General features: G+C 48.8%; 49 protein-coding genes and 16 tRNA genes (1 of these 65 running past the window's edge). 20 read left to right on the top strand and 45 right to left on the bottom strand.

Going from position 1 to position 57,671, the window contains the following annotated elements; translation table 11 throughout:
• Window positions 1–1,019: the 5' portion of an alkene reductase gene (locus BMW94_RS26690; RefSeq protein ID WP_254790383.1), read on the bottom strand. The gene continues 25 nt to the left of window position 1, outside the view; only the first 1,019 of its 1,044 coding nucleotides appear in the window; the start codon lies at window positions 1,017–1,019; the stop codon falls past the left edge of the window.
• Window positions 1,020–1,202: 183 nt separating this feature from the next.
• Between BMW94_RS26690 and BMW94_RS26685 the strand changes: the two genes are divergently transcribed.
• Both BMW94_RS26685 and BMW94_RS26680 read left to right on the top strand, forming a co-directional pair.
• A complete protein-coding gene (locus BMW94_RS26685) occupies window positions 1,203–2,066 on the top strand; it encodes a LysR family transcriptional regulator (RefSeq protein ID WP_064642768.1) in 864 nt (287 codons plus the stop codon).
• A gap of 227 nt (window positions 2,067–2,293) precedes the next feature.
• Window positions 2,294–2,905, top strand: coding sequence for an esterase/lipase family protein (locus BMW94_RS26680; RefSeq protein WP_091001760.1), 612 nt, complete (start codon window positions 2,294–2,296; stop codon window positions 2,903–2,905).
• 507 nt (window positions 2,906–3,412) lie between these two features.
• Here the strand turns inward: BMW94_RS26680 and BMW94_RS26675 are convergent.
• The 3 genes from BMW94_RS26675 to BMW94_RS26665 form a co-directional block, all read right to left on the bottom strand.
• A complete protein-coding gene (locus BMW94_RS26675; protein ID WP_091001759.1) occupies window positions 3,413–4,519 on the bottom strand; it encodes a Leu/Phe/Val dehydrogenase in 1,107 nt (368 codons plus the stop codon).
• 198 nt (window positions 4,520–4,717) lie between these two features.
• Window positions 4,718–5,347 carry a sporulation-specific diadenylate cyclase CdaS gene (gene cdaS / locus BMW94_RS26670; RefSeq protein ID WP_091001758.1) on the bottom strand — a complete coding sequence of 210 codons (630 nt, stop codon included), beginning with the start codon at window positions 5,345–5,347 and terminating at the stop codon, window positions 4,718–4,720.
• Between the two features lie 145 nt (window positions 5,348–5,492).
• On the bottom strand, window positions 5,493–7,001 hold the full coding sequence (locus tag BMW94_RS26665; RefSeq protein WP_254790384.1) for a DUF6359 domain-containing protein: 1,509 nt from the start codon (window positions 6,999–7,001) through the stop codon (window positions 5,493–5,495).
• Window positions 7,002–7,219: 218 nt separating this feature from the next.
• On the opposite strand from BMW94_RS26665, the gene BMW94_RS26660 reads away from it, so the two are divergent.
• The 3 genes from BMW94_RS26660 (at window position 7,220) to BMW94_RS26655 (ending at window position 8,643) form a co-directional block, all read left to right on the top strand.
• A complete protein-coding gene (locus BMW94_RS26660; RefSeq protein ID WP_175480863.1) occupies window positions 7,220–7,513 on the top strand; it encodes a hypothetical protein in 294 nt (97 codons plus the stop codon).
• 153 nt (window positions 7,514–7,666) lie between these two features.
• A complete protein-coding gene (locus BMW94_RS30685; RefSeq protein ID WP_175480862.1) occupies window positions 7,667–7,822 on the top strand; it encodes a hypothetical protein in 156 nt (51 codons plus the stop codon).
• Window positions 7,823–8,100: 278 nt separating this feature from the next.
• Window positions 8,101–8,643 carry a GNAT family N-acetyltransferase gene (locus BMW94_RS26655; RefSeq protein ID WP_091001755.1) on the top strand — a complete coding sequence of 181 codons (543 nt, stop codon included), beginning with the start codon at window positions 8,101–8,103 and terminating at the stop codon, window positions 8,641–8,643.
• 132 nt (window positions 8,644–8,775) lie between these two features.
• On the opposite strand, the gene BMW94_RS26650 is transcribed toward BMW94_RS26655, so the two are convergent.
• Window positions 8,776–9,552 carry a Crp/Fnr family transcriptional regulator gene (locus tag BMW94_RS26650; protein WP_254790382.1) on the bottom strand — a complete coding sequence of 259 codons (777 nt, stop codon included), beginning with the start codon at window positions 9,550–9,552 and terminating at the stop codon, window positions 8,776–8,778.
• Between the two features lie 377 nt (window positions 9,553–9,929).
• Between BMW94_RS26650 and BMW94_RS26645 the strand changes: the two genes are divergently transcribed.
• From BMW94_RS26645 to BMW94_RS26620, 6 genes are all read left to right on the top strand, one after another.
• Window positions 9,930–10,361 (top strand): GAF domain-containing protein, encoded by a 432-nt coding sequence (locus BMW94_RS26645; protein ID WP_091001754.1) that lies wholly within the window; start codon window positions 9,930–9,932, stop codon window positions 10,359–10,361.
• A gap of 161 nt (window positions 10,362–10,522) precedes the next feature.
• On the top strand, window positions 10,523–11,173 hold the full coding sequence (locus tag BMW94_RS26640) for a response regulator (protein WP_053780067.1): 651 nt from the start codon (window positions 10,523–10,525) through the stop codon (window positions 11,171–11,173).
• A complete protein-coding gene (locus BMW94_RS26635; protein WP_091001753.1) occupies window positions 11,166–12,278 on the top strand; it encodes a PAS domain-containing sensor histidine kinase in 1,113 nt (370 codons plus the stop codon). Before BMW94_RS26640 ends, BMW94_RS26635 begins: the two co-directional genes overlap by 8 nt.
• A 282-nt stretch (window positions 12,279–12,560) precedes the next feature.
• Complete coding sequence (locus BMW94_RS26630) at window positions 12,561–13,055, top strand: chromate efflux transcriptional regulator ChrS (protein ID WP_091001752.1); 495 nt, start codon at window positions 12,561–12,563, stop codon at window positions 13,053–13,055.
• A gap of 12 nt (window positions 13,056–13,067) precedes the next feature.
• The gene (locus BMW94_RS26625; RefSeq protein WP_091001751.1) at window positions 13,068–13,655 is read left to right on the top strand and encodes a chromate efflux transporter ChrB; all 588 of its coding nucleotides are present in this window, start codon (window positions 13,068–13,070) and stop codon (window positions 13,653–13,655) included.
• Window positions 13,656–13,658: 3 nt separating this feature from the next.
• Window positions 13,659–14,204 carry a chromate efflux transporter ChrA gene (locus BMW94_RS26620; protein ID WP_053780063.1) on the top strand — a complete coding sequence of 182 codons (546 nt, stop codon included), beginning with the start codon at window positions 13,659–13,661 and terminating at the stop codon, window positions 14,202–14,204.
• 203 nt (window positions 14,205–14,407) lie between these two features.
• Here BMW94_RS26620 and BMW94_RS26615 read toward each other — a convergent pair whose 3' ends face one another.
• The gene (locus tag BMW94_RS26615) at window positions 14,408–16,783 is read right to left on the bottom strand and encodes an Ig-like domain-containing protein (RefSeq protein WP_254790381.1); all 2,376 of its coding nucleotides are present in this window, start codon (window positions 16,781–16,783) and stop codon (window positions 14,408–14,410) included.
• 207 nt (window positions 16,784–16,990) lie between these two features.
• On the opposite strand from BMW94_RS26615, the gene BMW94_RS26610 reads away from it, so the two are divergent.
• Window positions 16,991–17,611, top strand: coding sequence for a class I SAM-dependent methyltransferase (locus BMW94_RS26610; protein ID WP_091001749.1), 621 nt, complete (start codon window positions 16,991–16,993; stop codon window positions 17,609–17,611).
• 157 nt (window positions 17,612–17,768) lie between these two features.
• Here the strand turns inward: BMW94_RS26610 and BMW94_RS26605 are convergent, their stop codons facing one another.
• The 8 genes from BMW94_RS26605 to BMW94_RS26570 all read right to left on the bottom strand — a co-directional run bounded on the left by BMW94_RS26605 (window position 17,769) and on the right by BMW94_RS26570 (window position 28,626).
• A complete protein-coding gene (locus BMW94_RS26605) occupies window positions 17,769–18,905 on the bottom strand; it encodes a glycoside hydrolase family 88 protein (RefSeq protein WP_091001748.1) in 1,137 nt (378 codons plus the stop codon).
• Between the two features lie 19 nt (window positions 18,906–18,924).
• Window positions 18,925–20,868: a glycosyl hydrolase gene (locus tag BMW94_RS26600; protein ID WP_091001747.1), complete on the bottom strand. Its 1,944-nt coding sequence runs from the start codon at window positions 20,866–20,868 to the stop codon at window positions 18,925–18,927.
• A gap of 19 nt (window positions 20,869–20,887) precedes the next feature.
• Window positions 20,888–22,909, bottom strand: a complete 2,022-nt coding sequence (locus BMW94_RS26595) for a heparinase II/III domain-containing protein (protein WP_091001746.1) — start codon at window positions 22,907–22,909, stop codon at window positions 20,888–20,890.
• Window positions 22,910–23,120: 211 nt separating this feature from the next.
• Window positions 23,121–23,777 carry an SGNH/GDSL hydrolase family protein gene (locus BMW94_RS26590; RefSeq protein WP_091001780.1) on the bottom strand — a complete coding sequence of 219 codons (657 nt, stop codon included), beginning with the start codon at window positions 23,775–23,777 and terminating at the stop codon, window positions 23,121–23,123.
• A 142-nt stretch (window positions 23,778–23,919) separates the two neighbouring features.
• The gene (locus tag BMW94_RS26585; RefSeq protein ID WP_079695894.1) at window positions 23,920–24,252 is read right to left on the bottom strand and encodes an AzlD domain-containing protein; all 333 of its coding nucleotides are present in this window, start codon (window positions 24,250–24,252) and stop codon (window positions 23,920–23,922) included.
• On the bottom strand, window positions 24,243–24,917 hold the full coding sequence (locus tag BMW94_RS26580; RefSeq protein WP_091001779.1) for an AzlC family ABC transporter permease: 675 nt from the start codon (window positions 24,915–24,917) through the stop codon (window positions 24,243–24,245). The genes BMW94_RS26585 and BMW94_RS26580 overlap by 10 nt, the downstream gene beginning before the upstream one ends.
• Before the next feature lie 263 nt (window positions 24,918–25,180).
• Window positions 25,181–26,398, bottom strand: a complete 1,218-nt coding sequence (locus tag BMW94_RS26575; protein WP_091001745.1) for a DUF2087 domain-containing protein — start codon at window positions 26,396–26,398, stop codon at window positions 25,181–25,183.
• A gap of 251 nt (window positions 26,399–26,649) precedes the next feature.
• Window positions 26,650–28,626: a methyl-accepting chemotaxis protein gene (locus BMW94_RS26570; protein ID WP_091001744.1), complete on the bottom strand. Its 1,977-nt coding sequence runs from the start codon at window positions 28,624–28,626 to the stop codon at window positions 26,650–26,652.
• 308 nt (window positions 28,627–28,934) lie between these two features.
• Between BMW94_RS26570 and BMW94_RS26565 the strand changes: the two genes are divergently transcribed.
• Complete coding sequence (locus BMW94_RS26565; RefSeq protein WP_175480861.1) at window positions 28,935–30,290, top strand: serine hydrolase domain-containing protein; 1,356 nt, start codon at window positions 28,935–28,937, stop codon at window positions 30,288–30,290.
• A 119-nt stretch (window positions 30,291–30,409) separates the two neighbouring features.
• Here the strand turns inward: BMW94_RS26565 and nagZ are convergent, their stop codons facing one another.
• From nagZ to BMW94_RS26530, 7 genes are all read right to left on the bottom strand, one after another.
• Window positions 30,410–32,101: a beta-N-acetylhexosaminidase gene (gene nagZ / locus BMW94_RS26560; RefSeq protein WP_079695897.1), complete on the bottom strand. Its 1,692-nt coding sequence runs from the start codon at window positions 32,099–32,101 to the stop codon at window positions 30,410–30,412.
• Window positions 32,102–32,170: 69 nt separating this feature from the next.
• A complete protein-coding gene (locus BMW94_RS26555) occupies window positions 32,171–33,337 on the bottom strand; it encodes an exo-beta-N-acetylmuramidase NamZ family protein (RefSeq protein ID WP_091001742.1) in 1,167 nt (388 codons plus the stop codon).
• On the bottom strand, window positions 33,337–34,047 hold the full coding sequence (locus BMW94_RS26550) for a hypothetical protein (protein ID WP_091001741.1): 711 nt from the start codon (window positions 34,045–34,047) through the stop codon (window positions 33,337–33,339). Before BMW94_RS26550 ends, BMW94_RS26555 begins: the two co-directional genes overlap by 1 nt.
• Window positions 34,048–34,092: 45 nt before the next feature.
• Complete coding sequence (locus tag BMW94_RS26545) at window positions 34,093–35,202, bottom strand: ABC transporter ATP-binding protein (RefSeq protein ID WP_091001740.1); 1,110 nt, start codon at window positions 35,200–35,202, stop codon at window positions 34,093–34,095.
• 49 nt (window positions 35,203–35,251) lie between these two features.
• Complete coding sequence (locus BMW94_RS26540; protein ID WP_062322342.1) at window positions 35,252–36,085, bottom strand: carbohydrate ABC transporter permease; 834 nt, start codon at window positions 36,083–36,085, stop codon at window positions 35,252–35,254.
• Window positions 36,086–36,149: 64 nt separating this feature from the next.
• On the bottom strand, window positions 36,150–37,073 hold the full coding sequence (locus BMW94_RS26535; RefSeq protein ID WP_063568019.1) for a carbohydrate ABC transporter permease: 924 nt from the start codon (window positions 37,071–37,073) through the stop codon (window positions 36,150–36,152).
• Window positions 37,074–37,128: 55 nt separating this feature from the next.
• Complete coding sequence (locus tag BMW94_RS26530; protein ID WP_091001739.1) at window positions 37,129–38,481, bottom strand: ABC transporter substrate-binding protein; 1,353 nt, start codon at window positions 38,479–38,481, stop codon at window positions 37,129–37,131.
• A gap of 361 nt (window positions 38,482–38,842) precedes the next feature.
• On the opposite strand from BMW94_RS26530, the gene BMW94_RS26525 reads away from it, so the two are divergent.
• Together BMW94_RS26525 and murQ are read left to right on the top strand one after the other, a co-directional pair.
• A complete protein-coding gene (locus BMW94_RS26525) occupies window positions 38,843–39,805 on the top strand; it encodes an N-acetylglucosamine kinase (protein WP_091001738.1) in 963 nt (320 codons plus the stop codon).
• Between the two features lie 22 nt (window positions 39,806–39,827).
• Entirely contained in the window at window positions 39,828–40,733 is a 906-nt protein-coding gene (gene murQ / locus BMW94_RS26520) for an N-acetylmuramic acid 6-phosphate etherase (RefSeq protein ID WP_079695902.1), read from the top strand.
• A gap of 147 nt (window positions 40,734–40,880) precedes the next feature.
• On the opposite strand, the gene BMW94_RS26515 is transcribed toward murQ, so the two are convergent.
• Both BMW94_RS26515 and BMW94_RS26510 read right to left on the bottom strand, forming a co-directional pair.
• Window positions 40,881–41,720, bottom strand: coding sequence for a MurR/RpiR family transcriptional regulator (locus BMW94_RS26515; protein WP_091001778.1), 840 nt, complete (start codon window positions 41,718–41,720; stop codon window positions 40,881–40,883).
• A 123-nt stretch (window positions 41,721–41,843) separates the two neighbouring features.
• Entirely contained in the window at window positions 41,844–43,073 is a 1,230-nt protein-coding gene (locus BMW94_RS26510; protein WP_091001737.1) for an anhydro-N-acetylmuramic acid kinase, read from the bottom strand.
• A 487-nt stretch (window positions 43,074–43,560) separates the two neighbouring features.
• Between BMW94_RS26510 and BMW94_RS26505 the strand changes: the two genes are divergently transcribed.
• From BMW94_RS26505 to BMW94_RS26495, 3 genes are read left to right on the top strand one after another with little or no spacing between them, the layout of a single operon-like run.
• Window positions 43,561–44,385 carry a hypothetical protein gene (locus BMW94_RS26505; RefSeq protein WP_091001736.1) on the top strand — a complete coding sequence of 275 codons (825 nt, stop codon included), beginning with the start codon at window positions 43,561–43,563 and terminating at the stop codon, window positions 44,383–44,385.
• Between the two features lie 24 nt (window positions 44,386–44,409).
• Window positions 44,410–45,831 carry an N-acetylmuramoyl-L-alanine amidase family protein gene (locus BMW94_RS26500; RefSeq protein WP_091001735.1) on the top strand — a complete coding sequence of 474 codons (1,422 nt, stop codon included), beginning with the start codon at window positions 44,410–44,412 and terminating at the stop codon, window positions 45,829–45,831.
• Window positions 45,832–45,872: 41 nt separating this feature from the next.
• Entirely contained in the window at window positions 45,873–46,427 is a 555-nt protein-coding gene (locus BMW94_RS26495; protein ID WP_091001734.1) for a GerMN domain-containing protein, read from the top strand.
• Window positions 46,428–46,597: 170 nt separating this feature from the next.
• Here BMW94_RS26495 and BMW94_RS30785 read toward each other — a convergent pair whose 3' ends face one another.
• The 4 genes from BMW94_RS30785 to BMW94_RS26475 all read right to left on the bottom strand — a co-directional run bounded on the left by BMW94_RS30785 (window position 46,598) and on the right by BMW94_RS26475 (window position 52,109).
• On the bottom strand, window positions 46,598–48,166 hold the full coding sequence (locus tag BMW94_RS30785; protein WP_254790380.1) for an MBL fold metallo-hydrolase: 1,569 nt from the start codon (window positions 48,164–48,166) through the stop codon (window positions 46,598–46,600).
• Window positions 48,163–49,848, bottom strand: a complete 1,686-nt coding sequence (locus BMW94_RS26485; RefSeq protein WP_091001733.1) for an ABC transporter permease — start codon at window positions 49,846–49,848, stop codon at window positions 48,163–48,165. Before BMW94_RS26485 ends, BMW94_RS30785 begins: the two co-directional genes overlap by 4 nt.
• A gap of 90 nt (window positions 49,849–49,938) precedes the next feature.
• Window positions 49,939–51,015, bottom strand: coding sequence for an ABC transporter substrate-binding protein (locus tag BMW94_RS26480; RefSeq protein ID WP_091001732.1), 1,077 nt, complete (start codon window positions 51,013–51,015; stop codon window positions 49,939–49,941).
• Between the two features lie 77 nt (window positions 51,016–51,092).
• Window positions 51,093–52,109, bottom strand: coding sequence for an ABC transporter ATP-binding protein (locus tag BMW94_RS26475; RefSeq protein WP_091001776.1), 1,017 nt, complete (start codon window positions 52,107–52,109; stop codon window positions 51,093–51,095).
• 361 nt (window positions 52,110–52,470) lie between these two features.
• Here BMW94_RS26475 and BMW94_RS26465 point away from each other — a divergent pair, with 361 nt between their 5' ends.
• Both BMW94_RS26465 and BMW94_RS26460 read left to right on the top strand, forming a co-directional pair.
• Window positions 52,471–53,379, top strand: coding sequence for a LysR family transcriptional regulator (locus BMW94_RS26465; RefSeq protein WP_091001775.1), 909 nt, complete (start codon window positions 52,471–52,473; stop codon window positions 53,377–53,379).
• A gap of 144 nt (window positions 53,380–53,523) precedes the next feature.
• Complete coding sequence (locus BMW94_RS26460; protein WP_091001730.1) at window positions 53,524–54,384, top strand: CYTH domain-containing protein; 861 nt, start codon at window positions 53,524–53,526, stop codon at window positions 54,382–54,384.
• A gap of 255 nt (window positions 54,385–54,639) precedes the next feature.
• On the opposite strand, the gene BMW94_RS26455 is transcribed toward BMW94_RS26460, so the two are convergent.
• From BMW94_RS26455 to BMW94_RS26370, 18 genes are all read right to left on the bottom strand, one after another.
• The gene (locus BMW94_RS26455; RefSeq protein WP_091001729.1) at window positions 54,640–55,245 is read right to left on the bottom strand and encodes a short chain dehydrogenase; all 606 of its coding nucleotides are present in this window, start codon (window positions 55,243–55,245) and stop codon (window positions 54,640–54,642) included.
• Window positions 55,246–55,331: 86 nt separating this feature from the next.
• A complete protein-coding gene (locus BMW94_RS26450) occupies window positions 55,332–55,970 on the bottom strand; it encodes a pentapeptide repeat-containing protein (RefSeq protein ID WP_091001728.1) in 639 nt (212 codons plus the stop codon).
• Between the two features lie 87 nt (window positions 55,971–56,057).
• A tRNA-Gly gene (locus tag BMW94_RS26445) sits at window positions 56,058–56,128 on the bottom strand.
• A gap of 9 nt (window positions 56,129–56,137) precedes the next feature.
• Window positions 56,138–56,211 (bottom strand) — tRNA-Pro (locus BMW94_RS26440).
• Window positions 56,212–56,227: 16 nt separating this feature from the next.
• Window positions 56,228–56,304: transfer RNA gene (locus tag BMW94_RS26435), tRNA-Arg, on the bottom strand.
• A 6-nt stretch (window positions 56,305–56,310) separates the two neighbouring features.
• A tRNA-Gly gene (locus BMW94_RS26430) sits at window positions 56,311–56,385 on the bottom strand.
• A gap of 8 nt (window positions 56,386–56,393) precedes the next feature.
• Window positions 56,394–56,480 (bottom strand) — tRNA-Leu (locus tag BMW94_RS26425).
• Between the two features lie 9 nt (window positions 56,481–56,489).
• Window positions 56,490–56,565 (bottom strand) — tRNA-Lys (locus BMW94_RS26420).
• A 15-nt stretch (window positions 56,566–56,580) separates the two neighbouring features.
• Window positions 56,581–56,655, bottom strand: a tRNA-Gln gene (locus BMW94_RS26415).
• An 11-nt stretch (window positions 56,656–56,666) separates the two neighbouring features.
• Window positions 56,667–56,742: transfer RNA gene (locus BMW94_RS26410), tRNA-His, on the bottom strand.
• A gap of 97 nt (window positions 56,743–56,839) precedes the next feature.
• Window positions 56,840–56,915, bottom strand: a tRNA-Thr gene (locus tag BMW94_RS26405).
• A 28-nt stretch (window positions 56,916–56,943) separates the two neighbouring features.
• Window positions 56,944–57,021 (bottom strand) — tRNA-Asp (locus BMW94_RS26400).
• A gap of 27 nt (window positions 57,022–57,048) precedes the next feature.
• Window positions 57,049–57,122 (bottom strand) — tRNA-Met (locus BMW94_RS26395).
• Between the two features lie 20 nt (window positions 57,123–57,142).
• Window positions 57,143–57,218 (bottom strand) — tRNA-Val (locus tag BMW94_RS26390).
• 123 nt (window positions 57,219–57,341) lie between these two features.
• Window positions 57,342–57,413, bottom strand: a tRNA-Glu gene (locus tag BMW94_RS26385).
• Window positions 57,414–57,417: 4 nt separating this feature from the next.
• Window positions 57,418–57,493, bottom strand: a tRNA-Asn gene (locus BMW94_RS26380).
• 1 nt (window position 57,494) lies between these two features.
• Window positions 57,495–57,570, bottom strand: a tRNA-Ala gene (locus BMW94_RS26375).
• Between the two features lie 24 nt (window positions 57,571–57,594).
• Window positions 57,595–57,671, bottom strand: a tRNA-Ile gene (locus tag BMW94_RS26370).

Here is a 57,671-nt window from a genome sequence, read left to right as displayed (position 1 = left end):
TTGGCATCGTACTCGACCCACTGCTGCCCCGTACGCAATTTTTGCACCAGATCGGGATTGGCGATAAACGGTCTGCCGAACGCTGCCAAATCAATGCTCCGATTCTGCACAGCCTGCTCTGCTATTTTTGCCTCAAGGTCCCCTACGCCAATGATGATACCATCCCACTGCTGGCGAATCGCCTCATGGAAATTCTGTTTCCCAGTCCAGACTGTGGTGTATCGATCTGTTGAAGGGTGCAAGATAGTAATGCCTGTCTGGCGGAACAGATTCAGATAGGCGTTCAGCACTCCAGCCTTGTCTGCCCAGACATAGGAAGGGTCATCATCTTTTTTCTCGGAAAATCGTACCGATATGCGATCCACGCTGATTTCTTTTTGAACTGCAATAATGATCTCCTTCAGAAAACGCAATCGACCCTGGATATCGCCTCCGTATTCGTCTGTTCTGTGGTTCGTCTTCTCATTGATAAACTGGTCGATCAGATAACCATGTGCTGCATGCAGTTCAATTCCGTCGAATCCAGCCAGTACCGCATTGCGGGCAGCCGTTTGAAACTGTTGAATGCTATCCCGGATATCTTGCACACTCATAGCTTGAGGTATCTGATATGGCTTATGCAATTTATGGACTCTTCCTTGAGCCGGAATGCTTGAAGGTGCCAGTGGCGGGGTACCGATCAGATCGGAGTGAGACAGTCTGCCCACATGCCACAGCTGAGCGATGATGGTTCCTCCGTGTTTATGGACGGCATTTGTTACTTTCTTCCATGAGTCGGTCTGTTCAGCCGTATATAATCCGGGGATGCCATAGGTTCCTTTGCCTGCCAACGAAGGATTAATCCCCTCTGTAATGATCAACCCTACACCATCCTGGGCACGTCGCTCGTAATACGCCACCATCTCTTCCGTCGCAGTCCCATCCTGATCATTGGCAAACCCTCGGGTAAGAGGTGCCATCACTAATCTGTTTCTCAAATGCCATTCGTTGATCGTCACCGGGCTCAGTAATGTAGACATATTCTTCATCACAACTCCTTCTCCATTGTCGGCATCGGCATGATTCCATTGCTCTGTAAAAGCTGTTGATAACGATATTGTAAGCCGGCATATATATATCGTAAAATGATTGAAATATATAGATGTATCTCTTATAGAGATACCTAACACCTCGTTTCATTACCAAATCAGGAGGCCAGAGCTATGGAACTCTCGGATATCGATATTATTCTCGCGGTGGCACGGTCCGGCAAAATCTCACAGGCCGCCAAAGAATTGAATTACGCACAATCCAACGTCACCACACGCATCAAAAAGCTGGAGCAGGAATATCAGGTGCAGTTGTTCAACCGTTTCCCCAAAGGGGTAGTGCTGACTTCCAAAGGAGAACAGTTTGTCCAGTATGCAACACGCATCCGTGACCTGTTAAACGATCTGGAGCAGGACATGACTGATCCCGGTGAACCTTCAGGCACGTTAAAAATCGGGATTGTGGAGACGGCTGCATCCAGCCGATTTATGGAAATTCTCAATGAATACCAAGTGACCTATCCCGAGGTCTCCATCTCACTTGTGAATGCCACTTCACCCAAAGTGCTGCGCAAGAAAATACAGGAATATGAGATCGATGGTGCCTTTATTAGTGGTGCGTGTGTAAAAGAGGGTCTGAAGGTGGAATATGAAATGCAGGACACGGTGCATATCATCTCCAAACGGATGGACGTTCCACCCGAAAGCCTGTGTCAGGTTTCGTGGGTCGTTTTCCCAAAAGGCTGCCCATACCGTGAAATTACGGAGGAATATTTGCAGGAAGAAGGTTTGTCTGCTCGCAATATGATTGAAGTCAGCACGATGGACAACCTGCTTAGCTGTGTGGAGTCAGGAATTGCTTTTACCATTATGCCTTGCAGCGTAATTCACAAGAAACCGGATGAGTTCTCGGTATACGATCTGGCTGAACGATTCACACATACCACAACGACCTTTGTCCGTGGCGAAGATCGATACGTCAGCAGCGCGCTGGATCGATTTGTGAAGCTGCTGAATCAGAAGTGCATTACGTTTTGAAATAAAATTAAATTTCGCTTTCTCCTATATCTGCTCATCGCTTATCTAGGGCTAGAAAACACAAAAAGAGAGATTACAGCGATCACTCCAGCCAAAACAAGCATGCATTTATTCCCCTCAAAATTTATTTTAAATTTTATTACTACCACACTATTCCTTTTAATTACAAATAATGATAGATTAAGAGAGTAAAATATGGATATACATTCCAAAGGAGGGTATTAATAATGAGAAAATCTATTGTTCTACGTTGCGTCTTAACCTGTCTGTTCTTCCTTAGCTCGTTATCTTTGCTGTCCATGCCTGCCGGTGCGGAGCAATCAGCGGCTGCCAATGGGCGTAATCCGATTGTGCTTGTACACGGTATTGGAGGCGCAGGATTTAACTTTGCCAGTATCGAAAGAGCGTTAATAAGCGAAGGATATTCCCGAAGTGACCTGTACGCCATCGATTTCCTGGACAAGTCGGGAAACAATGTCACCAATTCACGTCAGTTATCCACCTATATTAATGATGTCCTGCGTAAGACCGGTGCGAGCCAGGTTGATATCATTGCCCATAGCATGGGAGGTGCCAACACCCTGTATTATATCAACAACCTCGGTGGTGGCAAAAATATAGGCAAAGTCATTACACTCGGATCTCCCAACCGGCTCGTGGCCCAATCGGCACCAAACGGCATTGCATATACTTCCATCTACAGTACGTCGGACTTTATTGTAAATAATACGTTATCCCCACTGAACGGGGCGAACAATATTCGCATTTTCGGGGTAACCCATATCGGCCTGTTGACTGATCGTGGTGTTCAAAGCCACATCATGAACGCCTTGAAGTAAAACAAATGATACAGAAGGCGGGCATCCATACGGACGCCCGCCTTTATTTTTATTTTTATTTTACCTGTACTTTTCTCGGAGCATTCGAGCAGAAGGGGTCAGGAGACTTAGAAAGGCTTCGCCTGTTCTTTTCAAGGAACCTAGAACGTCTTATTTGGCTCTCAAGCCCTCTTTTTCAATCGTAAGGAACACCAGACGCGTTATTGCTTCAAATCTCGCTAAAAAGACGCTAAAAACGGTCTCAAATTTCAATATAACGTGTCTCAGGTTTCTTATCCTTCAGCAGACGCTTCAATCCCCAGAATAACACGTCTCAGGTTCGTTGGCGCTCCGGCCATACTCCGTCGTAAGCGAAACGAAAGATACGACTCACGATAGCGTCTAAAAGGGGCATGTGGAGAAAACACGCGTTCTGGCGGGTTTTGGGCCGCGAACTCGACCCACTCTTCAGCTTTCAGACAGAGGTTTCATGACACACTCTAATACGTCCCAACTCATCCTCAAAATTTACCCGCGCAGTCTGCGGGAACTCAGCGCGTGATGACCATTTTGCAGGAACGTGCTGCGTGTATTCTTCATCAGTTCAATCCGGCGTTCAGCCAGACGATCCGCAGCAATATACGTTGCGATGCCTTCGGTACGCGACGTGTCGAAGATTTTCTCCAGATTATTGTAGATCTCCCCAACCTTGCTCCACGCACGATCTGCATTATAGCCGTTCAGCTCATCCGCAATATTAATTACGCCACCTGCATTGATCACGTAGTCTGGTGCATATACGATTCCCATCTCATGCAGCTTGTCACCATGACGCGGCTCCAGCAGCTGGTTGTTAGCACAACCTGCCACAACCTTGGCCTTGAGCTGTTTTAACGTATCGTCATTAATGGTACCGCCCAATGCACATGGAGCATAAATATCACAATCCACTCCAGTGATGTCGGCAGGGTCTACCGCCTTAGCACCGAATTGATCCACAGCCTGCTTTACGGAATCTTTATGGATATCGGTAACGATGAGATGCGCACCTTCTTCGTACAAATATTTGCACAGACGCATCGCCACGTTGCCCACACCCTGTACAGCCACGGTTTTGCCTTCCAGCAGATCCGTGCCGAATGCTTGCTTCGCCGCAGCCTTCATGCCCCGATATACACCCCAGGCTGTTGCAGGGGAAGGATTACCGGAGGAACCGTAGCTTGGCGATATACCTGTAACATAGTCGGTTTCCTGATAGATCAGATTCATATCTTCTTCTGTCGTTCCCACATCCTCTGCGGTGACATAACGTCCGTTCAGTCCCTGAATGTATCGGCCAAAGGCCCGGAACATCGCTTCATTTTTGTCACGGCGCGGATCTCCGATAATTACGGCTTTGCCTCCGCCCAGATTCAGTCCGGATACCGCATGTTTATATGTCATTCCCCGCGCAAGGCGCAAGGCATCTTCAACGGCCGCTTCCTCAGAAGCATAAGTCCACATCCGTGTGCCTCCCAGCGCAGGACCGAGTGTTGTATCGTGAATAGCAATAATTGCTTTTAAACCAGAGGCTCTATCCTGGCACAGCACCAGTTCCTCATAATCATGATGTTCCATTGCTTCAAACCAGCTCATGTGTAACCGTCTCCTCCAACCATTTTTGCGATCCAATCGCCTTCATCCGTTTCGTCTTCCACCCTCTATTGTACCCATGATGATCAAGTTTGTGCAAAACCAAATCACGATGTAACAAAAAGACCTTTCTCTCTTCACAGGGAAAAAGGTTCATTTACTCGAGCATGGAATCGGTAAAAAAAGTCTAGCGACGAGTGATCATGGCAAGGTTTCAACCACGTTGATGGGATGCAGATCCCCACCCACGGCGAATGAAGCTTGACCAGTCTCTTCCGAAACAACCAGCACAACCGCATCCGTCAGCTCACTCAATCCGAGAGCAGCCCTATGCCGTGTGCCAATTTTCCGTTCATGTGCAATGGCCTGTGACAAAGGTAATACATTGCCCGCGGATACAATCTGATTGCCCCGAATCAGTACAGCCCCATCATGGAGAGGTGCACCCGGTATAAACAGCGATTCCAGCAACGCATGAGTGACCCTGGCATCCACCGCAACCCCTGAGTGGATAATCGATTCTAGCGGTACTTCCCGTTCAATTACAATGAGCGCACCATATCTGCGATCCGACAAATGCTGTACACTGGCAGTCAGTTCGGCAAATTTCTCCGTGAAGGGAGACAGATAACAATCCAGATAAAAGGAAGACGCCAGCACCTCGATCTGCTTGATCTCGGCCCGAATCTCCGCAAATTGGCCCAGCAGGCATACACTGTCGTGGTCAAAGGTAGATAACGTCCGGTTCATTCGATCTGCCACACGATGAAGATCTCCTTTGAGTTTTTGTCTCATGGTCGAGCTATCGCAGTCTGCTTGCCGATTCATCATGGTCTTCCTCCTCACCTTGGCATCTCGCTCATCATTCACAATTATCCATACGTTTCCCTCTGCTCCGAGCATTTATACAAAATAAAGCCTATCCGCAATGATTGCGGACAGGCCGATTATTTGTATATCTACCTTCCTGCTTGTCTTACTGCGCTTTGCCGTACGAACCAGCTTTAAACGTTGTAGGATCATACCATTTATAGCCTGCAGCAGGTGTAGCCCATGGTTCGGTTTGCGGCTCAGTGGATGAAGCCGGCGCTTCAATCGCAAGCAGACTTGTCGGCGTATCCAATGTCAGTCCAGACACCTGAGACAGACTTGTGTAGCTTTCTTTTACTGCCAGCCATTTCACGGTATTCACAAGGAATACACCGTCATTCACTTCTTTGAAGCCATCATACGTTGTTTTGGCAGCGCCTGTTTCTTCACGAAGATATTTTGGAGTGGCATCCTCAACTGGTGAGGAGTCACCGATAAATGCTGCTTTACCTGCCCCGACCTTGGCGATCGCTGCATAGGCTCCTTCAGCTCGTCCGCCGCCATTGTATACGCCCTGATCTACCGCGTTGCCCCATTTGGATACACCGCTCGGAACATACACCAGACCTTTGGCTTTGTTCGGGTCAATAATGGCAAGTGTGGAGCCTGCATGCATGGCTACTGCGCTCACACCAGTTGTAATGCCGAACGACTGCGAAGGTGCGACAATATCTGTTGCATTAACATCTCCCAGTGCGTTGTAGCGGAAACGAATACCGAAGTTGGATGCCAACCAGTCGGAACTGGTCACACCTTGCATGGCTGGAGATTCGGCTTCTGCCGACGACATGCCTTTGGCTGGATTCAAGAATGCACCCCGGCGATAGCCGTTGAATACTTCGGAGGAATCCCAGCGGTTTTTGTTCCGATCTGCGTTATAGTGGTCGGCAATGAAGAAGACACTGCCACCATTCTGTACATATTGCAGCAGCGCAGCCTGCTCTGTCGCTTTGAAAGGCACGTTCGCTTCGCCGATAACGAAGACATCATAATCTTTCAATTTATTAAAGGTGATGGCTTGCTCACCGAAGGTATACGGGATGCTGCGATCCAGCTGATCCACGGTAAAGCCTGCGTTTCGCAAACCATTCGCAAAGTCCGAAAATGCCCCATCAATAACCCAGTCCGCAGCCCCGGCTGTCTGTGCATGCGAGTTGTCGAACATTACTTTCTTCCCTGTACCATCCGGCAGCGTTGTGCCTGGATCAGGATCAGGATTGGTTGTTCCAGAGGAGAGTGCGATGGAGGTAGGATTCTTCACCCCGGCATAACTGTTGTATGCACCAAGTGTTCCAGTTACGATCACCTTCTGGCCCACAAGATTCGGGTTGGTAGCCAATCCATATTGTGAGCGGTACGACGCTGGAATCTGCACATCCAGCAGTTTCGCGTTGGTCTTCTCTGTCGCTGAATCGGCAATCAGGAAGTTGAAATCATTGGCATAAGGAGATGTAAATTTGGCTGTAAGCGAGCCGGTGGCATGTCCAACAATATATCCTTCCACCGTTGCCGTGCCTCCACCACTCTGGGCGGCGATCGCCTGAGATACCGTAAGTGGCGCTGCAGCTTGTACCGGACTTTGCGAACCCGGCCCCAGCAATGCCGTTGCCATCATGATGAACACCAGGAATGCCCCGATCCAATGCTGCCATATCGCTTTCTTCATACTTGCCTTCTCCTCCTCGTAATTACCTGATAATGGGTTATCCACCTTTAATTTAATCGTTCATATGCTGAATTCCTCTTTGTTTTTGTAAAATGTTTGAAAAAACTTTTGGAAATGCCACCAATTGCCCATACTGGTTAACAAAAAGTATCCCAAAGGAGACCTGTATGATGAAGTTTCTATTTCTTCTGCTCCTGCTGATTGTTCCACTGATTATGGTTTTTGTTGCGCTCCGTTCCCGGATGGTGACCCGCATTTTCCATGTACTTGCCCTGCTCTGCTTCTATAGTGCGGCGACTGTCATTGCAGGCGATGTGTACGCTACGAATGCCCATATGACGACGTTCACCACCGAAATTCACCATTTTCTGTTGAATGGATGGTTTCTTTATCCGTCTGCATACCTGGGTGTGTACGTTCCCTATCTGCTGTGGTTGAGCCTATTATCGAAAAAAAGTTAAGTTTATTCGAGCCTTGGCATTGCATTTTGACATCGTTCATTGCATAATGAACATATAACTGTGATAATGATTATCATTCTTGAGCTTGTCTCAAGTCTTCTGCCTACTGTACATGACTTAACGATTTTATAGATAAAGGGGAACGAACATCGAATGAATACAACTCTGCAAAAGGCTGATCTGCAGCTTGACGATTATTTGGATATTCTGAACCTGGCAACCAACCTGGGTGACAACAAATGGCAAAAGGAAATTATCCGCAAGCTGGCTTATACTTATCCCGCAGTTGAATGTAAACAACCACAATAGAAAGCCTTATACCTACATAGCTCGTAACCCATTCTTTACACGAATCGGTTATTGGGCTATTTTTGTTTTACTATATAATTGAACTAAACATTTACACGAGAAACGGAGAGGACAGAAAAAACCTGAAGAAGCGGAGCGTTCGCCTTTATCCCCGGATTTTCTCCTTTGAAAAAGGGAATCAAAAAAATCTGGGGATAACAGCGATCGGAAGGTTGTTCTGTCATCGAAGTGGCAAGTGTAAATATTCTTTAGTTCACTTTATATAGGAGGGAATAGCGATGCAATTGGAGACCGAACGACTCATCATCCGGGATATTCTGGAGACAGACTGGGAAAGTATACATAACTACACATCCATGACAGAAGTTACTCAGCATACGGCATGGGGACCGAATACAGAAGAAGATACGCGAGCTTATGTGGAGTTTGTGCTGAATTTACAGCAAACACAACCACGAGAGGGCTTCGAACTGGCGATATGCTTGAAAAAGGAGGGCATTCTGATCGGCGGTGTTGGCCTTCACATCGAAAAGACGAACGCAGAAATCGGTTATGTGCTCAATCCCGTTTACCAGGGAAAAGGGTACGCTGCCGAAGCAGCCCGAGCGATGCTTGGCTTTGGCTTCAAGACACTTGGCGTACACCGGATTTATGCAAAATGCCGCCCGAACAACAAGGCTTCAGAGAAGGTTATGCAGAAGATTGGTATGCAGCGTGAAGGTTTGATGCGAGAGCATTGGTTTTACAAAGGGGAATATCATGATTCGCATCTATATTCGATTCTTTCAAAGGAATATATAGGTGCAAACGTTGGACGCTAATCGTGCCTACAACAAAAAAACATATCACTACACCAAAAAGCTGACCCCGAGTACATCGGACATCAGCTTTTTGATTTCTCCGTAACGACCCCAATCGCCATCGAAGGTACAACCCTATTCAACTTGCTTTCATTACAATCGGCACAGCTCTACCGGGCAGCTTGGAAATGTAGGACATCCGCACATGCAGCGTAAGGCCGCCAGATCACGAATCATCAGCTTTCCATCCATGGTGTCCAGCGTTCCCTGTTCTTTCCAGGCTCCCAACATACGCGTTACACTCTCCCGCGTGGCACCAATCATTTCCGACAACTCGGTATGATTCAGCTTCATGTCGAGCACGATGCCATCCGGCGTAATTTTTCCATACGAGTTGCTGGCACGAATCAGCGTCGATGCGAGCGCACCTGCCTTGCCATAGAGCAAGAGGTCACGGAAACGCGACTGGGTGATACGCTGGGCGAGCGCCATCCATTGCAGGAATTTCAAGGCAAGGTCACCGTGTTTGCTGAGCACACTTTCCAAGTCACTGAGCGAGATGATCCCCAGCTCCCCTTTGCCAGCCATCTCTGCACTGTAGCTATGAGTCAATCCGCCAATGCCGCCAAACTCTCCAATCAGATCCCCGGTTTGCTGAATCGATAAAATAATTTCTTTCCCATCCTCAGTCGACTTGGTCAGCTTCACTCTTCCCGAGCGAATGTAGTACAGGTATCCGGCTTCATCGCCTTCTAGAAAGAGACTGTACCCCGACTTTACCCGTTTAGGCTGCATCTTCGCCTCGATCAAGCCCCAATGATCAGCTGTCACGAACGAAAGGATTCCACCTGTCTCCCGTGTCATCTTGCTCGCCTCCGTCTGTTCTTGTTGTGTCGCCTGGGTTGTTCTTTCTTTAAATACCGTACTCATTACCATCGTCCCCCTCGGTGTTTCCTTATGTATCCATCATACCGCGAATATAGCGTGAGGGTTATCGGGGGATTACCTGAACCTCACGGGGAAACTCCCTGAATTTGCTGTGAGATAAATCACACTTATGAGGTACATTTACGACTTCGTAATCGAAAAAAGCCTTGCCATTCCTGGCCTGAATGCCTGTCCATACACAGGATCAGCAAATTGCAGAACGGAAATAGGGGTTTTCCCTGAATTACAATCCGAAAGAAAGGGGCTACAATAGAAACAGCAGCGAAATACCCTTATTTTAAGATTTCCCTGACCACAGGTTAACGATATTGATTACACCGTAACGTACGGTATGATTCCAAAAAAGGAAGTGTCCTCTCATGCATGATGAACTGCCATCTGGCATTCAGGAGATGATCGACGGCCTGCGCCTGAGTACCTCCAGCGATTTTTGCGGACTGGCCTGTCTGTCAGGCACGATGCTGCGCTGGAAGTATACATCCGGCGCCAGTAACGAACGTGTGAAACGCATGGAGATGCGTCCCGGACAAGATCTGGTTGGCACAGCGCTTCGAACTGGACGCACCGCTCTATCTGATGCACAATCCACCGGGGAGCATACACCCGGTCGTTGCCCGTTAATGCTTGCGGAGCGGTTGGTATGTGCCATAGCCGTGCCTGTGTTCCAGCAAGGAAGTGTTCCTGGCGCCGTCTTGCTACTTGGCAGCAGATTACCCTGCACGTTCTCACCGGAGATGGTCCGTCAGGCCGAACAGGTCGCTATACAGCTGCAGCCAAAAGTGTATGTATAAAAGACATCTGTCTGTAACACGCTAAGAAGTCTTGTTATTTCCTTATAGGAAGTAACACGGACTTACAGAGAATCGAAGCCATTCAGAGATTAACCTCTGAATGGCTTTCTTTTTTGGTATGATAAAGAAAGAACTGTGGAACCGGACAGGAGGAAAATGTTGTGATTCAATTATTAGTTGTCGACGATCATGTCGTTGTACGCTCCGGGCTGATCGCCCTGCTCGATGGAAAGAATGATATACATATTGTTGGAGACGCGGCCGATGGGGATGAAGCTATTGCCAAGGCACAAGAACTGAAGCCGGATGTGGTCTTAATGGATTTCAGCATGCCGCCAGGCAAAGACGGTCTGACCGCTACCGCTGAATTGAAGAAATTGATGCCGGATGTCTCCATATTGATCCTCACCATGCATGACGATGAAGAATATCTGTTCCGCGCCATCCACGCGGGAGCATCCGGTTATATTCTCAAAAGCGCGCCGCATGAAGAATTGCTTGCCGCTATTCGTTCCGTAGCAGAGGGTAGTGCCTACCTGTACCCAAGTGCGACCAAGCGGCTGATGAGTGAATACCTGGACAAAGCAAAGCAGGAGAACGCTGGACCATATGACACGTTATCCGAGCGGGAGAAAGAGATTTTGTCCTGGATTGCCAAGGGTTATGCCAACAAGGAAATCGCTGAACATCTGGTGATCAGTGTCAAAACGGTCGAATCCCACAAAAGCAATCTGATGGAGAAGCTCGGCCTTCGAACCAGACCGGAACTGGTGAAGTTTGCGATGAAAAAGGGGTTGCTGAACTTTGAGTAGCACACGCAAAAACAGACTTAGCGGATTTGCCGACCAACCTGTACGGCAGTTATTGGAGGACATCGACAGTCACATTACAGATACTGAATTCCGCAGCAGACTGAAAGGTTCTCTGCATCAGCTCAGTGATCTGAAGTTTGCCCTGGATGAGTCGTCCATTGTAGCCCTCACGGACCGCAAAGGAAAGATCCAGTATGTGAACGATAAGTTTTGCGAAATCTCACAATATAATCGGGAAGAATTGATCGGTCAAGATCATCGGATCATTAATTCCGGTTATCACGGCAAGAACTTTATGAATAACCTGTGGGATACCATCTCTTCCGGACGAGTGTGGAACGGAGAGATCCGTAACCGTGCCAGAGATGGCAGCCATTATTGGGTGAATACAACGATTGTGCCTTTTCTCGATAACGATGGTGAGCCCTATCAGTATTTGGCCGTTCGTAGTGAGGTAACGAAGCTGAAGCAGGTCGAAGCCGAGTTACAGACGATGATGACCCAGGTCATGAACATTCAGGAAGAGGAGCGGCGTCGCATCTCCCGCGAGCTGCATGACGGCATTGGACAGAGTCTCTTCTCCCTCGTCATTCAGATGGATCGTCTGCTGGCTGATCAGCCCCAATCCGGCGTAGAAGCACTGCGGAAACAAGTTACGGGCATTATGGAGGATGTACGCGGCATGGCATGGGAACTGAGACCCTCCGTGCTGGATGACCTTGGTGTTGTTCCGGCCATTCGCACGTATATCGAGAACTATACCCGGCACTACGGGATTGAAGTGGAACTGGAATGCAATCTGCGAAAACGACTGGAGATGAACCGGGAGATCGCCATGTACCGCATTATCCAGGAGGCATTAACCAATGTGGCCAAGTACGCCGATGTGTCAGAAGCACATGTGACGGTGGAAGATTCGGAAGAGGCAACCGTTGTGAGAATCGAGGACCAAGGCGCAGGATTCAACAGTACGACGGCTGGTAACGGCGTTGGTCTGTTCAGCATGGAGGAGCGAGCCCGTGGAGCCGGAGGTACACTCGTAGTATATTCGGAGCCTGGGGAAGGAACTGTCGTTACCCTTTGTCTGCCCAAAACTGTTCATTAAGTCGCTTCAATCTGTACTTTATATAGAAGACTGTTTACGGATGTGCTCTGTGACAGTCTCTTTTTCGATCCATGCTTGCCTCCTGCTCGTGCCCCCATTCATCATCTCGGATTGGTAAAAATGACAAAATGAAAGCTTTGAATCGGATAAATTCAACATTTACAATAAATATATTGACTCCAATTACGATTCGTCATTAAAATATGAATGCTACATACAAATTGTACGCAGATCCTATCATAATTCTTTATTCTATATAGTTAAAAAAAAGGATGGTCAATCATGTCAGAGAAACGCTCCTCCAAAAGGGGAGAAATCCCGCAAATGCACAATCTGGATGCAATCGATCGTAAAATCATTGCCGCCCTTCACCAAAATAGCCGGATATCCTACACCGATCTGGGTGCACAGATTGGTTTGTCCCGTGTGGCCGTTCAGGCCCGCATAAATGCTTTATCCGAAAAGGGAATCATCGAACGCTTCACGGTTGTCATCAATCCGGGCAAAGTTGGACTCCAGGTCTCTGCCTTTTTCAATGTCGATGTAGAACCGCTATTCCTGGATGAAGTGGCCGCGAAGCTGGACGAAGAACCCGCAGTGACCAGTCTCTATCATATGACAGGCCCGAGTACCCTGCACATGCATGGTATTTTTGCAGATATGGAAGAGATGGAGCAGTTCCTGCTGGAGAAGCTCTACAAGATGCCGGGCATCGTCAAGGTAGAATCACAGCTGTTGTTAAAACGATATAAAAGCCGAATGGGCATGAGACTCTAGGAGGAAATCAGCATGAGTTGGAAAGATTACAACGGTCTCGTCATTGGGATGGTACGAACCGGAATTTTGGGATATGGCGGCGGCCCTTCCGTTATTCCGTTGATCCGTTATGAAGCCGTTACCCGCTATAAGTGGGTCAGCGATGATGAGTTTGGCGAGATTTTGGCCATTGCCAACGCCCTGCCTGGTCCTATTGCCACCAAGATGGCCGCGTATCTGGGGTATAAAACCAAAGGCGTGCTGGGCTCTATTGTGTCCGTTCTGGCCCACATTTTGCCGACGAGCATCGCCATCATTGCGCTGCTTGGTTCCATGTACGCGCTGCGTGAATCGAAAATCGTAGCAGGCATGGTGGCCGCTGTTCGCCCGGTTATTTTTGTCATGCTCGGCATGATGGCATACGAATTCGCCAAGAAAGCGTGGAAGGGGCTCGGTACAACCTTTGCCGCCCTGTTCGGTGTCCTTGCATTTGTACTGCTGCAGCTGCTGGATATTCACCCCGGTATTGTGATTGCCGTCTTCCTCGGATATGGCGTCTTCCATATGGATGTGGTCCAGCGTTTCAAATCCAAACGCGATTCCGACAAGGGGGTATCCTAAGCGATGCTTCAGACATGGTGGGAATTGTTTTGGGGATTTTTTGTAGCCAATATCTTGGGATACGGGGGCGGCCCCGCCTCCATTCCGTTAATGCAGGAGGAAGTGGTCAACCACTACAAGTGGATGACCACCGAGCAATTCGGTGATGTACTCGCTATCGGCAATGCACTTCCCGGTCCAATCGCGACCAAAATTGCCGCATTTGTCGGTTATCAGGTAGCTGGCTGGTTTGGCGCATTCATCGCCAGTTTTGCCACCGTTGTACCTTCGGCGGTCGCGTTAATTCTGCTGCTTCGTTTACTGAACAAGCATCGTACTTCACCAAAGGTGAAAGGGATGACGTTGCTCGTACAACCGGTTATTGCTGTACTTATGATCTTACTTACATGGGAATTCGGTCAGGTATCCACCAATTCCATCGGCATTTGGCAGACACTGATCATTGCAGGGATCTCGCTTTGGGTCATGACCAAGACCAAGCTGCATCCAGCCATCCTCATCGTCATTGCTTTTGCATACGGTGCGCTGGTTCTGTCTCATACGATGTAATTCATTGATTATTTAGATTCGGGGAACGTCTTGGAACAATGTGTTTTTATATCCAGTATGGATATATGCACAAGTGCCGGGGCGTTTCTTTTTTGTATTGTTAGTTTTTTTGTGTTTTTCCCATTAAAAAAACGGTGATGCCAGCATTTAAGCTGTCATCACCGTACATAAAATTGCTTGTTTTACCTTCGTACTTGAAGATATTATTTTGCTTCAACGACTACAGTCACTTTGGTTTTCACACCTGCATAAGTCACGGTAATGGTTGCTTTCCCTTTGCCATTGGCCTGGATGATGCCATCCTTCACCGATGCTATCGCAATACGGGAAGATTTCCAAAGTGCCGGCTTGGATACGTTCGCTTCGCTGCCATCGGCATACGTTGCTGTAGCAACCAGGGTTACTTTGTCACCAGGCTTCATGGTCAGGGTTACTTTATCGGTTTGCAAATATTTCAGTGTATCTACATCGACTGCAATGGTTACTGTTTTGCTGCCGTACTTCGCTGTAATTTTTGCTTTACCTGAACCTGTCGCTTTTACTTTACCTTTGGTTACCTGAGCTACTTTGTAGCTGTTGGTTTTCCATTCCGCTTTGTCCGTGACATCACGCTCACTGCCATCGCTCAGATATGCGGTAACCGTAAGATCTGCGGAATCACCGGTTTTCAGGGAAAGAGCCGGTTCGGATGCTTCAATGCGTGAGATAACGTCCACTTCAACCTGAATGGTCACTTTGTTGGAACCATATTCAGCCGTGATATTGGCTTTACCGCTGCTGTTGGCAGTGATAACCCCTTTTTTCACATCGGCTACGCGGGAATTGCTTGATTTCCATGTTGCATCGGATGACACGTCCTTGGTCAAGCCATCTTCATCCGTTGCTGTGAGTACGATTTGCTGTGTTTCCTTGGAGGACAACACCACAAAGTTCACATCTGCCTCCAGCCCACTAGCCATGCCTACTTCAACAGGCAAAGTTAACGTTTTACCTTCAATTTTGGCTGTGATGGTTACTTTACCTGTTGCAATACCCGTCACGACACCTTTACTGTCCACTTCAGCGAGTTTATCACTGCTGCTGCTCCAATCCGCATCTTCGGATACGTCTTTGGATGTATCACCGTATACGGCCAATACTTTCACAGATAATGTACCCCCAACGGCTACAGAACCTTTTTTCTTGTCCATTTCATACTTGTCCGGAACGTCTACATTCACTGTGAATTTAACGGTTTTGCCGCCGTATGTCGCAGTAATGGTTGCTGTTCCCGATTTATAGGCGATCAGCTCGCCGCCAGACACATATACAACATCCGCATTGCTGGATGTCCAAGTTGCTTTGGAAGTTACGTTTTCTGTACTTGCATCAATATATTCTGCATTGGCTACCAGTTTCTTGGTTTTGTTATCACCTGTAACGCTCATAGCCAGTTTATCTTCGACACCCGCAATATCCAGATATCTTGCCGTATCAACGTCAACTGTGATTTCCACTGTTTTGCCGCTATACGTTGCCTTAATTGTCGTAGAACCCGCACCAATCGCTGTAACTTGTCCCTTGAATACCGTCGCTACCTTCTCGTTGCTGGATGTCCATGTCGCTTGATCCGTTACATTTACATCAGCGCTATTCGGGTAAGAGGCAGTCAATACTACATTTGCCGTTTTATTGGACTCGCTCAGACGGAAGAAAATGCTCTGTTTCTCCACACTCAGTTTGCTTGTCAGATCGACATCCACATCTACGGATACGGATTTCGTTCCGTATTTGGCTGTGATCTTAGCAGAACCTGCCGAGTATCCTGTAATTTCACCTTTTAATACATCTGCTACTTTTTCATTACTTGACGTCCACTCTGCCAGATCCGTTACATCTTTGGTTGTGCCATCTGGATAGGTAGCTGTCAATTTAACACTCTCGCTTTTGTTCAACAGCAGATTGACCTGCTTCTTGTCCACATCCACACGTTTAACAACCTCAACGTTAACATCCACAGTCACACTTTGACTGCCGACTTTACCTGTGATGACAGCTGTACCGGCGCTTTGTCCAGTAACTTTACCATTCACAACCGTTGCCACTTTCTCGTCATCGGATGACCACTCCGCAACTTTGGATGCATCTGCATTCGTCGTATTATCACTGTAGGTTGCCGTCAAAATAATGTCTTTGCTATCTCCTGTGCGCAAGTCCAGCGACTGCACGTTTTTGGAAAGGGCTTTGACCTTTTTGGTTACATTCACCTGAACCGTTTGACTCTGAGTCAGATACGACGTTGTAATGGTCGCCGTACCTTCCTTTTTGGCAGTAATGGCACCATTATATACAGTCGCTATCGAAGTATCACTGCTACTCCAGGAAGAACTGATCGTTACGTTAGCCGATGTATTATCGGTATATACTCCTGTCACCGTAACCGAACTGGAATCACCCACTTCGAGCGACAGCTCATTTTTGGAAACTACAATTTTGGACAGTTCTTTATCTGCCGCAGCGGCCAAGCCTACGTTGGAAATACTCAGCACCAATACCAGCATCATCACCATGTACTTGGTCAATCTTGGCTTTAACATCATTTCCCCCCGATTCTTTTCATTTTGTTCCTTAGTTTAATGTCGGCAAGTTCTTTCCAGATGTTTAGACTTTCAGGGAATTTTCAGGGGATTTAGTAGAAATCCATTCATCCGAACTATCGATTTCCAAATGGTTCATACCTGCAAATATTACGCATAACCTATGTATAGTGACTATTTTGAATTCATTTATATGATCGGGGGAGACACATGAATCAGCCTTTTGATTACAAAGGATATTGGGAACGGACCTATAGCGCTGGCAAGACATCCGGGAGAGGATCTTACGGGGCTTTGGCTGAATTCAAGGCAGAGGTGGTAAATGGACTGATTCAGCGTGAGCGTATTTCCAGCGTCATTGAATTTGGTTGCGGGGATGGCAATCAACTGCAATATATGAACTATAATACGTATCTAGGTGTCGATGTAGCCGCCTCGTCGGTGCGTCTGTGCGCCTCCAAGTTTGCTAATGATTCCACCAAGAGTTTCATGTTATATGCACCCGGTCTGTGGATTAACCGCGGTTTCCTGCAAGCTGATCTCACCGTCTGTCTGGATGTGCTCTATCATATTACGGATGAAACGGATTTTCGCAATACACTCTACGACATTCTGCACTCTGCGTCAGCGTGGGTTGTGTTGTACACTCGATTGAAAGAAAACGGTAATCCAGGGGTTAGCACCATTCAAGACCGAAATCTTTTTGATTATCTGTTTGACTATCCCGAGTTCAAAGTACATGCAATTATTCCTCAGCGATATCCCGATCAGTCCTCGGCCGATTTTGTCATCTTAAGACGTACACCGGACATCGATAATAAAACGGTCTGATACCAAGCATGTGCTCCGCCTCCAAGACAGGAATACCCTTTCCCACTAGGAGGCAGGCACACTTGAACGGCTTATATAGTGGGTGGCATACTCATGCCCCTCACTCACCTCACTCATACTCCCCATTCGACGTGTAACGTTCCTAATTCTCTTTTCTCTAAAATAAACCCGGACGGCCACGCAGCTTCGCCAGCGCCTCCATATAGAAATAATCGCCGTATATAATCGGCACATTCAAGCCACGACCCTCTGGATAATGCACCGTGCCCTGCATGATTAGACCTTCTTCCGCTGCCGTCTCACCGGAGCTGTAGTTCTCATGCAGCCCGCGGAGGATACGCTCTGCCGAGGCTGCATATTCCTCGCCGCGCGGCGACAGCTTCGCCAGCTCCAACAGTCCGCTTGCGGCAATCGCCGAAGCGGACGAGTCCCACGCCACCTGATGCTCGGCAGGTGCGCGGAAATCCCACACCGGCACGATTTCTTCGCCAAGCATGGCGAGGAAGAAATCGGCCGCCCGCTCCGCTGTCTCCAGATAGCGGGCTTCGCCCGTATACCGGAAAGATAGCGCAAACCCGTGCAACGCCCAGGCGGTACCCCGCGCCCAGGCGGAACCTGGCGCATGGCCCTGCCCGCCATGCTCCTGCAGCTTCTGCCCCGTGAGTGGATCGAACTCCACCACGTGGCAGATGGACCCGTCAGCGCGGACGAATTCGCGCGCCACGGTGTCCGCATGCGCTTCCGCCAGGCAGCGGAAGCGCGGGTCGCCGCTCTGCTCGGATGCCCAGTAGAGCAGCGGCAGGTTCATCATGCTGTCAATGATGGCTACGCCGCGCGTATCCATGGTTGACGAGCTGAAGTTCCAGGCGCGGATGAATTCACCGCGCACGTTAAAGCGGGCAGCGAGCAGATTGGCGGCGAGCATACCTCGCCGCCGTCCATCTGCGCTGCCGGTCTGGCGGTAGTTGGCTACGCCACTAAGCAGCCAGATGAACCCAAGATCGTGATCCACCGATTCGGGATCACGCAGACAACCTTCCAATTGCCGCTCACAACTTTCGGCTATGCGGGATAACGGAGCGACAGCTTCGTTTTCCGGCGACTCGCCATAGACAAGCCATAACAGCCCCGGCCAGAAGCCGGCGGTCCACCATTCGGGATCATTCCGGTCATACATGCCCTGCGGGGCGGTGTGCGGAAATGTATCCTTGATGCGCTTCGCGTTGCGAATTGTTTTGGCCGCTCCTTGCCGCCAGGCTTCCTCCAGCCATTTCACGGATGTTGATGTATTCATAAACCTATCCCTCCTCTAATCAATGCACTACACCCAATCTGATCGTAAACGTTATACTTCGCACGCCGCTCACTTCCATTCTTGCTTCATTCAGCAGCCCATTGCGGGATGCCACCGGCTGCTGTTTGAGCTGAATGAAAGCTCCTTCGTCCAACACGGTGGATTCCACATAAGCTCCCCGGTACTCGCTGCGCACAGTCTGATTGGTATGAGTGATGACAGCCTGCTCACGACCGTCACTGAACATCAATGGAATGAGTGCTCCTACAGCCTCAAGCTCACCGTTGAATTCATATGTCACAGTAAGCAAATCCGCCTGCTGTACATAACGGGTTCGCAGTGAATCGAGCCCGGGTAGCGGGCCGAGCCATGTCACTGTAAATGCATTGACCTGATCCTGATTCTTCCAGTCATCTCCCCCGGGAGAGCCTGAATCATCTTCGACCTCTCGATCTACCGTTTCAAGCAAAATCGAACCTCCGCCATCGGCAGGATTAATACCGGCATCACGGTCATACTCAGCACCTGAAGGAATGCCCCCGGCAAGGCTGTGCCATTTCCCATCTGCCGTCTTCCAGGAAGGACAATAGCTCAGCGGAACAACTTCCCCTTCGGCAAACTCTGTGAATCCGGATTGCACATGTCCAGCTGCGGATGGACCGATCAGCCCCGGTAATCCCGCCTGTTGTATCCGCACAAGACCGGGAACCGTGTATGGATCATTCATAGCTGTATGCAAAATCATTTGTTGACCCGGTACCGAGGCAATGATCGTTTCAAACCATCCATCGGTCTGCAACACCCGGTTGCCTAACTCGGAAGGAAGGTATATTTCCGTGACATCTTCACCAGGTTCGCTAAGGCAGGCATGGGCCAGCGCTGCTGCCGTCCACAGGTTGTAACCTGTATGATTCGTATAGATTTCGTAGCCATGACGTTCCTCAGGTGCATACTCGTTGCGAACTATTTTCAGACGCCCATCATCCATCTTCCAACGCTCCACCGCTTCGAAACATCGATTGGCCGCACGAGCGAACGCCCCAGCCATCACCCAATCTCCAGCCTGTAAGGCCTGTGTTGCATGGGTAGAACATACGTAGGCCGCTGCCGCTTCATTCCATTGATGTTGGGAGCTGCGTCCACGCGGAGGAATCTCCCCGAGCGGTGACAGTGTAAGCAGCGTACTGAATGCACCATGACGTAATAGTTCCTTCAACTCACCAGCACACGCCCCGTCATAGCCCGCTTCAAGCATGACATCCAGGTGATAGCGGGTCGCAATATCATAGGAAAATGGACAATTGGGTCGATCCAGCGGCCCGTCCTGATATAGTCCCAGCGGCGTAATTCGTGGCAGATGATACAGATTCAGATAACGGTCCATCCAATCCGTACCCTCACTGGCAAGCTGTTCCCTCCAGCGCAGATATTCTCCCGAGATCATGATGGCGTTCCAGTTAATCATGCGATTGGGATTGTTCATTTTGCTCATTGTAAAAACATAATCTTGTTCAGGTTGTATCTTCTCAAGAGCCTCTGCCCAGATCTTTGCTTGCTCAGGCATATGCGGCTTCAACAGGATGTATGCTCGCATCATCAGCACCGGGAAAAAGTCCGGGTGTTGATCGGGTGCACAACCCTTCACAACAACATCGATGCTGTGTGACAGGGCCGATGCGGCCGAAGCAAGCAGGTCCATATGTCCAGCTTGAACAAGAACCGATGCAGCCATTGCATATGCTGGTGTGGAATAATATCGCTCGGCCTCCGAGAACGGATCAATAATGGCGCCACTACTGTCCTGGTAAGGTGTATAAGCCCGAACAACACTCTCCACAAGGGCCAATTTGCGAGCCTGATTCCAACCATCTGATGGGGCAGGCCCCGCCTTTTCCGCCAGTGTACGATAATTTTCGAGAGCATCTCTCCATGGATACGTTGATGCGGCTGTATACTTACTCACGTATGCTCACCTCCATCTTTCACTTTGGTTCAATCGTGAATTTCAGCTCACACATCGTCTCCAGCAGATCGGTTGCATCACTTCCTGCACCAGAGTTATCCGACTGCTCTCGCCATTCAAGTGATGTCCGATAAAATGTAACTGGCACATTGTCATGATCCACCGTATTAATGATCTCTATGTCAGCCTGCCATTGGTTTACATCATACGTCATACATACCGTTGCTCGTTCGCCATGCCATTGAATCTGCCCCTCATGTACCTTCTCAGGTACCTTTCTGCTCATCAACCGCTCCGTCACACTTGGCCGTTGCAGTGCTCCCACCGAATACAACGCGCTTGATGAAGACACCGCTCTGTTTTTCCATTGAAATCGATCCCTCAGACGCAATTCTGCCTCGCTCCCGACATCATTAGCAGGAACGCTCCAATGCAACTGGCGTGTATAACAAGCGAGCAGAGTTGCTTCAGGATAAGCTGATGTCAGTTCCAAACAGGCATCCAATGTACGCTCATCGTCCGAAACCTTCGCCTCAAGAACCTGTGCTTGTGCCTCACGTCCCGAGCTCTGTTCCTTCCCCTCAATCCGCGGCACGCTATGCCCGGCCGAACTAATGTGGAACAACTGTTCTCTGCCCGGCGCAAAATAGGCTTGTGTATACAGCCCTGCTCCCGGATCACAAAGAATGTTCTCGCCGCCACAATGAATCATAAATTGCCCCAGATCATTATGGTTATGGGGTTCATCGTTATGCCCGGCCTTGACCGAAAAGGCAACAGCGAGAGGTTCATCTACGGTAAGTTCAGCGCTTGGAGAATCAAGTGCTCCCTTCGCAATCATCCAGCCCAAATCCTCCAAAATGATCCCTCGTTCCGCTGGAACAGCCCCCGCTTCTTGAAGGTACATTGCCGGACTGCTCCACATCACGTTGCGCAGCAGGTGAGCCCAACGATGACAGGGATCATCGGTAAACAAAGGAATATGAAACGGCAGATCGATCTGTATACCGAAACGAGATGCCAGAAGTGAGAGCAAACCCGAAGGAATCTCTTGCTGCTCCGCACTATCCGAATAATTCACGAAGGTTCCCCCCGACAGATGAACCCGCAGTGGGAAGGCTGCGATCGCCGCTATCTTTGAACCATTCAGCAGATCCAACTCACCTTTACTGTATTCGCGTAGCATGTCGGCATAATAGACGAAATAGCCGAACCCATACACCCAGTAACCAATGCCTTCTGCACAGCCACCATCCATGCCATATCCACTCAGAAATGCCTGCATGGATCGAATCGCCTGACCAACCGATTCCGTCAGAATCGCTTCTTCCTCCAGCAGTAATAGTCCAGCCATGCCACAGCATCCGCTGCACACAGCAGACCAGTTATGATCTGCATCTTGCCAGTGATAGGTGCGTTGTTCCCGATAGAGCGGTGTGAAGATGCGCCGCTCGGCCTCAGCCCTAATCCGCTGGATGATACGTGCATCCAATCGATCCACGTGAATCGTCACGATTTCGGCCAGCATATGTACCGTCTCCGCGGCAAACAGATCAATATTACCGTTGACCTGTTCCACTCCCCCCGAACCCAAATGTGCAGGCAAACACCATGTATACTCACCACATACATCCCACAACATATCTTCCAATGTCTCTATCCATCTCGGCGTATTCAAATCCACAGCAAGCAGCGCTATTGCCGCAAGACGTCCCCTGCGTTCAAAATACGCATCCTCATACAACTTTCGTTCCCCTGTATCCCCAAACTTCCGATATAGACCGAATGACAGCGAAGGCAAGCTTTCGTTCAGGGCACGTTCCCCATAGCTGCTCAGATTTGTGTAGAAAGAAGTTAGCTCTGGTTGCAATAACGCCTTTCCAATGGCATCGATAGAGTAGATTGTTGAGGCTGCTGCTGAAGCAAGCAGAACCTGACGACTCCTCTTTCTGTCTTGTACCATCCGATGTACTGCCTGCTGAATGACCGTAGAATCCGGGATGCAGATGGAGCTGACTTTACTTTGATTGGTGTTTTCCATTGAATTCACCCTAATCTATATGGAATACGAAACCTTCATTATATGTAACCGATTTCATTTTACCGGATAATGCTGTACATTTGAAGAGTTATCCATCATATCCAACCAAATTAACCACAGAATTCCTGTCCCAATATAAAAAAACGAAGAACCCCTCAGGGTTCCTCGTTGCATTCAGCTTTTTAGCTCAAACTGGATATTTCTAATTCTATTAACCAATCGCAATTGGAGAATTCTGTACAACGGACAGCCATTGACGGGCAATCAGCTCATGACCCGCTGCGGTTGGATGCACACCATCCCATAACCAGTAGGCTGCGTCAGCTTGTTCGAGAGCATCGTTGAACGTTTGCTGCAAAGGTACCCAGACCGCCCCGAACTCACTTGCGAGTTCACGGACCAGATTTTGATACTGCCCGATACGCGCCTGCCAAGTATCCCAAAGTTCCACTGTAGCTCCCGCTTTAAGAATGAACGGCTCCATTAAAATCAGCCCGGTATTCGGCATTACTTCCCGTGTTTCCTCCAGCAAATGACGATATGCACGTCCAAGACGATCCGTCACTCCACTAGGTTCGCCATTCATGGTACGCCATGCATCATTAACACCAATTAGAATGCTAATCAGATCCGGCTTCAAACTAAAAGTATCCTCGTTCCAACGTGCATAAAGATCAGAAGCGCGGTCCCCGCTAATCCCTCTGTTGTAGAACGTTGGCTGTTTGGCTGCCAGTTCCACACCCAGTTTGCTTGAGATCAGATACGCATAGCCATGCCCGAGAAAATGATTCGGATCATCATTGCGCGATCTTCCCCCGTCTGTAATGGAGTCTCCCTGAAAAAGTATAACGGATGAATGTGTACTCATAATCAAAACCGTTCCTTCCCGTATGCAAAATGAAAACCTCAACCCTTCAGTCTCCATTTTATCCCTTTCGGGCGCCACTGGAAATAGCGTTTTCAGAGCGCTATTTTCCAACTGCCTCTCAAGCTTTTGGATCTTTTGCCGCTTATCCTCCCATCAAGTACCGCAGAATCATCATCGCAACAATACCGACAAGTACGGTTCCGAGCAGACTTCGTGTCCAGATGGCTACAGCTATCGTAGGCAGTGCTGCCCACAAGGCTGGATTATGTATAATCGGCACCAACTGGTTGTCCGCCATAAACAGTTCCTGACCGATCAGTGCCGCCATGACCGCCACGGGGACATATTCAAGCCAGCGTAACAACCACATCGGAATCTGTATTTTACTGAACAGCATGAGCGGCAATACGCGCGGGATGAACGTTAACAAAGCCGAGCCCATAATAATCCAGAATACATCCCATCTTACTTCCATCGTTCCATCACTACTCCCATCGTTGCCGCAATGACCGCAGCTACAATGACACTCATGCTGCCAAGCGAAGCCATGCTGGCGAAGATTACACAGATCACGGCGATAATCGCCACATTGATGTGTAATTTTTTATTTTTGCGCTGCATCAGTTGAAGCACTACCAGACCAATAAACATGGCAGGCAGGGCAAAATCAAGCCCAAGCCGCTCGGGATTGGTTATCCAGCGTCCAAAGTAAGCTCCCGCCATATTTGCTACAAACCAGTTTAGATATGCTGTAATGTTCAGACCGTGCATCCAGCGCTCACTCAACGTTTTCCGGCCAATCGCTCGCGTCATCGCCACGCCAAAGGACTCGTCGGTAAGCAGCGAGCCAATCCACATATTTTTAAGCGGCGTCAGATGACGAAAGTACGGTGATACGGCTGCACTCAGCAGCAGATGGCGAAGATTCACGAAAAATATGGTGAAAATGATAGCAGTCGCTGACCCATTTGAGGCAAGCATGCCTGCGGCAATAAACTGGGCCGATCCAGCATATAAAATCAGACTGAGCAGAGCCGTTTCCGCCAAACTTAGGCCTGCCGTCATTTCAATGACACCCGCTGCAAAGCCAATACTTAAATATCCAAGCAGTGTTGGGATACAGTCCTTAACTCCTTGCATAAATGTAGCATCATCCAGCACCTCTTCAGTATTTGCGGGCCCGGATGTCAGTGGTATGGATTTATCCAAATCCGGTTCATCCCCTCTCCATGTCATCCACATCTTGCGGATACTTTTAATTTAGAAATATACCACAGGATGAGACATTCAGGGAGAGACAGATTCACTTTTACAGAACAGATTTAATCGGAATCTTCATACCAAAGCCCGTTACCATGTCACGGCAACGGGCCTTTGATACGTTAGAGTCGATTTGAGCGTTTTTACTCGTTTGATTGTTTCTTATCACCGTGATACCCCTGATCGCCATACGGCTCAAGCTGCTCGAACCAGTGTTGTAACAATTTGGCTAATGCATCCTTCGGATTAAAATACGGGCTGTCTTCCTTTTTCAACTTCTCCAACACTTCGATCACAAAGGCATCATCCCCGTATTCATTCCATTCAGCCTGCAGTTGACGATTGCGATGGCTGCCCATTTGCAGCATAAACTTCTGCCCATTAAGGGTTCTGAGATTAAGTGTGCTGTCCAGAAACACTTTACCGTTTCGCTCATTGCGGATTTGATAGACCCCCGCTTCGGTCTTGATTTCCTTGGCCTGTTCTTGCAGCTCTTTGCGACGATTCATTTCTTCGCCCTCCCCTTCCTCAGCCTCTTTCTCCGTTCTTGTTGCTTTACGTCCTCGCTTCTTGCCTGTACCATCCTGACCTTCAGCATTGGTCAGCCAGTACTGACTGCCATCCTCTTCACGTACCATCAAGCCGAAGTCGATTAGATACCTGCGGAGCTCCACGTAATCGCCATAGACTTGCTTCAACAGCTCATTAACCTGCTTCTCGGTGTATTTTTGCTTGGGTTCAAATCGTTTGATGATTTCGGTCAGCACGATATATTTATGTTTTTGCTGCATATGAAAAGTTGTCAGTGTTCCATTCGTACCCTCGGGGAAATACTTGTTCAGCACCTTCTCACGATCCTGTTCCGAGATATCGAATTGAGCCCGGTTAATGGTCTGCACATGTCTTGTGATAGGCGACACCAGCTCGGCGGGAGCATGAGTATCCTTGCTTTTGAGCAGTTCCATCAGTGCCAGAAAAATTTTGGCCTGCCGTTCCTTTTCCTTTAGTACAAACCGATGATTGCGGATGGTGGAAGCACTCCCGATTCCGAGGGCCTTCTGTACCTCGCTATCCTTTTTCCCTTCATAGAATTGGCCCAGCAAGCCACGCTGAACATCAGACAAGCCGGTAACGCTTTTATCCAGCTCCAGCAAATATTCGAACACCGATCCGTGAGCCTTCTCGATATGAACACGCATGTAACGCTCTGCTTCATAAAGCACGCCTTCTTCTGGATAAATGATGCCCGCTTCCGTTCTATAGCCACAACAGACACATGTAAATATAGATGCTGCCTCTAGATATCCGCGCTTGATCTCTTCAAGTGAGGCCGTTTGCAACAAGGATTCCGATGATTTCAATGAATTGGCTCCTTAAATTTATAGTGAAAAGCAAATTTTCATGCAATAAAAACATTATTGTTTGTTTATTTATAGACATTTTATATTTTTGTTTAAATAATGTCAATATCCAACGTAGAACACCCAAAATAAAAAAGAAAAGACTTCAGGGCTACAACCCCAAAGTCTTCATCCTGCAGTATTCATCTTCATAAAGAAAGTCCATTTAAGACTTCCCTCTTATTTTTCCCTTTTTGCGGAACGTGGAACCTCTACAATAACTTAAATCTCTCGATCAGGCTTTGCAGATCTTCAGCCATACGGGACAATGCCGCAGAAGAAGCTGCAACCTCTTCCATCGTAGCGAGCTGCTCCTGCGCAGCAGCTGAACCATCTTCGGTTCCTGAGGCAATCTGATTGGATAATTTAATGGTGTCATTCACTTCCTTGGACACATAACTCATGCCTCCATCAATCTGACGGGAAGCTACCGACACTTCTCCAGCTTGTGCAGCAACCAACTGCACGGCACTACGAATATTTTTGAAGGCCTCTCCCGCCTCCGTGATCAGTTGTGTACCTTTAATCATACCTTCTCCTGTAAGGGCAAAGGTAGACTGTACCGCATTCGTTTTCTCTTGCATCTCGCGCATAAGTTCATTAATACGTTCAGCAGCACTGCCCGAATTGTTGGCTAGCGATTTTACTTCATTGGCAACGACAGCAAAGCCTCGCCCTTGTTCACCTGCTCTTGAAGCTTCAATCGATGCATTCAAGGCCAGGATATTGGTCTGTTTGGCGATGTTGGTGATCTCGGCCACAATCTCAACAATCTCTTCATTTTTCGCTCGAAGATCCTGAATGACCACAGCCATGGCCTCACTCTCATCATTCACCTTCTGAATATGAGCAACTGCCTCTTCCACCGTTACCATACCCGCTTCGGACTTGGTAGATGCTTCAACAGCTATGCGAGCGGTGTTTTCGGCACTTGATGAGATCTCTTTGACCCCTATAGACATTTCACCCACGAGTTGCCCCGTTGCGGCGAGACTGGCGTTTTGTCTGTTCGTTCCTGACGCTGCATCCTGCATCAGTTCAGCAACCTGTTCCGTTGCTCTGGATGTCTGTTCAGAACTTGCCATCAGTTCCTCAGAGGATGCCGCTAGCTGGCTCGATGTATCATGTACTTCTCCTAGAACGTTACGCAGCGAAGAGGTCATAGTATCGAAGCTTGCCCCGAGTTGTCCAAACTCGTCACGGCGCATCAATCCTACCCGAATCGTCAGATCACCCGCGCTTACTTTGGATGCTGCCTGCGTTAACTGCAACAATGGACGGTGAATGCTGCGAATAATGAACACGAGCAGAATAATACCAATAATCAATGAAGCCCCTACCAATGTGTAGGCACGAATCAAAATCGGTCTTACCGCGTCTGCTGCTTCGGATGGCACAATCTCACCAACAATTTTCCAGCCCGTCGAAGGATTCGTATAGAATACAGCCTGCAACTCTTGTCCATCATACGTGTACTTTACAGTTCCTTGGTCTTTCGTATACATCTCATTAATATAGCTCTCATTGGACTGCACACCGGATTCAATATTGTAATGGAACAGAAACTTCCCGCCGTTATCCAGCATATACAGTTTTCCTTGTTCACCTATATGTATCTTATCAACAGATTCTTTCAAATGATTGAGACTTATATTGGCTCCAAATACCCCTTTGCCATCGGGCAATTTGGCAGCTGCGGTGACAACCCATTCTCCCGTGGTTACCGATTGGAACGTGTCTGAAATAATGGGTTCATCTGATGACATCGCCATCTTGTACCAGCTGCGTTCCCGTGGATCGTAGATTTGCTGTCCGGGGTCAGGAGATTTCATCCAGCTGCCATCGTCAGCACCGGCGGTTACTACGCTCAGTTCTTTATGAGCCTTGGACATACGGTCCATTTGTCTTTTTAGCGCTGGTGATTTATTGATAATATCTGCTGAAGTAATACCGGCAGCGAACTGTGCGGCGTTATCCTTCTCCATATCCAGCATCTGACTAATCTGCAGACTGAGCATTTCCGTTTTGGCCTGAGCGGAATGAATAATTTCGGCGTTGACTTGATCTGCTGCTTTCAAATAAGACAACCATCCCACGCTAATGCTCGGCACAATCAGGAACAGGAGCAACGAAGCGATCAGACGTTTCTTAACCGTTAATGTAAACCAATTGCGAATCCTTTTCTTCATTTAAATATCCCCCATCATCATCTTCACCCTTTTTTATCGGACAAACGCAGTAAAAATATTATGTATGGATACTAAAATGAATCGAAATTATATTATTTTTGTTAGGATAGACGAAAATGATGCTCATTCCCCGTTTTGACCCCCTCTTCGAGATCGTTTACAATATCTCATAAGCTGGTTATCCATGAAACGACTGGAAGGAGAGGATTCGAATCTTACGCAAGTCACATGTGCAACAACCTGTTACCAGATTATATTCATCTATGTTCCGTATTCTGTTAGCCCTCATCCTTTGTGCAGGCCCTATTATGGGACAAGCCAGTTTCACGGCATCCGCGGCACAAGAGACGCAAACAGTTCACATTGAAGTGAATGGTCAAGAGCAATCATGGAAAAATGCACCCCTAATATACAAAGGTACAACGTATGTTCCATTGCGAGATGTTGTTACCTCTGTAAATGGCACCCTGAAGTGGGAGGCTCGTACCAAAACGGCTACGATTGCCGTTGGTCGAGACAAGCTCGTTCACCAGGCTGGCAGTGACTTCATTCAAGTTAATCACGTTCGCCTGTCCTCCGGTGTGCAATCCCGCACCATTAACGGCACCCTGATGTTACCTGTCCGAGCGCTTGCCAATGCTCTCAAGGCAGATATTAAAGTGCAACGTACAGCCTCAGGGCAGATGAGTGTTAGTATCCAGACGGACAAAGTAAGCCTATTAAATAGTCAAGTCGCCAGTGTAGACAGCTATTTGCGCGAAATCAATTTTCCAGGCATGGCTCTGATTGCTCGCAATGGCGAAGTCCTTCTTCGCCAAGGCTACGGACTAGCAGATGAACAGACGCTGAATCGGCCGGATCAGAAGACCCGAATTGCCTCTCTGAGCAAATCCTTCACCGCAGCCTCCATTCTCAGCTTGGCGGAAAAAGGGAAGCTCGATGTGCAAGATCCAATATCCAAGTACATCTCCGGTATACCAAAGGGAGATCAGATCACGCTCCATATGCTGTTATCCCAGACCTCAGGTATCCCATCCGCCTTTGGCCGGGGTGAAGGCACTTCATTGGAAGAAACGGTAGAGGAAATCCGGCACAAAACATTGAAGTTCGAACCGGGTAGTGCCTATTTGTACAGTAACAGTGGTTATGTTCTGCTGGCCTATGTTATTGAACAGGTATCTGGCATGAGTTATGCCGATTATGTACAACAGACCATTCTGAAGCCGCTCGGCATGAAGAGCTCCGGAGAAGCTTCACGCAAGGTCCATACGACTAGCGGATTCGTTTCGGAGAATAAGCAGTGGGTACCTGCTCCTTATTATGTCTCACAATCAGGTTCAGGGACGATCTACTCCACTGTGGACGATTTGCTGAAGTGGGATCGGGCACTGTACACGGACAAAATTCTGAGCCAGGATACGATTGAACAGATGTATGAACCATATTCGGATAAAAATTATGGCTACGCCTGGATTCTCAAAGAAAACGATCAGCATCGTACCGTCTTCCATAACGGTAGCGGCGGCGGTTTCTCCACAGCCTTCTCACGCAATTTAACAGATGATATTACAATAATCCTGCTTGGTAATCATGCTGGCATGGATATGACTTCGCTTATGGATGAAGTCGAGGCTAAGACAGCTAAGGCACTGAATCTGCAATAATTTTTGCAATTATTCATTAGATAGCAGAAGGGACGGTCCATTACAGGATCGTCCCTTCTGCTATATTGGTCTTCATTTTCCAGATCATACTTTCGCTTCGTTCGTCATTTAACGCCTGTCTACTTTATAGATACAGGGAGCTTCCCGGCAAAAGGAATATGCCCCGCCAGCGCCCGAGCCGCGCTAACCATGGCAAGCGGCCTGCTCTCGTACGCTGCCACGTAGACCTGCACCTCCGGGATCGCAAGCAGATCATAGGGACTGCGGAGCGCCACAACAGCCAGCGGCTTGCCTAATTGCTGCAGCCAGCCGATTAACCTGCACTGCGGATCACCAGACGCACTTCCTGCATTATAAGTCCCCACTATAATCTGGCGAATGTCATCTTCTTCCGCAGCTTGGAGCAGACGAGCAGAGCGAATGGCAACTTCCTCTGGCGTGACTGTTATATCGACTACATCCAGACCGCAGTGCGACAAAGCCGAGCCTAGGGTAACCGCCTGCGTCAGCTGTTCGTCGGCAATCGTTGTCACAGATGTAGCAACCGTTATGACCAGTGTACGTTCCGACTTCAAAGGCAGCATGTTCAGTTGGTCACGCACCAGCGTGATGCTGTTCTCACTGATTCGTCGCGCCACCTCGTGGTGTAACGGTTGGTTGCGCTCTTGGCGTATGGAAGAAGCTGGATCAGTTGATACCTCAGCGAAGAGTGAAGTCGACACCGCAACGTTCACTTCATCATTACCTGTGCCTGTGCCCGTTCCCTTCTCCAGCAGGCCTCGTTTGGCCTTGTACTTCAGCAACCGGGTTACAGATTCATCAATGCGCGCCTCGCTGATTCGCCCGCTCTGCACGGCTGCCAGCAGCGCTTCAAATGCCCCTGCCTGAAGATGAGCCGTGTGGCTGATCAACACCAGATCTGCGCCGGCCTCTACTGCCATCACAGCTGCATCGACAGTGCCATAGTTGGCGGCAATCGCGTCCATCTCCATACAATCCGTTACAATCATGCCGTCATAACCCAGTTCCTGACGAAGCAATCCACTTAACACGGCTCGTGATAGTGTCACAGGCAGACGCTCCGGTTCCAGAGCCGGAAAATAAATATGTGCCGACATCATCGCATCAACACCTGCCGCTATGGCAGCCCGGAACGGAATCAGTTCCACACGCTCTACCCGACCCCGATCATGGGGGATGACCGGGAGATCCAGATGCGAATCGGTATCCGTATCCCCGTGTCCCGGGAAATGTTTGGCTGTCGCTGAAATGCCAGCATCTTGTACTCCCGCAATGCTCCTGACCCCATACGCTGCCACGGACTGCGGGGATTCCCCAAATGAACGCACACCGATTACCGGATTGGCTGCGTTGTTGTTTACATCCAGGACCGGAGCAAAGTTCATGTTAATTCCCATGGATTTCAGCTCCACCCCACTGATATAGGCTGCCTGGTATGCATCCTGGGTGGAACCTGCTGCGGCAATCGCCATCTGTCCCGGCATCAGGGCGATTCCTTCTGTAATCCGGGCCACCATGCCGCCCTCCTGATCAATGGATATCCAGAGCGGCACATTACCGCTATCGACAGCAATACGTTGCAGCCCCGACGATAGCCGCTCTACCTGCTCCGGCGACTCGACGTTGCGTGCAAAATAGATTACGCCGCCAATGGGATACTTTCGCAGAAAAGCATCCACATCACCGGCAGCCTCGGTGCCATGAAATCCACAAAGCAGCATTTGTCCAATTTTCTCACGCAGGGTCATCTGTTTCAGCTTCAACGCGTATATCTCTTTTGGCTCACTCATTCCATGCCTCCTCCCCATGACAAACATCATCCGCACATTACGCAACATTCTATTGATGAATTTCATTCTTTATGGGTATAGCAAAAACGGCTTCCGCCGTTCCTTCCATTCCTCTGCCTCTGCATTCCACGCTTCCATCAAGCGTACTAATTCTTCACGGTCATGAATGATATCCCTGACTTTCCTGCCTCCGGTCAACAGATCAATAAAATAACGGGAACCCGGCTGTGGTGGCTCCAACCAGCGAAATTGCCCCGGATAGAGCGATGCCAGTTCATGCAAAAGCACCAGACCTGTATCTACCGCCCGGAATGCACTGCTGTCTGTCACGAAAATTCTCACACCTCCGCACAGCTCACCTGCATGCTTGGAGAAGGTTGGCGACATGTACACCGGATGCACATGCACACCCTCCAGTCTGTGTTCCCGAAAGCGTTCCGCCAGTCGTTCACCCTCAATCCAGGGTGCCCCAATCCACTCAAATGGGCGGGTCGTGCCCCTGCCCTCTGATACATTGGTGCCTTCGAACAGGCAAGTACCCGCATACACCCGCACACTGTCCAGCGTGGGCATATTGGGAGAGGGGAGCATCCAGGGAAGCTCACAATCCGTAAACTCCATGGAGCGCTGCCATCCTTCCATTGCAATGACATCCAATTCGCAGGGTACGTCCATCTCACTGTTCACCAACAGAGCCAATTCACCGACCGTCAGTCCGGTGCAGACAGGAACACGCCAAGCGCCAACGAGTGATTCATACCCCGCGCTCAGCAGGCCGCCTTCCACCGCGTCTCCGCCCAGCGGATTGGGGCGGTCCAGCACCAGCAGACGTTTGTCTGCTTCGGCACAGGCCTCCATCATGTGGAACAAAGTGGATGCATACGTGTAATAACGAACGCCCACATCCTGGATATCAAACAGCACCGTATCCACCTCAGCCAGCATCGCAGATGTAGGCTTCTTGTGTTCCCCATAAAGGCTGAACACAGGGATGCCCAGACGTGGGTGCACCGTATCCCCGAATCGGACACCAGCCTGAAGCTCACCATCCAGACCGTGCTCACACGCATAAAGCGCAGTAAGCTGGGCATCTGCCAACCCGGCACACACATCCACCGTAGAGACAAAATCAGCCGTAATTCCCGTGGGGTTTGTCATCAGGCCAATACGCGCATTCGTTAACCATGGGTGGGATAACCCGCTGGACAAAAGATCAACTCCAGTTTTTACACCCATCACACATTCCCCGGGCTGATCCACCCCGTATGTTGGTGGTCATTGCCGCCAGATGTGACAGGTTCCTCTTCAGGTTCAAGCACATTAAGGGCGACCTTATGCTGATAGATGGCAAACATGCCCGCGAACAACGCTCCGAAGCCAACAACCGTCAGCATTAGCAAAGCCGTCAGACACAGCGCCTGAAAACAGGCTCCCATCGTGTACCCCGGATGACGGAAGAATAGCTTCACACTTTCCCCCATCGCCTGAATGATGCCCATGTTTTTTTGCAAAACAAGCTGCCAGGTATAGAACTGCGACATCAGCGCCATGAGGACGAAGAACGTTTGGAACATGCTCACCGCTGTACCTGTAATTCCGCCCTGTCCCCCGTAATACCACCAGGTTGACCAGAGAATGAAGCCAAGCACGGTGAAAAGCACACCTACTGCCCCTCCCGGGATGAATCCCTTCATCGTTCCGTTCCAGATATCCTTAAGACCATTGCGGCGTTCCTTGCGTTCCAGCCTGTGATGCACGGCATAACTGACACCGAACAGGATTGGCATATAAATCACAGCCAAAAGCAGCACCGCGATTGGCAGCGGAGCAAACATCAGAATGGGCACCAGCACGATGGAGCTGACAACACTGTACAGGGCCACCGGAATAATATCCCGATAGATTTCCGCCCCCGACTTGACCAACACTTCACTCAGCTTACGCATCTCCACACTCCCTTTCTTGCAGTTCCTTCCTCATCCAGCTCGTTGCTATTCTCGTCCAATCGCCAGCTCCGTCTCCGGGTCAAAGAAATGCGCTTTACGCAGGTCCAGTACAAAATTTTTGTCCATGCCTACATAAGCATGGGTTTCCGGGTGAACCTTGGCCGTAACGGTACGGGCACCCGAATGGAAATACACCAGATTCTCCGAGCCCAGATGCTCTACTACCTGAACCCGCGCCTGCAGCATATGATCTGTCGGGATATTCGGAGCGACATCGTCACCAAAAATATGCTCTGGACGCAGCCCCATAATTACCGGCTTGCCTTGATGGCTCTGAAGACGAGCGAGTACATCTTCTGGCAAGGTGAATGATGCACCGTCTACGACAACCTGCGTGCCTTCAATCTGGGCATCAATGAAATTCATCGCCGGGGAACCGATAAATCCGGCAACAAACATATTACGTGGGCTCGCATACAATTCTTTCGGTGAAGCCACCTGCTGGATATCTCCATGATTCATGACCACGATTCGCTCCCCAAGTGTCATGGCCTCCACCTGATCATGCGTGACGTATACAATTGTGGCACCGAGCCGCTTATGCAGCTCGCCCAATTCCACCCGCATCTGTACCCGCAGCTTCGCATCCAGATTGGATAGCGGCTCATCGAACAGAAACACCTGCGGATCACGGACGATCGCACGCCCTACCGCCACACGCTGGCGCTGACCACCGGACAGCTCGCGCGGTTTGCGCTCCAGCATCGCCTCCAGCCCCAGAATGGCGGCAGCGTTCTGCACCTGTTCATCAATATAGGATTTTGGTTTCTTGAGATTTTTCAGACCAAAAGACAGATTTTCACGTATCGTCATATGCGGATAAAGAGCATAATCCTGAAATACCATCGCAATATCGCGGTCCTTCGGATGCAGATCATTCACGACCCGTTCGCCAATGACAATGTCGCCGCTCGTTTGCTTTTCCAGTCCCGCAATCATCCGCAGTGACGTCGTTTTGCCACAGCCTGAAGGACCCACAAAAACCACGAATTCCTTATCCTCTATAACAAAGTCCGAGCCGGCCACAGCCGTGAACGTTCCTTTATGATCGTCTTTGAATTCTTTGCGCACTTGGCGAAACTCCACGCGTGCCATAGGTAGATCCCCCTTTACGTTGTCGCTTGTCCTGAACTAACAGTTCACCTTAACCTTTTACCGCACCGATCGTAATGCCCTGTAGGAAATAACGTTGCAGCGAGAAAAACAGAATGATCATCGGCAGCGCACCAATCGTTGCCCCTGCCATCATGGCGCCGAAGTCCGTTGATTCGGCAAATACGAACGAGGCCAGCCCCACCTGAACGGTGCGCATCTCGTTGGAGTTAGTGATCAGGAATGGCCAGAAAAATTCATTCCACGAAGCTACAAACGTGAAAATCGCCAGCACCGCGATCCCTGGCTTCGCCATCGGCAGAATCACTTTCCAGAAGATGCCGAACTCACTGCATGCATCAATACGTGCCGCATGAATCAGCGATGTGGGCAGCGTTGACATGAACTGTTTCATCAAGAAAATGTTGCCCACACTGACCGCAGCAGGCAGAATAATGGCCGTATACGTATCCCCCAGGTCAAACACGTTGACCATCAGAATATACAAGGGAATCAGCGTCACCTGTGCCGGAATCATCATCGTGCCCAGCAAGGTCCAGAATACCGCCTGACTTCCCGGGAATTTCAGTTTGGCGAACGCATATCCCGCCAGGGAGGCGAAGAACACATTCGTCACGGTCAGAATGACCGAGATGAGCAGCGAGTTGTACAGCCAGCGCCAGGCATCCGTTTTGGCAAAAAAGCGCTCATATGGTGATAACGACAGCTGCTCCGGGATCATCTGCGGTTTGAAGGAAGCCGACATCGCACTATCCTGCACCGAACCGACCAGCATCCAGTACATCGGAATGACCGTCACCAGTGCCCAGACCACCAGCAGAATGGATGCAACGACAAGCAGTGTCTTTTTCTGTGTTGATTTCATGAATTTCATTCACCCCCGGATGCTTAATGCAACATGCTCTAATCGTACGTGTTTTGAACTACCTCTAATACTCAATATCGCTGGAGAAATATTTGAACTGGATGACGGAGATGACAATAATGATAATCGCCAGTACGAACGACTGTGCAGAAGCCAATCCGAACTCATAGAACTTGAATGCCGTCTCGTAGATCAGATAGGCAATCGTTGTTGTCGCAAAGTTCGGTCCACCCTGTGTCATCAGATATACCGATATGAACACCTGAAAAGACGTGATCACACCTGTCACGAGCAGATACAACGTCGTTGGTTTGAGCAGCGGCCATGTAATCTTGCTGAACTGGGTCCAGCCGCTGGCATGATCAATATCCGCCGCTTCGTACAGCGATTTTGGAATACCGCCCATGGCTGCCAGATACAGAATAATGCCCGCTCCGTGCGATCCGAGCCAGTTCATCAGAATGAGTGAAAAGAGTGCCGTTCCCGATTGGCCCAGCCAGATCACCGGATCAAGGCCTAACAGGCCGAGGAAGCGGTTCAGCAGTCCAGAATCTGTCGGGTCAAAGATCGCCAGCCATACGATGGAGATGGTTACTCCGGATGCTACCGCAGGCAGGTACAATGTTGCTTTGAAGAACGTCTGCCACTTGCTTTTCATCTGGTAGATGAAATAGGACAGTACAAATGTAATGAGAATATTGACCGGTACCGTACCTACAGTAAAGATGAGTGTATTTTTAATCGACTTCCAGAACGTCTCATCCTTCACCAAGCGCTCGTAGTTATCCAATCCAACCCACGTCGAGTTCATAATGTTGTATTTCTGGAAGCTCATCACGAGAGCCGTCAGAACCGGATATAGTGTGAAAATGAGAAACAGCAGGACAGGCGCCAATATAAACAAATACGCCCACCCGTAGTCTCGCCAAAACCGGGCAACCCGGGAAGTCCGGGGCACAGACGGTTTTGGCGCAAGGGCGGTCTGCATGGCGAATCCTCCTCTCCTAATCAGTGTGGTTTTGCGTTATGTTGTATGGTCCGAGTTATTGTCCAAACATCTGCTGGCCTTTGTTCTTGAAGTCTTCTGCGATCTGCTCCGGTGTCTTCTCACCCGAGAACAGCGCCTGAATGTTAGGCTTCACAACTTGTTCCTTGAATTGTTTTTGCTGTGATGCTTTGTCGATATCCAGTTCCAATACAACCGGCATAGCTATATTCTCTGCCATGACTTTTGCAGCAGCCAGATTATCCGGTTGACCAAGTTCTTTTCCTTTAAACAGATCCACCTGGGATTGTCTTACGAATGGAAGCGCCAGTTCATTGGCCGAGTTCCCTGCTTTGGCACCACTGAGTGCCTCCATAACCAGCAACGTATTTTTGGCATGCTGTTCACCTTTGTCCTTCTTCTGTTTGAAGGCTACATACCCTTCGCCACCCATCGTTGTTGCCGCAGGTTGATCATCATTATGCGGTACAGGCAGCAGGACAAAATCAATTTTCTCCCCTTGTACCTTGCCGTCATCAATATCCTTGTTGCGGTTCTGGATCATCACATCATAATAAGGAATCGCTTTAGAGATGATCGCCGTTTCACCCGCGTAGAACATATCCGTCCGTTTTGCTGGAGCAAGAGCAGCCGTTTCCTTCGGCATATAACCTTGATCCATCAGATTTTTGATAAAAGAGAGAGTATCCAGAATGCGGCCATCATTCCATTGGAATGTGCCAGCTTTATCGAGAACGTCAATCATGCCGTTGTTTCGGGACAACATTTCAATGAAATCAAGCGAGGTTCCGTCGGTAACCAGTGCATATTGTTTAGCCCCGCTATCCAGCGTTTTGGTCAGCTTGGCTGCGGCAGCGTTGAATTCGGACCAAGTCCAGCCATTTTGCTGAATGGATTTCCAGTCAATACCCGATTCCTCGAGAATGCGTTTGTTGCCACCCCATGCCCATTGGAATTGATACAACGGCATTCCGTACTGTTTCCCTTGGATCTGGCCTAATTCAAGCGTACCTGGCAGATAGTCATCCTTGATCTCAGGTGTCAGGTAGCTGTCCAGCTCAAGTGCCAATCCCGTATTCACATATGTGCCGTCTACACTATGAAAGTAAAGATCCGGCGGGTTGCCCGCGTTCAAAGCGACATCGAATTTTTTGGGCCCTTCCGCCCAGGAGAGCATTTCCGTCTTCACGGTAATGTTCGGGTGTTCTTTATTGAAATCAACGATCAGATCCTTCAGTTCATCTTCATATGTCCCATGTACTGGATAAGTCCATACGGTCACCGTATCTTCCGCATTGGGATCATCTGAAGCATCACCCCCGCTATTCCCGCAGGCAGTAACCCAGACCATCATCAACAACATTGCCCATACCAGACCCTTCTTTTTCATCCCTTCATCTCCTTCGCGTGTCGTCTCCCGATAATTGCATTGCCTAACCATGCTACCCCTTTTGAAATCATCCATCCTTAAACGACTTAACAGATTATTGAGCGTGGCAGTAAGGAAAATGCACCTCCCTTATGGATTAGACCTGAACGTACGCAGGATTAATCTCTTAAATGCAATATTAACGTCAACTTAGTTGACATTAACAGTATTAATTCCTTCCAAAATTGTAGATTGAGTTCATTATATGAGCTATGAAATAAAAATTCAACATTATTTTTTATTATAAAATTTAATTTTACTTTTTCATTTTATGCCTCTATACTATGTGAAAAGAAAACTCAAGCAAACGAGGTGAGCCACTTTGCGAGTATATGTAGGCGTAGATGGAGGCGGTACCAATACTGATGCAGCAATCATTTCTGAATCTGGCGAAATTCTCGCCCGGCTCAGCGGCGGTCCCACGAATCCTCACAGCGTACCACTGGAACAGGCCCTTTCCGAACTGCAACGAGTGCTGGAACAGCTATTTAATCTAAAAAGTGATTTATCGACAAATTGTGAAGGTATATGCCTCGGCATGTCAGGTGTAGATACGATCCAAGAACGGCAACTTATAGCCGACACAGTAAATAACTATATGAAGAGCCGCAATCGACGGGGATCAGAGGGCTGTCCAGTCTGGGTTGTATCCGAAGGAGAGATTGCTCTGATGGCCACTCTCGGACATACTCACGGTGTATTGTGCATCTCTGGAACAGGGTCCATCGTGTACGGGTTTACGCTGAAAGGAGAGCAATACCGTGCAGGAGGCTGGGGTCATCTGCTCGGAGATGAGGGGAGCGGCTATCGTATTGGGCAGCGTGCACTCCAAGTGGTGATGCAGAGCTATGACGGTGTTCTCCCTCCCACCCTTTTAACCCCGCTTCTTCTAAAGCAACTAAAACTTCAGGATATCTCGGAGCTAAAGACACGGGTGTACCAGACAGACTGGGGTAAAACCGAGACCGCATCCATCGCCCGCCTTGCTATAGAAGCAGCTGAATCCGGGGATGAGGCCGCGCGGGCACTGATCATCGATGAGGCCGCACAATTGGCGGATACCGCCAAGGCGCTGATTGCCCGTCATCCCGAATTTGCATCCACTCAGGTTGTCCTGTCCGGATCATTGTTTCGATACGCTGCGCTTTTCCGAACTACATTTATCCAGAAGTTATCGGGATATTATGAAGAGTTGGACTTTGTATATCGTGAAGATGCCCCTGCTCCAGCGATTGGTGCAGCACAACTCGCAAGAAAACGTTGTTCCCTGAACGAATCACTTTAAAAGAGAGAAGGAGGCCACACGGATGAATCACATGCTGAACTCACTACTAACGGAACAACCCAATCCACTAACGGATCATATAGATGAATTGCCTTCGGCAGAAATTATGGAGCTAATTAATAAGGAAGATCAACGGATTGCGGAGCTCATTCAGCCCCTGATTCCGGTCATTGCCCAAGCGGCGGACCTGATCTTGGAGGCCTTTCAATCTGGCGGCAGGCTATTTTATGTAGGTGCAGGTACCAGTGGACGATTGGGAATACTTGACGCTTCGGAATGCCCTCCTACTTACGGAACCCCTCCCTCCATGGTGCAGGGTATTATTGCAGGAGGATTCAGGGCAGTGAAGGACCCGGTTGAAGGTGCTGAGGATAGCGAGGAATTGGGAGCCGCAGACCTTGATGAACATGGAATAGACGAAAACGATGTCGTGGTTGGCATTGCAGCCAGTGGCCGGACGCCGTATGTGCTGGGTGCGATGAGACACGCCAAAGAGATCGGAGCTACGGTGATCAGCCTGAGTAACAACGCAGGTACGCCGATGACCCTTTTGGCTGATGTGAGCATCGAGGCTGTTGTCGGCCCAGAGGTTGTCATGGGTTCAACACGTATGAAGGCCGGCAGCGCCCAGAAAATGATTCTGAACATGCTCACCACTACTGCTATGATTCGTCTGGGCAAGGTTTACCGTAATTTCATGGTCGATCTGAACCCTTCGAATGAAAAACTTGTCCATCGGGCCAAACGCATGATCCATCTGGCAACCGGAGCGAACGAAGCGGACATTGAACAGGCTTTTGCCGGTGCAGACGGTCATGTAAAAACGGCAATCGTCATGCTGATGGCAGGCGTGGACGCCGTGGAAGCTCAGCGAAGACTGGATCTGGCTGACGGATTTGTCCGCGCCGCCATTGTGGGGCCTTCCTGAGCCGTACAGGGGTATTTCTAGAGGTTGAAAGAGAGGAGCCCGACATTAGTCTGGGCTTTTTTTATAATTTTTTTATTATAAAAACGGATATAATCCGTCAAAAAAATCCCTTCCTGTGTAAACAGAAAGGGATTCATAGGTTCTACTTCACTTATGCTCCAGAATAGCCTGCCGGCTCTTCTCCAAATACTCCACCGACTGGTTGTAGTCGCGGCTGGCAATCGCCAGATACAAAATGTCGATTACGTTTAGCTGTGCAATCCGTGACGAAGTTGCTCCGCTTCGGATATCGCTTTCGGTGGAAGTAATCATCAGGGGCACATCCGCCAGACTGCTGAGCGTATTGCTCCCCCACTTGGTAATGCTAATCGTTGCAGCGCCGCCTTCACGAGCATGCTTCAGACAGGAAATCACGTTCGAAGTCTCCCCTGAATACGAGATGCATACCACCGCATCATCTTCGCGAAGCGTCGTGGCGGACGAAATCTGCATATGCGGATCGGCGAACGAAAAGCTGGTGCGATTGATTCGCATGAACTTGTAGTGTGCATCCAGCGCAATCAGGTTGGAGGCCCCCACCCCGTAGAAAAAGATCCGATTCGCCCGATGGAGCACATCCACTGCCTTTTCCACCAGACGCGGGTCCAAAATATGAACGGTATCCTTCACCGATTGAATATTGTTTGCGGACACATGCTGAATAATGCTCTCCATGGAGTCCTGGGGACGAATCTCCGTATATTGGTATTGTTCACCTGTCTGCAAATCTCCGGCAATCTTCAGCTTCAGCTCCTGAAAACCCGTTACACCCAGTGATTTGCAGAGACGGATAATGGCAGCCGGGCTGCCACCGCTCCGTTCAGACAGCTGTGCCACCGAGGACTGAACCGTCTCTTGAGGATGATCGAGAATGTAAGCTCCGATCTTCCGTTCTGACGGAGTCAAGTCATCCATTAATGCGCGTAAACGTACAAGTCCACCTTTCATGCCTTCCATCCGCTCCTCCTTTCCGTACTGCCTTCATGTACAAGCATTTTATCCTATAATTCCAATAGAGTCTAATTGATTACACGCCCTTGCATATGCAACTCATTCAAAAGCCTTGCTGCACTACAGTGTCAGGTTGCCCGATATGACGGCGTGTTTTGCGCCGGTTACTGCCGGGAGCGTGTTCGTTCTGCCCATGAGTGCCTCATGGCCAAGGAGGGCAAATCCAATCGCTTCACGGGCATCATCCGGTATACCATAGTCCGCTGTTCGCTCCAAACGGATGTCTTCCGGGAGTCTCTGACGGATCATCTCCATTAACGTGGCATTGGAAGTGCCACCACCGCAGGCGAGCATGGCCGAGATGTGCACCTTGGGCAGGATAAAATCCTTCACTGCTCGCACGATCGTCTCCGCGGTCAGACAGGTGGCAGTAGCCAGCGTATCTTCAAGGGATAAGGAACGCGCTGCGGCCATCTCCATCAAGCGTGCTGCATATGCCGCACCGTACACTTCACGTCCGGTGCTCTTGGGAGGCAGCCTTTTGAAATAGGTATCGTCCAAACACAGATCTACCAGATCCTGATTGAACTTTCCTTGTGCGGCGATGCTTCCATTCGGATCATAGTGCTGCCGCCCTCCCGTCGCCTGGCGTACGATCGCGTCCATCACCATATTGCCAGGTCCCGTATCAAAAGCCGAGATACCTTCATTAGAAGACGCTGATGGCAGCACCGTAACGTTGCCAATACCGCCGATATTTTGCACCAGTCGTCCTTCCTCCGGGCTGCGGAACATCAACGCATCGGCGTAAGGGGTAAGGGGCGCCCCCTCCCCGCCAGCCGCCATATCCCGTGCCCGCAAATTGCCGATCACTGGCAGGCCCGTTCGTTCACGTACAACGGCGCTTTCGCCAATCTGCAACGTGGACACCACTGGAAGACTCTCGCCTACTGGCCCTGGAAAAGCCGAAGCTACAGGTGCGTGCCATACGGTCTGTCCGTGCATGCTGATCGCATCCACCTGCCCGGATGAGATTCCTGAGGATCGAATAAGCTCACTGACACTGTGAGCATACCACTCCGATACGCCAAAATGTGCAGCCGTCAGCTCATCCACACGTGCCGTCTCCGGTGAACATAGTCGAATCAGCACTTCTCTCAATTCATTGGAGTAAGGTACGCAGACGAAGTCAACCAGATCGATCTTTTGCAATGCCCCGCTGTCATCTGTCAGAATACGCACCAATGCCGCATCCGTCCCGTCGAGGGACGTGCCTGACATCAGTCCAATGATGTAATGCTCCCGTTTCACGCGATATTGCTCCCACATCGGATAGCTGCCTGTATCCATCCATTCACAACCTCCCGCCAGCCCCGATGAACACGTCATCCTGCCATAATTTCACCAAGTATATGATATAAAATTTTACAAGTCAAATATTTTATGAAATTTAATTACACCCTTCCAACCATAGCGATTCTTTGTCCGAACTGGAATGCTCACAAGATGTTTTTTGTAATATGAATATTTAGACTAAACTAAACAATTCACACGATAACGGAGAGGGCAGAAATAACCTGAAGAAGCAAAGCGTTCGCCTTTATCCCCGGATTTTCCCTTTCTAAAAGGAATCGAAAAAATCTGGGGATAACAGCGATCGGAAGGTTGTTCTGACCGCGTAGTGACTAGTGTAAATATTTTTCAATTGAATAAAAATAGATAAATAACGATCAAAAAAGAAACATTTTTACAATTTTACCGTTTATATAACGAAGGTATATTTTGGAATCGACATGTTGAGGGTTATAAACTGTCACCAGCGGAAGGAGATACCCAGATGAACAACGCTGCTATTTGGTTTTCAACTGTTTTATTACTGGGGGGATTGACGACTACATCGTCATTCATAGTTGGTACCAGACCAGCCACACCAGAACAAATTTCACAACGTTCCGTTAATGCGCCTTCTGTAACTCCTTCCATTTATTCAAGCATCAAACCGTTTAAAAGGAACAACAGCACCAACAAAATCATCTGGAAAGGAGGAAATATTACTTTAACCGCTACTACAGTGAAGCTGGAAGGTATGCCCACATTTGAACAAAACGTCATTCAATCCATTGTCGTCTCCAAGGGGGATCAGAAACATACAATTGAAACGAGTAATCTGGAGGACAATTGGCTCGATATCACAAGTGTTGTTGCCTCCAACTCCAATACATGGCTTGCTGTAAACGCAAAACGTAGCTCAGGAAACACGCTGATGCTGCTTAACCTTCAAACGGGTGACGTGACGGAATTAAATGAACAATTGAAACAAGCAGGCAAGAAAAACATAGAAACCATTGCCACCTATAGCTGGGCACCCAACGAAGATCAGATAGCTTTCTCTTACGGAGATCCCTCCAAGAGCTCACTAGCCATCTACAATGTTCAGAAAGAGAGCTTTATATACCTGCCAAGGGCAACCAATTATATTAGTACCAATCTGATTCTGTGGCAAAAAAACGGAAAAATACTGGATTACATCAGTGAGTACCCATCTGATCAGATGATACTTTATAGGTACAGCACAGAGAGTAACAAGGTGAAGCCTGTTAAGAAAATTAGCCGTAATGAGTTTGCCGAATGGTTCAAGCTGGATAAGTATCCCACACAGTAACGATAAATAGTAGAGGTGCAAATAATGAAAAAAACGATTTTACTCCTGTTTTTGAGTCTGTTCTTGCTGGTTTTACTCCCTCATCAGGGGAATGCCGCTGCAAGCACGTCGAAAATCTTCTTGGACGGCGAGGAATTAATCCTCCCAAGTGACGTTCAGGTGACCATCGTGAATAAGAATGTTATGATTCCGATTCGTGTTGTTGCCGAAAATTTGAAATTCAAAGTGGATTGGAATCAACATACACGTAATGTAAAGATCCAGCAAAATGACAAGACGATTTCTTTAACCGTTGATCAAAAGCAAGCCGTGGTTGCTGACAAGCAAGTTACCTTGAACACAGCCCCACTCATTTTAAATAACACCACGGTGGTACCCATTCGATTTGTCAGTGAACAAATGGGTCTCAACGTGAAATGGAACAACAAGGAGAAGATTGTATACTTAATCAACACCGACACCAGTAAAGTGCCCAATGTTGAGCCGAGCGATGGTTCAGGAAACGGTAACCCAGCAGCACTAACACATGTTACCGATATCCAATTTGCCAACAATCAGCTCGTCGTGTCTATGGATGGCGAATCCAAACCCGTGATGACGACTTTGAAGAATCCCGATCGATTGGTCGTGGATCTGCCCGGAGCAGTGTTTGGTGATCTACCGCAACCGTTGAATCAAAACATGAATGGCAAATTGGATGTGGACGCATACCCCAATGTAACGGAAGTTAGATATTCTCTTTTTAAACAAGACCCTGGTCAAGTTCGAATTGTCGTTGAATTGAATCAGGTGAAGGATGTACAGTACAGCCAGAACATCATTGCCGATAAACTAATTATCGATCTGAATGTTTCGGGAGATAATGTCACACCCGTTCCTGTAACTCCTGTAGGCGATTCAGGACGCAAGGTCGTTGTCATCGACCCAGGCCATGGGGGTAAAGATCCAGGCACAACCAGCATTACCAACAAACCCGAGAAAGAATACAATCTGGCATTAGCTCTCAAAGTACAAGCATTGCTTCTCAATGAACCGGATATCGAATTGGTGATGACTCGTGACGGGGATACTTATCCCACTCGCCCGGAGCGTGTTCGACTCGCCAATCAATTAAATGCGGATGTATTTGTATCTATCCATGGCAATAATGTGGAGTCCTCGCCCCAGGCGACAGGTACAGAGACGTTCTACTATCAACGCAGCAGCAGCAAGGAATTAGCCAATATTATTCATCAACGTTTAGTTAAAGCCATGGGACTCAAAGACCGCGGTGTGAAAAATGGCAACTTGGAAGTGATCAGAGATACGACCATGGCTGCAGTACTTTTGGAAGTGGGATTCCTGAGTAATGTTATAGATGAAGAACTGATGTCGTCCGATGTCGTTCAGATGAAAGCCGCGCAAGCGATAGCAGATGGGATTAAGGAATATCTGGGTATAAATTAAATAATAAAAAATGATGTAAATATGCTGGAGGATGTGATCCATTGAAAACGAAATTGGGATGTGCACTCGTCTTATGCTTCTTAATGATAGTTGGCATTGGTTGTGCTCAGAAGCCAGTCAGTGAATCCGGATCGGCCGAACCTGCTGTTCAGGGGGGACAGTCACCAAACCCATCCGAAACAAAGGTGGATCTGGGCACAATGAACACACAAGCGGTTGAAGTGTATTTCGCAGACGCCCAGGTACTGGAACTTGAGAAAAAAGAGCAGGAAATTGAATACAAAGACGATTCCGAGAAATACAAAAAAACATTTGAAGCTTTACAAAACAATACCGATTCGGAGCTCGTATCCCTCTGGGAAAAAGTCGAATTGCTCTCCCTACAGTACGGTGAGGGCAAAGTCACTTTGGATGTTCATATTCCGGATGAGGCCAAATTGGGAACCAGTGGCGAGCTGCTTGCATTGGATGCACTGACCCAGACAATGTTTCAATATGATGAAGTCGAAAGTATTGATATATTGGTAGACGGTGAAGCCGTGGATAGCTTGATGGGCCACTCAGAGCTGGAGCATCCTATTCAGCGCGAGCCCTAATCTAATTTTAAAAGACACCGGATGATTTCCAGATGATTCTCCCCTTGAATCATCTCCCATGCATGATGAGAAGCATAACTTCTCATCATGCTTTTTTTTATTAAAAATCCACATTCAAAAAGACGTCCCCAGGGACGTCCTACAAAGATCCAATCTTTATCCAATTCAACTTACAGATACAGCTCATCTCCAGGAGATAGCGAATGCAAAATCCCTTTCCCCGAAGCCGATTTTTCTCTGAGCAAGCCTTCTCTCAGTTTATCCGTCTCTGCCCGTTCCGCATGCACAAGTACCGTATGCCTCGCAGGAATCTGATGCAGCATTCTCTCGACATCCTTCCATCCCTGATGCACCTTATAACGAATTTTCCGTACCTCGCACGCTCCGTGTTTCGCAGGATTCTGCAACAGCCTGTAAGCATAGGTCCCAGCAGAGACATGCCCCGTGAGCAGTACCAGATTATGTTCATCGTCCGCAAACTGGCTATAGTACCAGCGAGCAAGAGAGGACTGCATCATTCCGTCCGGAATGAACCACAAAGAGGCAGCATGTTGATGCAGTAGCCGCTCTCGCTCTTCCTTTGTCACAGGCATCTTCCATCCATGACCCCTCAGAAAACGCCCAATCGCTTCCTTCACAGAACCCACTACCTGTTCTTCGGCGCCCTCTTCCTTTAGCCAATATGGCGCACGCAAAAGCTGCTTCAGACCGTCCACCAGCCCTTGTTCCACTACAATTGGAACGTCCGGGAACTGCTGCTGTGCCCACAGCATGATTTCCTGACCCCGACCCACTGAGGGCATAGGCATTAGCACCTTTCCACCCCGAACAATCGTCTCCTGAATGGCCTGTTCCAGCTGTTCCAGCTTGTTGGCCTGCGTATCGCGATCTGTTCCATAGGCAGCATCCATAATCACCAAATCGAGCAGGCCGGATGAAGATGCTTGGTTCATTTCGACTCCCTTGGATACGGCATAGGAATCCCCTTGCTCCACAGTTCTCCCTGCTGATACATGGGATCGTAATACCCCTTCGGATGCAGCAAAGGGGAGAGTCTGCGATGCGGATGGCTCTCCTGCCAAGACATGCCCATCATTCACGGCAGTTCGTATATCCGTTTTCCAACGTTGAATAACCGGAGTATCGAATCCACGCCTGCTACGTGGTACCCTTGTCTGCCAGAATACATCCGCTGGACAATCCTCCTGCAAAAGCATGGATTCGGAGGTATAATCACCGGAATAAAATATCCGCTTATCCTCCATTTCCAGCCCGAACCATACCGATCCTGCAAGGTGTCCACTGCGCCCCCACACCACCGAAACGCCAGGGACCATTTCAAACCAGGTTCCACCTTCGGCTTCGTCCTCCAGAAATCGGTAGCGAATCAATTGTTCATCACCTTCTTCGTATGGGAGGGTGTGTCCTGCCCTCTCCATATTTCTTCGCCAAGCTCTGAAGTAGGTATCCGATTGCTCTCTGGTTTCCCGCGTCGTCCATACTTCACCCTGATATCCCATCCTATAGAGCAACGGAATAGCAACAGAATGATCCTCATGGGCGTGAGACAGCAGAACCACATCAAGCTCTTTAACGATTTCCGGTTCAATCAATGGATACTCGCCGGCTCCTTCTTTTTTCACGCCACAATCCAGCAAAAGTTGAACCCTGCTCCCTCTAAGGAGATAGGCAGAGCGCCCGTGTTCCCCGGCGCCGCCCCATACCTTCAGTTTGATCATGATGCATTCCACTTTCTCTTCGAATTCAGAACTTCAATGCCGAGCAACATCAGTACCGTCATAACGACAGTAACCACGGCCATCGCCATTCCCAATGAAACCTGACCTTGTTCAAATTGAGCAAAAATATACGTAGCCGATGTCTGCATCGATGGAGGCAAAATCAACAGTGATCCCACCAGCTCCCGGGTGGCAATGGTGAATGTCATCATCCACCCGGCCAACATGCCGGGAATGATCAGTGGTAGAAGAATGCGCCGCAGAATATACAACGGTCTTCCGCCAAAGACCTGACCCGCCTGGAACAACGTTCCGTCGATCTGGGTGAAGCTTGATTTGACATACTGCACCGTGTACGGCAGGAAGAGCACCACATACGTCAGAACAACCATTCCGTACGAGTTGTACAGGGTGAACGGCATCCATGGTGAATTCCAGAACAGGATGAGACCCACCACCATGACAATGCCAGGCACCGTATTCGGCAGCAGACTGAACAGGTCAATGACACGCTGCATAAAGGAAGACGATTTACCAATCGTCAGTGCAAAACCTGTACCGATAATAACCGCAACCGTCGAAGCTACCAGTGAAAGCCCCAGACTGTTCCCGATTGCTTTCATACTGACCGATCCCCAGGACAGCAATTCCCGGTAATGATCCAGCGTCAGATTGTCGAAGGACAATCCCGCGCCGCGCAGCTTCATGGTCGAAGCAGCAATAATGGAGAAATACGGAATGCCCACCGACAGAATCAGCAGCAACGCGAGATACAACCCACACAACCAACCCGCTCCGCCGCGTAGGGAGTATCGTTTGGATCGCTGCCCTTTGCCCCCTACCAGACGGTACGTGAACTTCCGACTCATGGCAGACTGCATGTACCACATCACCAGACAGACCGACAGCAGCACCGATGCAAGCGAGGTTGCCTTGCCAAAATCAATCGGCCAACTGGAGATATACTTGTGAATCTCAGATGTCATGACATAATAACCGATACGGCGCCCGAAGGTGGCCGGTGTTCCGAATTCCGCAATCGTTTTGACAAAGACGAGCATGATCCCCATGCCATAGGAAGACAACAGCAGTGGCAAAATAATGCGTCTGAATCGATATCCCGCACGTCCCCCGTGCACCGCTCCCGCTTCTTCTAGGTTGCCTCCAATGCGAATGATGGCATCCCGAAGCAATAGATATAGGAAAGGGAACAGATGCAGGCTCATAATGAGCACCATGCCCCAGAAGCTGAAGAACAACTCACTCCAGCTCGCAGCGGAGGGCACCCATTGCTGCAGGTATCCCCCTTTTTGCATAAACAGAATCCATCCCATGGAGCCGATATACGGCGGGGTCATGAACGGAATCATCAGGATTACGTCCACCCAGCGATGATGACCCATGCGGGTCTTCGCCATCATCCACGCCAGTGGCAATGCCAGCAGCGTTGTTACAGCTACCACGCAGATCCCCAGCCAGACGGAATTCAGCAGCACCCCGGATAAATGCTGCCCGGTAATGGTCCGAATCGGAGCCATCCAATCCCACTGCCCGTCTGGATACACACTTTCCCAGAAAATCAGCAAGAGCGGTACACCAATGCTTATCGTCAGCAGAAAGAGGGCCAGAAACACGCCCACTCTCCGAAAAATACGGTTGTTGTCTATTACACCAGGTTTCACTACGATTTCACCTCACATGACTTCCACAAAACAATCGTCTCTTCACTCTAGTTGCTCTAGTTACTCAATCGTTAGGTCATAACACTATGCTTATTTAAAAGTCTCGGAGAAACGTGCCGCTGTCTCATCTCCGTGTTCACTCATCCAGTTCCAATCCACTTTAAGCTGCGGGATATCTTTCAGATTTGCCCGGTTAGTCGCCTCGATGTCTTCACGACCCGGAATCAGGTAAGCATCTGCAACGAGCTTTTGTGCCTCATCAGACAACAGGTAGTCGATAAACGCCTTGGCATTCTCCACATTCTGACTCGATTTCAGAATCGCTGCCGGTCTTGGACTGATTACAGTCCCTTCCTCTGGATATACGATGTCCAGCGGTTCACCTTTGGCTTTGGAGGAATACGCCATGTAGTCCACACCTGCTGCTACGATGCTCTTCGCTCCAGTAATAACCGGGTCAAGTGCTTCCTGATTCGCTCCTGCCATCGCAACACCATTCGCTTTGTAGCTTTCCAGCAAGTCCCAGCCCTTATCTCCATTCACACTCAGGTATCCCGTAATGAAGTCCAGTGCAGAACCGGACAGTGTAGGATCAGGAATGTTCACAACATCTTTCCAGGCGGGTGTTGCCAGCTCAGCCCAACTGGTAGGTGGCGTGGACACCAGCTTCGTATTGTAGACAATTCCAAGTGCCGAAGCACTGGAGCTAAAATAGTTGCCGTCGGCATCTGACCAGTCCTTGTTCAGCTTGTCTGCATTCTCCGCATCAGGATATGGGAGTGTCAGACCATCTGCTTTCAGTGCTTGTGCTGAAGGCAGGGAGGCTAGAATAACCACGTCCGCTACCGGATTGGATTTCTCAGCTTCCATGCGAGCCAGAATTTTGCCTGTCGTACCCTGGAACATCTCCACTTCAATGCCCGTCTTGGCTGTAAATCCGCTGATGATATTATCCGCCAGCTTCTGAGGTCCTGCACTGTACAATACCAGCTTACCGCCGGCTGGTTTTGTTGTTTCCGCCGATGCAGTAGCCGCACTGCCTTCCCCAGCAGCTTGACCCGCATTCCCGGTAGTTGAATTACCTGTGCTGCATCCGAACAAACTGATGCTCATTACCGCTGATAATAACAGCATTGCGCTTCTTTTCCGTGTTTTCATACCCAACATTTTCATTCCATCTCCCTTGGTTTCTGATTATATTTGTATTCACATTTCTGCAAACTCACGCTGTATGCTCATCATGATCAGTTGGCTGCTGCGATGAACTCTCTCGGCTTCACAATCGGAGTGTCTTGTCCATTCATTCTGCAGATCCGCTCCGGGGCTACATAGAGCTGAACCTTCTCCCCTACGCGTACTCTTCGATCAAGGTAGGCTGTCCATACACCCAGTCCCTCCATCTGCACCCGAATTTCATAACGCTCTCCTACATAACTGACGCTGAGCACTACCGCCTGATAACCCAGATCGTCATGACCTGTTTTGCTCCAGGAGACATGTTCCGGTCTCACCATGGACTGATTAGGCGTAAGCCAGTTGGACTTTCCGATAAACGAAGCAACAAAGGGATCGCTTGGCGATGCGTAGATCGTTTCCGGGGTTCCCTTTTGCAGTATCCGCCCCTTCTCCATCACCACAATCTCATCGGACATCGACATCGCCTCAACCTGATCATGGGTGACGTACAACGCTGTAAGTCCCATATCCCGTACCAATGACATCATCTCAATTCGCATCTCTTCTCGCAGCACGGCATCCAGTGCACTTAGTGGCTCATCGAACAGGATAATCCCCGGTCTTACTGCTACCGCTCTGGCAAAAGCAACCCGTTGCTGCTGTCCTCCCGACAGCTGATGAGGATAACGATCCTCCATGCCTTGCAGGCGAACCATGCTTAGTGCTTCGGTCACCTTCTGGCGCAGATCCAATTTTTGCTTTCCGGCTTTCAAGCCGAACGCCACATTTTCGTATACAGTCATATGCGGCCATAATGCAAAATCCTGAAACACCATGCCCAGATTACGCTTATGTGTCGGTACATCTATTCGCTTCGTCGCCGAGTAGAAACTCTTGCCATCCGCGACGATTTCTCCCGCATCCGGTTGCTCCAGCCCCGCCAGCATGCGCAGCAACGTCGTTTTACCACAGCCGGATGGGCCGAGCAGCGTCGTAAACTGTCCATGCTGAAGTGTTAAATCCGTGGGCAGCAGCGCGGGAGTACGATTGAATGATTTTTGAATTCCCCTAATTTCCATTTTCATAAGCATCCCTGCCTGTCTTCTTGTACTGTTCTCAGTCTAACGTCCGCTTTCGCGAGTTGTATGTTAGAAATGTAAAATTGGAATTAACTTTTTAGATGAATTCTGTTGATCTTCATAGATTAAATCTATATAAGGTGATTAAAATGAATTTTTCATTTTGCTACTCCGATTACAGCACCATCTTCCGATCGCTGTTATCCCCAGATTTCCTTGATTCCCTTTACAAAGGGAGAAATCAGGGGATAAAGGCGAACGCTCCGCTTCTTCAGATTGGTCCTGTACTCTCCGTCTTTATGAAAAAAAGCATTAATTCATCTTATATTATGGAGGCCCTGTATAAGTGAGAGGAGTGTTGGATTCGTTGAACCTGATTAAACTTCAAATTGTTGAACTCATTGATAAGCATCATCATATGACAAGCGTGGCCGAGCTTCTCGGCATCAAGCAGCCTACTGTTACCTTTCATATGAAGTCTCTGGAGGAAGAGATGGGGGTGCGATTATTCGAATCGCGTAGTGGAAAGACATTTCTCACCGAGGCTGGACAAGCCCTTTTACACTATTCCGTCAAAATCAATGCCCTGACCCAGGAGGCGCGCAGAGTAGTACAGGAATATGACAGCCTCTATCGGGGCACCCTGCACATTGGAGCGAGCTATGTACCAGCCACGTATCTGCTGCCACCTATTTTGAATGCATTTTCTCAGGAATTCCCCGGTATTCGAATTATGTTATCGGTCAAACCTTCACCCGTTATTCGCGAAATGTTGATCCGTCACCAGATTGATCTGGGTGTGATCTCTTCCGAGCCGTTTGTAGGGCCGGTGCTGCAAGCAGAGACGTTGTGTGAAGACGATCTGGTATTAATCTGCTCTCCACAGCATGCCTTGGCTCAGAGGGATGTGCTGAAACCTGAGCATATGTCACAGGTTCCTTTTGCACTGCATGGGGATGAATCCAGCACTCGACGTTTAACGAACCAATGGCTGGAGCAACATGATATACGTCTGCGAAGCACCGTTGAGATGGACTCTCTGGAAGCGATCAAACAGTTGGTTCTACTCGGCGGTCATATCTCGTTCATGTCACGAATGGCCGTACAGTGGGAAGAGCAGCACGGACTGATCAAGGTCCTACCCATTCCAGGTGAGCAGGCTCCGCGGCATATTTACACCGTCCACAACAAGGATCGTCATCCTTCCGTCCAGGTCAACCGCTTCAAGGAAGTACTGCGGGACATGAGCCACAGCCTCTCTCTTTTTAATTCATGATCCCGCAATCCCATATAAATTATCGCTTGGCATTCATCAAATCTATGCAGGGTTAACGCAACGAGTCCTTCTATTTAATCGCTTTCATATACTCGGACGATAAAGTGGGTCTGTACGTTAATCCAGCCTAGGGAGTGATTGGTTTTGAAAAAATGGAAAAAGGTAACCGCCTCATTCATGCTGAGCATCGTGACATTGGGAAGTGGACTGACGTTTCTGGAAGCACCGCAGGCTTCTGCAGCAGCCAACGCCGTTCCTGCTTATGAAGTGAAGTTCCTGGCTAAGCCGGAGCTGGTTTTGAACACAGATGGGACACCACGCAGTGAAGTCATTCAGACACTTGGCTTGAACGCCACAGCAAGAAACATTAGCGCAGAGTATTTCGACACTAACGCACTCAATCTGAATCAAGCAGGATGGGATGTCCGTTTTCGGAAGAAGGATGACAAGAACAATTATGAACTGACTTATAAAAAGCGCTATCCTGTCATCAATGGTGATGTTAATGCGGCGTTGACTCTGGCTAACCAAGAGGGATTTAATGCGTCAGATGATAACTACGAGGCTGAAATTGACTGGGGATATGGCAAACAAACATTGAGCTTCTCCAACACGAAAAAGGTGGATACCAACGCTACAGGCGTACAACTTCCATCACAGCAGGAAGCCTTGAGCATGTTATTGGACAAGCTGCCTGGCAAATTAAAAAACTGGTCCTCCTCCAACTGGGGTAAACAACAACTCACGGCATCCCGTGCCTACGGCCCGGTAACGTTCCAACGTTATGAAGGCACATGGAATGGACAGGAACTCACCCTTGAAGTATGGCCAATTCGCAACGCAGCAGGCACAGGTGTAGAGAATATCGTTGAGATCTCTTTCAAAACAGCAGATTCTACAGCTGTTTCTGGACTGCGTACTCAACTGATGCAAGTGCTGGAAAACAAAAACTGGCTCATTCCTGCCGATGGCCTGAAAACTCAGCTTATCTTGGAAAGATACTAATTGGTTGTGGCTATCCATACGTATGAGTCTAAGTATGGTATCTAGCGGTTTATGGGACAACGGGGAAAATGGGCATATCTTTGTTATTAATGAAACGAAACGGAACATGCCCGTTACCCTTCATTGACCGTATCACTTAATACAACGATAAGCTTGATTTATCTGCCCATTCAAGCCTACATCCCTTTTCATCCAAAACAAAAGGAGATCAACAGGAACTTTCTGTCGATCTCCTTTATTTAATATTCCTTACAGTTAGTATATTTTAAAGGTTTGGGCTGTTTCGATCCCAAGGGCACTCTGGATAAACGTATTGGTGACCCGCTCCACCGGCACCGGATTAAATCCGATAAACACACCCTTATATTTCTCTGCGGATTCAACAAACAGGTTAGGACTAACCGAATTCAGACGTATACCTCGCGGTAACTCATACGCTGCTGCTTTGGCAAACGAATCGATTGCACCGTTAACCATAGCACTGGACGCGCCCTTCAGAATAGGATGGTCCTGTATAATGCCACTGACCAGCGTAAAACTTCCCTTATCGTTGATGTAATGCTGTCCAATCAAGACGATGTTCACTTGACCAAGTAATTTCCCCTGCACACTAATCATGTTGTTCTCAGGGGTCAGCTCCTCCAACTTCGCATAATGGGTCTGGCCTGCTGCAACAATGACATAATCAATATTAGTCACCGTTTCAAAGAGGGTTGTAATACTCTCTGTCGAGGTCATATCCACCTGGTAGTCCCCGGATTGCCTGCCGGCTGTAATGACCTCAACGGAATATTCCTGAAGCTTCGCAACAACAGCTTTGCCTAATGTTCCATTTCCTCCAATAACGAGAGCCCTTTTCATAATACGCCTCCTTTTTTAAGTGAAAGCATGATATTGTACATTCATTGATCTCTTCAATTAAACAAAGATCACTCGCATAATCAAACCTACTTCACAATTAAGCCCAATAACCCAACAAAAGAGGCGGCCTGAGCATCTGAGATGATACACCCGTCCAGATCCTCAATATCTACATTTAACCTTTCAAAGCTACAGTCACTAAGGTCCACTCCCTTAAGCTTTACACCCGACAAAAGAGCTTGGTCTATATTGCATTCAGAAAACTCCAGTTTTTGGGCTGTAGCTTGAAAGAAATCGCCACTCACCAGAGAACATTCTGTGTACTTCACCTGTTTAAACTTGGAGAATCGAAATAAAGAAAGGTCAGCTACACAGCCCTGAAAGCTTACATTTTGGAGCCTGCTATTTGAAAAATTGGTACCAAGCAATTTACAGTTTCTAAATTCTATCCGGTGGAGGAAAGAACCGTTAAAGTCCATATTGGATAAATCACATTTATCAAAAATCACATCAGTAAGTTCAACTTCCGGTAGAGAGGACTGGCTAAAGATCACGTTCTCAAAGACCACTTTATCGAATGAAACCCTGCTGGCGCTCTGATTCTCAATAGAGATATTGGTAAATCGTCCATGTTTGATTTCTTCTTTACTCTCCCATGCTTCTAAATTTAACGATAAGTCTTCGAGTTCCAGGGGAATCTTTGGCGTTTCTATTTTATTTTTCATAAGTCCTCCCACTATTTTCTTATTTAAGATTACTATATCAAAAAGAGCCCTTGCAATAAGCAAGAGCTCTCTTTGATGTTACCATGAAGCGGGTGATGGGAATCGAACCCACGCTATTAGCTTGGAAGGCTAAAGTTCTACCATTGAACTACACCCGCATATAAAAATCGGGATGACACGATTTGAACATGCGACCCCCTGGTCCCAAACCAGGTGCTCTACCAAGCTGAGCTACATCCCGATACTTATGAAAATAATGGCGCGCCCTGAGAGATTCGAACTCCCGGCCTTTTGATTCGTAGTCAAACGCTCTATCCAGCTGAGCTAAGGGCGCAAATATTGGAGCGGAAGACGGGAATCGAACCCGCGACCCTCGCCTTGGCAAGGCGATGCTCTACCGCTGAGCCACTTCCGCAAAATAGTTGGTGCGGTCGAGAGGACTCGAACCTCCACGGGGGTTAGCCCACACGGACCTGAACCGTGCGCGTCTGCCAATTCCGCCACGACCGCAAAATATAATGGTGAGTCATGAAGGGCTCGAACCTTCGACACCCTGATTAAAAGTCAGGTGCTCTACCAACTGAGCTAATGACTCAAATTAAAACTAAAATGGCTGGGGATATAGGATTTGAACCTATGCATGACGGAGTCAAAGTCCGTTGCCTTACCGCTTGGCTAATCCCCATTAAGAAAACATGGGGCGATCGAGGGGAATTGAACCCCCGAATGCCGGATCCACAAACCGGTGCGTTAACCACTTCGCCACGATCGCCATAAGCTATCCCTTACATTCGCTGAGAGTATCTCAGTATTCCCATCTGAAACTACAATATACATTCTATTATAAATTCAGAGGTAAATGCAATAAATGGTGCCGGCGAGAGGACTTGAACCCCCAACCTACTGATTACAAGTCAGTTGCTCTACCAGTTGAGCTACACCGGCACGGTGTAAAATGTTGCTTGAGTAAAAATGGCGGAACCGACGGGATTCGAACCCGCGATCTCCTGCGTGACAGGCAGGCATGTTAGGCCAACTACACCACGGTTCCAGATCACTTTCTTGAAAGAAAGGTTAATTGCGGGGGCAGGATTTGAACCTGCGGCCTTCGGGTTATGAGCCCGACGAGCTACCGGGCTGCTCCACCCCGCGTCGTTATTCAGAAATCTATATGGTGGAGGCTGAGGGGATCGAACCCCCGACCCTCTGCTTGTAAGGCAGATGCTCTCCCAGCTGAGCTAAGCCTCCATATATATGACCCGTAGGGGATACTCTCACTTCGTTCGAGACTGCGAAGCCATTGCTAACGAAGTTTATCCTCCGACGAACCTTTGGGATTCTCATCCCATTTTAAGCTAATAAACATAGCTATGACCCGTAGGGGATTCGAACCCCTGTTACCTCCGTGAAAGGGAGGTGTCTTAACCCCTTGACCAACGGGCCTTAATGGCTCCCCGAACAGGACTCGAACCTGTGACAACTCGATTAACAGTCGAGTGCTCTACCAACTGAGCTATCAGGGAATGGTGGAGCCAAGCGGGATCGAACCGCTGACCTCCTGCTTGCAAGGCAGGCGCTCTCCCAGCTGAGCTATGGCCCCATACACTGTGGTTTAAAACTTATATGGTGGGCCCTGGTGGACTCGAACCACCGGCCTCACCCTTATCAGAGGTGCGCTCTAACCAACTGAGCTAAGGGCCC

The organism is Paenibacillus sp. OK003 (assembly GCF_900109515.1).
Classification (GTDB): domain Bacteria; phylum Bacillota; class Bacilli; order Paenibacillales; family Paenibacillaceae; genus Paenibacillus; species Paenibacillus marchantiae.
This window is presented reverse-complemented; position numbering and strand designations above follow the sequence as displayed.

Bases quoted from the DNA above. Each gene is read 5' to 3' on its own strand.
- BMW94_RS26605 (WP_091001748.1), bottom strand. From the start codon at position 18,905: ATGAATACATCAACATCCGTGAAATGGCTGGAGGAAGCCTGGCGGCAA.
- BMW94_RS26535 (WP_063568019.1), bottom strand. From the start codon at position 37,073: ATGCAGACCGCCCTTGCGCCAAAACCGTCTGTGCCCCGGACTTCCCGG.
- BMW94_RS26655 (WP_091001755.1), top strand. From the start codon at position 8,101: ATGCAATTGGAGACCGAACGACTCATCATCCGGGATATTCTGGAGACA.
- BMW94_RS26505 (WP_091001736.1), top strand. From the start codon at position 43,561: ATGAACAACGCTGCTATTTGGTTTTCAACTGTTTTATTACTGGGGGGA.
- BMW94_RS26540 (WP_062322342.1), bottom strand. From the start codon at position 36,085: ATGAAATCAACACAGAAAAAGACACTGCTTGTCGTTGCATCCATTCTG.
- BMW94_RS26590 (WP_091001780.1), bottom strand. From the start codon at position 23,777: ATGAGTACACATTCATCCGTTATACTTTTTCAGGGAGACTCCATTACA.
- murQ (WP_079695902.1), top strand. From the start codon at position 39,828: ATGAATCACATGCTGAACTCACTACTAACGGAACAACCCAATCCACTA.
- BMW94_RS26545 (WP_091001740.1), bottom strand. From the start codon at position 35,202: ATGGCACGCGTGGAGTTTCGCCAAGTGCGCAAAGAATTCAAAGACGAT.
- BMW94_RS26450 (WP_091001728.1), bottom strand. From the start codon at position 55,970: ATGAAAAATAAAATAGAAACGCCAAAGATTCCCCTGGAACTCGAAGAC.
- BMW94_RS30785 (WP_254790380.1), bottom strand. From the start codon at position 48,166: ATGATCAAACTGAAGGTATGGGGCGGCGCCGGGGAACACGGGCGCTCT.
- BMW94_RS26650 (WP_254790382.1), bottom strand. From the start codon at position 9,552: ATGAGTACGGTATTTAAAGAAAGAACAACCCAGGCGACACAACAAGAA.
- BMW94_RS26615 (WP_254790381.1), bottom strand. From the start codon at position 16,783: ATGATGTTAAAGCCAAGATTGACCAAGTACATGGTGATGATGCTGGTA.
- BMW94_RS30685 (WP_175480862.1), top strand. From the start codon at position 7,667: ATGAATACAACTCTGCAAAAGGCTGATCTGCAGCTTGACGATTATTTG.
- BMW94_RS26480 (WP_091001732.1), bottom strand. From the start codon at position 51,015: ATGTTGGGTATGAAAACACGGAAAAGAAGCGCAATGCTGTTATTATCA.
- BMW94_RS26645 (WP_091001754.1), top strand. From the start codon at position 9,930: ATGCATGATGAACTGCCATCTGGCATTCAGGAGATGATCGACGGCCTG.
- BMW94_RS26675 (WP_091001759.1), bottom strand. From the start codon at position 4,519: ATGAGCTGGTTTGAAGCAATGGAACATCATGATTATGAGGAACTGGTG.
- BMW94_RS26685 (WP_064642768.1), top strand. From the start codon at position 1,203: ATGGAACTCTCGGATATCGATATTATTCTCGCGGTGGCACGGTCCGGC.
- BMW94_RS26660 (WP_175480863.1), top strand. From the start codon at position 7,220: ATGATGAAGTTTCTATTTCTTCTGCTCCTGCTGATTGTTCCACTGATT.
- cdaS (WP_091001758.1), bottom strand. From the start codon at position 5,347: ATGATGAATCGGCAAGCAGACTGCGATAGCTCGACCATGAGACAAAAA.
- BMW94_RS26475 (WP_091001776.1), bottom strand. From the start codon at position 52,109: ATGAAAATGGAAATTAGGGGAATTCAAAAATCATTCAATCGTACTCCC.
- BMW94_RS26550 (WP_091001741.1), bottom strand. From the start codon at position 34,047: ATGCGTAAGCTGAGTGAAGTGTTGGTCAAGTCGGGGGCGGAAATCTAT.
- BMW94_RS26620 (WP_053780063.1), top strand. From the start codon at position 13,659: ATGCTTCAGACATGGTGGGAATTGTTTTGGGGATTTTTTGTAGCCAAT.
- nagZ (WP_079695897.1), bottom strand. From the start codon at position 32,101: ATGAGTGAGCCAAAAGAGATATACGCGTTGAAGCTGAAACAGATGACC.
- BMW94_RS26500 (WP_091001735.1), top strand. From the start codon at position 44,410: ATGAAAAAAACGATTTTACTCCTGTTTTTGAGTCTGTTCTTGCTGGTT.
- BMW94_RS26515 (WP_091001778.1), bottom strand. From the start codon at position 41,720: ATGAAAGGTGGACTTGTACGTTTACGCGCATTAATGGATGACTTGACT.
- BMW94_RS26625 (WP_091001751.1), top strand. From the start codon at position 13,068: ATGAGTTGGAAAGATTACAACGGTCTCGTCATTGGGATGGTACGAACC.
- BMW94_RS26565 (WP_175480861.1), top strand. From the start codon at position 28,935: ATGGGACAAGCCAGTTTCACGGCATCCGCGGCACAAGAGACGCAAACA.
- BMW94_RS26610 (WP_091001749.1), top strand. From the start codon at position 16,991: ATGAATCAGCCTTTTGATTACAAAGGATATTGGGAACGGACCTATAGC.
- BMW94_RS26555 (WP_091001742.1), bottom strand. From the start codon at position 33,337: ATGGGTGTAAAAACTGGAGTTGATCTTTTGTCCAGCGGGTTATCCCAC.
- BMW94_RS26570 (WP_091001744.1), bottom strand. From the start codon at position 28,626: ATGAAGAAAAGGATTCGCAATTGGTTTACATTAACGGTTAAGAAACGT.
- BMW94_RS26665 (WP_254790384.1), bottom strand. From the start codon at position 7,001: ATGATGGCAACGGCATTGCTGGGGCCGGGTTCGCAAAGTCCGGTACAA.
- BMW94_RS26630 (WP_091001752.1), top strand. From the start codon at position 12,561: ATGTCAGAGAAACGCTCCTCCAAAAGGGGAGAAATCCCGCAAATGCAC.
- BMW94_RS26580 (WP_091001779.1), bottom strand. From the start codon at position 24,917: ATGCAAGGAGTTAAGGACTGTATCCCAACACTGCTTGGATATTTAAGT.
- BMW94_RS26595 (WP_091001746.1), bottom strand. From the start codon at position 22,909: ATGGAAAACACCAATCAAAGTAAAGTCAGCTCCATCTGCATCCCGGAT.
- BMW94_RS26680 (WP_091001760.1), top strand. From the start codon at position 2,294: ATGAGAAAATCTATTGTTCTACGTTGCGTCTTAACCTGTCTGTTCTTC.
- BMW94_RS26585 (WP_079695894.1), bottom strand. From the start codon at position 24,252: ATGGAAGTAAGATGGGATGTATTCTGGATTATTATGGGCTCGGCTTTG.
- BMW94_RS26530 (WP_091001739.1), bottom strand. From the start codon at position 38,481: ATGAAAAAGAAGGGTCTGGTATGGGCAATGTTGTTGATGATGGTCTGG.
- BMW94_RS26510 (WP_091001737.1), bottom strand. From the start codon at position 43,073: ATGGATACAGGCAGCTATCCGATGTGGGAGCAATATCGCGTGAAACGG.
- BMW94_RS26455 (WP_091001729.1), bottom strand. From the start codon at position 55,245: ATGAAAAGGGCTCTCGTTATTGGAGGAAATGGAACATTAGGCAAAGCT.